A 57,671-nucleotide genomic window follows, 5' to 3' on the forward strand; every position below is an offset into this window, starting at 1 on the left:
AGGCGGCGCCAGTGCCACGAAAGCCGTCACAGCACTCGCCAGCAATCCGAGGATCACATAGCCGATGCCGGCGACAATCGCCGCCCAATAGCGCCGCGCGGGATCGGCATGCGCATCTTGTCCGGCGCACATGGCGGCGGTGATCGCCGCCAGATTGACGGCATGACCTCCAAAGGGAGCGGCAAGCAGCGAGAACACGCCGGTCACGGCAAACAGCGGACCTGGCTTCGGATCGTAATCATGCACCTTCAACACCGCGATGCCGGGAATGTTCTGCGACGCCATCGTCACGATGAATAGCGGCAGCGCTATGGACACGATGCCGGCAAGCGTGAAGACCGGTTTCACGAATTCGGCCGTCGGCAGCAGCGAATGTTCGAGTGAGGCAAAGGCACCATCCGGTATCTTCACGCCGAAGGCCAGCACCAGCGCGAAAGCGGCAAGTGCCGCTGGCACCGCCCATAGCCGCTTGAAAGACCCAACGACGATCCAGGCAAGGACGATCGGCAGACCGAAGGCGGGATTAAAGGCAATCGCTTTGACGGGCGCAAAGCAGAGGCCGAGCAGAACACCGGCCAGCATGGCATTGGCGAGCGGCGCCGGGATTGATGCGACCGCCCGGCCGAAAGGCCGAAAAAGCCCGGCAATAACGATCAATATGCCGCAAACGAAAAATGCACCGACAGCTGCCGGGAAGCCGCCCTCGATCGCTCCGGCGCTCGCCAGCAGCGCCGCGCCCGGCGTCGACCAGGCAATGCTGATCGGAAGCCTCGTCGCCATGCTGAGCACAATCGCGCAGAGGCCCATCGCAACGGAAAGCGCCGTCAGACCGGAGGCCGCCTGCGCATCCGTGGCGCCCACCACCTGCAGGCCGTGGAAGACCACGGCGAAGGAACTGGCAAAGCCGACGAAAGCCGTAAGGCATCCCATGAAGAGGCTTTGGATGGAAAAATCTTTGAGCATGGCGGCGGAGACTCAGGGGCGATGATCGATTGAAACCGCATGGAGCATCACAAGCATCGGGCGTGCAAGTGCAGTTCTGGACGGACTGACGGCGGGAAGGCCGATCGATCGCCGTCTGTATCAAGCATGATTCAAATCGTGTACAAACATGCAAATTGACTCTCTCGTTTATGCACGTTAATGCATGATTATGAGCAATCCACTCCCCTTGTCCCGCCGGGACGTTATCGAAGCGCGGCTCGCAGAGGGCCGGCAGATCGTTGCTGCATCTCTGGCTGTCGAATTCAACGTGTCCGAAGATGCCGTGCGCCGCGACCTGCGGGCGCTTGCCGCAGAGGGTAAATGCCGCCGCGTCTATGGCGGCGCGCTCCCCCTGCTGACACCATCGCAGCCCATGGCCGCCCGCGTCGAACAGGAATCAGGCCGTAAGAAAGCCTTGGCCAAAGCCGCCGTTGCGATGATCGAGGCAGGCGAATTCCTGTTTTTCGACAGCGGCAGCACCAATCTCGCAATAGTCGATCTTCTACCGAAGGATCTGAAAGCGACCATCGCAACGAATTCCATTGATATCGCCAGCGCCATCATGAAGCGCGGCGATATCCCGCTTGTCCTGATCGGCGGCGCCGTCGATCCCGTCGTCGGCGGCAGCGTCGATGCGTCCGCCGTTGCGGCCATCGAGGCCATGAACATCGACCGTTGTTTTTTGGGCGTCTGCGCCGTTTCGGCAAGAAACGGCATCAGCGTGTACGAACATGCAGATGCGATCTTCAAGCGGACGCTACTGAAGAGAAGCGCTGCCCGCATCGCATTGATTACTTCGGAGAAATTTCACGAACGCGCACCGCACCGCATCGGTGGCGCCGACGATATCGACTGGCTCGTTGTCGAGGATGACTTGCCTGCCGCAGACGAAAAGGCGGCCTCAGACGCCGGCTTCTCGCTCGTCAAAGCAAGCGACGTCACGTCATCCTCCTGATTTCGAAAGACAAGAAATGACCATGCAATCCACGGATCGGCCGGAAACCCGGCTGGCAACACGACTTGCTTTTCTGGTCGGGGGCTTCGCCCTCGCCTGCTGGGCTCCACTCGTCCCCTTCGCCAAGGCTCGTCTCGGCGTCGATGACGGCGTGCTGGGCATGCTGCTGCTTTGCCTCGGCCTGGGCTCGGTGGCGGCGATGCTGGCGACCGGTATGCTGAGCGCCCGATATGGCAGCAAGCCGATCATCATCGCGAGCGGCCTCGGTCTCGCGCTCATTTTGCCGACGCTGGCGGTGGCGAGCACGCCATTCACCCTCGGTATTGCGCTGGCAGCCTTCGGCGCCTGCCTCGGATCGCTCGACGTTGCTATGAACATCCACGCCGTCGAAGTGGAGAAAGGCGCGGGTCGGCCATTGATGTCCGGCTTCCATGCCCTGTTCAGCATTGGCGGCTTTATCGGCTCCCTGCTCGTCACGTTGCTCCTGTCCGTCAAGGCCAGCCCCCTTGCCGCAACGCTTCTAAGCTCGGCCGTGATGGTCGTCGCCATGATCGTCGCATGGCCCCGGCTGCTGCGGACCGTCCCCGCGGAGGACGCGCCGCTTTTCGTCATGCCGCGCGGCTTCGTGCTGCTGCTCGCCGCGCTGGCAGCAGTCACCTTCCTCGTCGAAGGCGCGATCCTAGACTGGAGCGCGCTTCTCCTCACCACGCAAGGCCGGGTTGATGCAAGCCATGGCGGCCTCGGTTATATGCTGTTTGCCATTGCGATGACGATCGGACGGTTGAGCGGCGATGCCGTTACAGCAAGGGTCGGAGATAGGGCGGTCATGCTATGGGGCGGCATCGTCGCGGTGGCAGGCTTTGTCATCCTCCTCCTCTGCCCGATCACAATCCTCGCCATGGGCGGTTTCCTTCTGATCGGCCTTGGCGCCTCCAACATCGTCCCGGTGCTCTTCCGTAAGGGCGGCGCGCAAAAGATCATGCCGCCGGGCCTTGCCGTCGCAGCCATCACCATGACCGGATATGCCGGCGTGCTCGTCGGCCCCGCCGGCGTTGGCTTCGCAGCGGATCATCTTGGCCTGCCCGGCGCCTTCTGGATGCTCGCTCTGTTGCTCTGCATCGCTCCGCTCTGCGCCGGCATCGTCACCCGCAATCACGAACAGGAACCGGGAGAGACAAATGCGGATCGCTCATACCGCTCTATGGACGCATGATCTCGATGCCGCTGCGAATTTCTGGGAGACCTATTTCGGCGCGACCGTCGGTGAACCCTATCGAAGCCAGCGACGGCCTGGCTTCGTCTCCCGCTTCATTTCCCTGCCTGGAAGCAACGCCCAGATCGAACTGATGACCGGCCCCTGGCTTCCCCGCGACTCGCAGAGTGAACGCATCGGCTGGGACCACATTGCCATATCGCTCGGCAGCAAAGCTGCCGTCGATTCGCTGGCTGAACGATGCAAGGCGGATGATTGCCTGAAATCCGCACCACGCACCACCGGCGACGGCTTCTATGAGGCTGTCATCACCATGCCCGAGGGAACACCGGTGGAGATTACCATCTAGGAGGCGCACTCCGCTTGTAACTTAAGCTTTCGAGTTCGCCGCTCCTCGGAAACGTTGCAACTCCCGGGTGGCGAAGGCTGGCGGCGGAGATTTCTGCCGCCAGCTTTGGGCTTTATCAAAACTGATTCATCGCAAAACGCCCCCGCCTGCCATCCGGCAAGAGAGGGCGCTCAATTCAATCGGGAAAACCCGTCAGATCAGATCTCTGCCTGCGAGGTCACGATGCGCGAGACCAGGCCGTAAGCCTTGGCTTCTTCAGCAGAAAGCCAGTAATCGCGATCCGTGTCCTTGGCGATCTTTTCGATCGGCTGGCCGGTGGCTTCCGAGAAAATCTTGTTCAGGCGCTCGTTCATCTTGATGATCTCGCGTGCCTGGATCTCGATATCCGAGGCCATGCCGCGCGTACCACCCGACGGTTGGTGCAGCAGGAAGCGCGTGTTCGGAAGGCAAATGCGCCGCTCCTTGGGAGCGGAGACATAGATCAGCGCTCCGGCGGAGGCGACCCAGCCCGTACCGATCATCCAGACCTTCGGCTTGATGAACTTGATCATGTCATGGATGGAATCGCCTGATTCGACGTGGCCGCCGGGCGAGTTCACATAGATGCGGATGTCATCGTCGCTGGCGGCGGAAAGCGCCACGAGCTGCGAGCAGACCTTCTGCGCCAGTTCCTGCGTGATGCCGCCATAGATGAAGATCGAACGCGACTTGAAAAGATTCGCCTCCGCGTCCTTGCCCAAGGGCTGCTCGGTCTTCTTGTCTTCCTGTTCGTCTTCGTCGTTCATTCAACTCTCCAGCATGATGCGTCGTTCACCGCACATAGTGCGACTCAATGCGTAAAACAATGCCGGAAAAAGACAAGGCGGGAATAGCGACTGACAACATGGTGTTATGGTTGCGGATTACCGAAATGTAACTTGAATGGCTTTGAAAAGCCGAGATTTGATCCTACGTCAGGTGAGCGCGGTCGAGGACTGCGTTACGAATTTGCAGCACGGATAGCCAAGGAGGCCATCATGTCGCCAGAAGAACGTCAATTGCTTGCTTCTCTCTTCGATCGCGTGCGCGGTGCCGCCAGCACGCAGCGCGACGCCGATGCAGAGGCCTTCATCAACCAGTCGGTCCGCGACCAGCCCTATGCGCCCTATTTCCTGGCGCAGGCCGTCATCATGCAGGAACAGGGCATGAAGGCTGCAGCCGATCGCATCCAGCAGCTCGAAGCCCGCGTGCACGAGCTCGAGCAGCAGGGCGCCGACAACCATCCGCAAGGCCAGAGCGGCGGTTTCTTGGGCGGGATCGGCTCGCTCTTCGGCGGCGGCCAGCAGCAGCGCGCCGCCGCACCACAGGGTAGCAACCCGCAGCAGCAAGGTCGCCTCTATGACGATTATGCCCGCAATGCGCCTCAGCCCGGCCCTTGGACTGGCCAGCCGCAACCACAGCCGTCAGGCCCTTGGAGCCAGCAGGCATCAGCGCCTTCGGCCGGCGGCAGTTTTCTGCGCGGCGCGCTTGGCACAGCGGCTGGCGTGGCCGGCGGCGTAATGCTGGCGGAATCACTTTCCAGCCTCTTCAGCCCGCATCTGGGCGGAACTGGCGGCGGCCTCTTCGGCGGCAATGCCGGCAGCGGCCTTTTCGGTGGAACGGCGGCCAATGCAGCCGAACAGCCGGTGCAGGAAACGATCATCAACAACAACTATTTCGGCAATGACGATAATAGCGATCAGAATGATCAGAGCGCGGCCGATTACGCCCAGGATGCTGCCCAAGACGCTCAGGACGACGATTATGATGACTCGTCCTATGACAATGGCGACGACAACTCGTTTGCCTGAGCCGCAACCTCATCGCATCTAGCAGAAAAGCCGCCATCTCCGGATGGCGGCTTTTTCATTCAGCCTCGGCCGCGATAGGGCTGCACGCCCTGATCCGGCAGCCACACACCCTCTGGCGGCTTGCCGGTCTGCCAGAAGACGTCGATCGGAATGCCGCCGCGCGGATACCAGTAGGCACCGATGCGCAGCCACTTCGGCTGCAGCAGATCCACCAGGCGCTTGGCGATATAGATCGAGCAATCCTCGTGGAAAGCACCATGATTGCGGAAGGAATGCAGGAAAAGCTTCAGTGATTTCGATTCCACCAGCCATTCGTTCGGAATGTAGTCGATGACGATATGGGCGAAATCCGGCTGTCCCGTCATCGGGCAGAGCGAGGTGAATTCGGGCGCGGTGAAGCGCACTACATAATCGGTGCCGGCATGGCCGGACGGCACCTTCTCCAGAACGGCCTCTTCCGGATTGCTGGCCGTTTCCGTCTGGTTGCCGAGCATCGACAGGCCGGACACATCGGTCTTTGGCATCTCAGGTCTCCTTGATCACTTTGACGCGGATACCATGGGCTTTTTCGCCCTCCGGCTCCACATGAATGGTTATTTCGGCGCCCGCATGGATCGCCCTTATGGCATCTTCAAGGCGGTCGCAGATTCTATGTGCCTCTCGCACCGGCATGGCGGCGGGCACGACCATGTGAAAATCGACAAAGGTCACAGCCCCCGCCCTGCGCGTCTTGAGATCGTGCACACCGAGCGAGCCCTCGGCATTCCCCGCGATCGCATTCTTGATAGTCTCCTCCTCTTCCGGCAGGACAGCCTTGTCCATAAGCCCATCGATCGAAGTGGAGATGACCTTCCAGCCCTGGTAGAGAATGTTGATGGCAACGAGAATGGCAAGCACGGGGTCGAAGATCGGCTGGCCGGTGCCAAGCGCCAGCAATAGCCCGATGAGCACGCCGATCGAAGTATAGACATCCGACATGATGTGCTGGCCGTCCGCCGTCAAAGCCGGCGAGCGGTGCGTCCTTCCGGCGCGGATCAGCGTCAGGGCCCACACGCCGTTGATGACGCCGGCGACGAAGTTGATGGCGAGCCCCAGCACCGGCGCCTGCATGGGCTGCGGATTGCCGAGATGCCCGACCGCCTCCTGCACGATCATCAGCGCCGCAACGACAATCATCACGCCTTCGGTAACGGCGGAAAGATATTCTGCCTTGTGATGACCGAAAGGATGATCGTGGTCGGCCGGCTTCTGCGCATAACGGATGACGAAAAAGGCGATAAAGGCGGCAACGACATTGACGAGCGATTCAAGTCCATCAGACAGAAGCGCAACAGAGCCCGTCAGCCACCAGGCCAGCATCTTCAGCCCCATGACGCCGAGCGACAGCGGAATGCCCCAAAGGGCGAGCCGCCTGATCGTATCGTTTCCTTGAGCGCTCATGCCTTTCTCCAGTATCCCGCGCCGTGCTTATGCGAATGAATTGCAAAAAAGGCGCCGTTGAAATGCAAAACCGCCCGCGCGGATTTTCGCGCAGGCGGCTTATTGACGGTCCATATGGGCCAGGACTTCGCGTTTGTCAAAGGCAGTCACCTTTTCACACGACAATTCGTTGCCGATGTGCGGATTGAAGGAAGCGTCATCCGGGCAATACATTCGTGGAACATGAGGAAGACGTTTCCCAAACCGCCGTTCCACGACAATTGGAAGCCGATAATGCGCTCGCCTGTGGAAAATCGTCCTGGTAGTTTGGCTTGCCATCCAGCACTAAGCTGTGCTTCAGCCTGGTGTGCAAGGGTCGGCGATACCGGCCGATACGCCGCCGACTAATGAAAATCATGGTTGAACATGCCCGCTCCTGAAAACACCGCCGATGATATCCCGTCCATCGCCGACGCTCCCGCGGGTGTGTCGGACCATCTGGTCACAGCCGGGGCATTTTCGGAGGGGGAACGCAGCGCCGTCTATCGCGCCATCGAGACGCGGCGCGACGTGCGTGACCAGTTCCGGCCCGATCCCCTGCCCGACGATCTTGTCCGGCGCCTGCTCGAGGCTGCCCATTCGGCACCATCCGTGGGCTTCATGCAGCCATGGAACTTCATCCTCATTCGTCAGCCAGAGACGCGCGAACGCGTGTGGCAGGCCTTCCATCAGGCCAATGAGGAGGCCTGCGCGATGTTTGAGGGCGATCGCCGCGCGCAGTATCAGCGGCTGAAGCTCGAAGGCATCCGCAAAGCGCCCCTCAGCATTTGCATCACCTGCGACACCAAGCGCGGCGGTCCCGTCGTGCTCGGCCGCACCCACAATCCGGATACCGATGTCTATTCGACGGTCTGCGCCGTCCAGAACCTCTGGCTTGCGGCAAGGGCCGAAGGCGTCGGCGTCGGTTGGGTCAGCATCTTCCACGAGGATGCCATCAAGGCGATCCTCGGCATACCCGAGCATGTGAAGATCGTTGCATGGCTCTGTGTCGGTTATGTCGACGAACTCTACGACATGCCGGAACTCGCCGTGAAGGGATGGCGTGACCGCCTACCGCTCGACAAACTTGTCTTCGAGGAAGGCTGGCAGGATTGCGAGGATATGTGAGGGTCGCCGATTTCCGGCAGCCTTCGATGAAGTGTTATGACCGAAACGTAACAAACGAGATCACATTTCCATCTGGATCGCGCACGTGAAAATCCGTGCCGCCCCATGCCTGCTTGGTGAGCGGCTGCGCAAACTCCACGTCCTTCGCCTTGAACTCCTCGAACAGTCCGTGGACATTCGAGACCTCGATCGACGCCAGAATCAGCGCACCCTCTTTCGCTGCAGCAGCAGCAAAATAGGGTTCATAAACGAGCCGCAAGTGAATCCAGATGCCGTCACGCGACACGGCACCGTAGAATGGCGGCAACCCATGCAGAAATTCCTCCGCAAAGCCAAGCTTTTCCCTGAAGAAGACTGCGCTGGCCGTCACATCCCGCACGAAAAGGATCGGAACCACACTCTTAAAAATCGGCGGTTCTGCCAATGCGGCCGGCATCTTCGGCGCATCCGCTGCGACGGACTTCAATTCCGCCCAGCTCCTGTGGCCCGCTTCGACCGCAACGATCTCCTGCGCTAGCGTTAGGGGGAACTTCATCGCCAGGATCTCGCGATCCGTCAGCTCCTTGAAACGATCGAGCATTCGGACTCTTCCGCCAATGGAATAGTCGCGCTCACGGTGCCAGCGCATCAAGAGCTTAGCTTGCTTGCGGTAGGTATCGAGGGTTGGCATGGGCAGACTCCTGCTGAATGATATCAGCGGGCAGGCCTAGCCCTTTCGGCCCGATGCCGATGTGCCCCACAGGAACGAGGCAAAGATTAGGATACAACCTGAAGCAAGTCAAACCGCCTCAAGGCAGGGCATGGCGTGCTACAAAGCGTTTATCGTCATTATGCAGCCTCAGGGACATTCGCAGCATCCACGGCAAGGATGTCCAAAGGCCGGAGGTCAATCCCGCCTGCCTCAGTGCGGCAGCCGTCCAAGTATTGCATCCCATCAGCGCGTTGAAATAACCCTGCGCTTCGAAGAACGCATCGTTTGGCCCGTAATTGCTGCCAGGCAGAGGTATCGGGCCACTGTCGGTGCGATCAAAGCTGGCAAGGATGAACTGCTTCAACCGCTCCAGCCCTTCGGCATCGATGTCGATGACCGTCACAGCCGATGCATCCAGCGGGATATCGCCCCCCAGCTCCGCATGAATGACGGAACGGTCTAGCGCGAAACTCTTCAACACGGAACCAGCCTTCAAATCGGCCCATGTCCGCGTCTCCGTATAGAAGCTCCGGCCGCCCCAGCCGAAGATGAGATAGCGCGGGTTGGGATTGTCGAGATCGAGCCCGGTCGTTCGAAGAAAGGCGAAACGAATGAGGAGATCGCTATCGACGGGAATGGCAATATCCGTATGGATGGGGTTGCTGAGCATGAGGATTTGCTGGGAGCGTTCGGTGCGGACAGCCGGCGCATCGTGCCAGAGCGGCCGCGGCACCACGATGCCGAGGCAGACGAGTAGCCCGACGGCAAGACCGACGTAGAGAACGCCCTTGAATATCCTTGAGATCACCGACTGAACGCCCCCGCCATCATTCAATTCTTCCAGCGGTTTGTTGGCTCTTTCAAGGCATAAAAATAGTCCCATGCACTTTTTCCGAGTGCATGGGGCTAGCAAATTCTGCGCTCCAAACGCTGGCCTCAGGCGGCCTTCGTCTTTGCCCGGCGCGCCAGATGCGCCACGACATTCTCGATCATCCGCATGCCGGCATCGCCGCCAAGCGTCATGATCGATTCCGGGTGGAACTGGACGGCTGCGATCGGCTCCTTCACATGCTCGATGCCCATGATCGTGCCGTCTTCGCTCTCGGCCGTGATCATAAAGTCGCGCGGCAGGCTCGACGGATCGGCAAAGATCGAGTGATAACGACCAACGGTCACTTCGCGGCCAAGACCGGAGAAGACCAGACCGGGCTCCAGCACGCGGATGCGCGAGGGCTTCCCATGCATCGGGATCGCCAGATGGCGCAGCTCGCCGCCATAAGCTTCGGCTAGCGCCTGCAAGCCCAAGCAGACGCCGAAGATCGGCAGGTTACGCGCCCTCGCCTTCTTGATCGTCGCCTTGCAATCGAAATCCTTCGGATTGCCGGGACCAGGCGATAGCACGACGAGATCCGGATCGAGCCGGTCGAAAACCTCTTCCGGCACCGGCGTACGCACGGTCGAAACCGTCGCGCCCGTCTGGCGGAAGTAATTGGCAAGCGTGTGGACGAAGCTGTCTTCATGGTCGACGAGGAGGATTTTCACGCCCTTGCCGACGGAAGCAACGTCGCGTTGCTGTTTGCCGGAATTGCCGGCCTTGGCATCACGGATAGCGGAAAGCATAGCGGAGGCCTTCAATTCGGTTTCGGCTTCTTCTTCCTCGGGGATCGAGTCGTTGAGTAGCGTCGCGCCAGCCCGCACCTCGGCAATGCCGTCCTTGATGCGAACGGTGCGCAGCGTCAGGCCGGTGTTCATGTCGCCGTTGAAGCCGACCATGCCGATCGCGCCGCCATACCATGCGCGCGGGCTCTTTTCATGACTCTCGATGAAGCGCATGGCCCAAAGCTTCGGCGCGCCGGTGACGGTGACGGCCCAGGCGTGGCTGAGGAAGCCGTCGAAGGCGTCCATGTCGTCGCGCAGGCGGCCCTCGATATGATCAACCGTGTGGATGAGGCGCGAATACATCTCGATCTGCCGGCGGCCGATGACCTTGACCGAGCCTGGCTCGCAGACACGGCTCTTGTCGTTGCGGTCGACGTCGGAGCACATGGTCAGCTCGGATTCGTCCTTCTTGGAGTTCAAGAGCTTCAGGATCTGCTCGCTGTCGGCAATCGGGTCGTCGCCGCGTTTGATCGTGCCCGAAATCGGGCAGGTCTCGATGCGGCGGCCGGATACGCGCACGAACATCTCAGGCGAAGCGCCGACGAGATATTCCTGATTGCCGAGATTGATGAAGAAGGAATAGGGCGACGGATTGATCGCCTTCAGGCGCTTGGAAATATCCGATGGCTTGCTCTCGCAGCGCTCCATGAACTTCTGGCCGGGCACGACTTCGAAAAGATCGCCCTTGCGGAAGCTCTCCTTCGCCTTGACCACCAGCTCGGCATATTCGCCGGGGCGATGATCGCTCTTCGGCGGAATGGCATCGGTGTGCCGGAACGGCTCGGGCGCGATCTCGCCCGATTTACCCTCCGTCGATACGCCGCCCTTGGCGAAATCGTACCGGTCGATCCAGGCCTTGGCGGAATAGTTGTCGACCACCAGGATTTCGTCCGGCAGGTAAAGCACCATGTCGCGCTGGTCGTCCGGGCGCTTGAGCTTCAGGTTAATGGCATCGAACTGGAAGGCGAGATCATAGCCGAAGGCACCGTAGAAGCCGATGCTGGCATCCGCCTGCGAGTAGAAGAGATCGGTCACGGCGCGCAGCACTGTGAAGACCGTCGGCATTTTCGAGCGCTCTTCCTCGGTAAAGACGCGATCCGGCGTCTTTACGGTCAGATCGAGCCGGCGGGGCGTCGAGGCGCCAAGCACCACTTCGGAAACTGTCTTCAGCTTCTCCGCGATGAAGCCGAGGATGACCTCGCCACGCTCGTTATAAGCTTCGATCCAGACATCGCGCCCGTTGCAGGAAAGACCGAGCGGCGGGTCGACGATGGCGGTGTCCCAGCGTGTATAGCGGCCGGGATATTCGTAGTTCGATGAGAAGACCGCACCACGGCGCTCGTCGAGCTTGTCGATATAGGACGACACGGCATCCGCATAGGGCGTCGGCCGGCGCTGCCGGGTGACGGTAATGCCGCCCTTCGTCTCGTAGATTTCCGCACCGTCATCCCGAAGGATCGTTACCATTGTTCCTCACTCCGTTATCAGGCCCGGATGACAGGCGGCCAATATAACAAAAAAGCCGCCTCGAAATCTCGGGCGGCTCACTCGTCGTCTTTGAACACGATTGGTCGAGGCCGCCTCAGCGAGCCCACCACCAAACTGCGATGTTGTTCAAGGACATGTTCATGGCAGGAATTGTTAGCGTGAGATGCCGCGATGCGCAAGCGGAAGATGGAAGGAAATTTCCGGCATGGGATAGCAGCTTCCGCCCGCGATCGATCAAGGTTCGCTAGACGCGACCACTTTCGAAATGGCGGAGCTTCGGCCAAACCAGATCGCCAACGGTGTAGGTATGGAATTCGCTCGTCGAAACCTCGTCGAGCCTGCGGAATTTCTCGACAAAGACCGGATCGGAAAAGAATTCGTCGACGTTGCCGGCGCCTTTGATGGCTTCGATATTCACAACCGTCAGACCGTCCGTGCTCTTGGCGAGATTACTCCAGAGGAATCCTTCTTTCCGCTCGGCGACATAGTGAACGACATCCTGGATCACCCGGAAGGCTTCTTCCTGCTTGCCGGGATGAACGTGGATGACATTGACGATGAAGGTGGTCGGCTGCGGCTGGGCGATGAAATGTGCGGAATTCGTATCCATTGCGGTTCCTTCTGGAAAAGCGGCGTCATTGCCGCGCCGACACTGGATATCGAGGTTGAGATAGCGGATAAATGATCCGGTATTCTCATAAGATCGGAATTATATTCCGTAATCGGAGTGGCGATGGACAGGCTTGGAACGCTCGGCATCTTTGTGCATACGGCAGAAGGCGGCAGCTTCGTCGCGGGCGCGCGGCGGCTTGGCCTCTCCAGCTCCGCAGTCGGCAAGGCAATCGCCCGCCTGGAGCAAGAGATGGGGGTCCGCCTCTTTCACCGCTCGACCCGCAGCATGACCCTGACCGAAGAAGGCAGCTTCTTTCTCAACACCTGCCGGCGCATTATCTCCGAGCTGGATACGGCTCAGGCAGAGCTTTCGAAATCGCATGCGGCTCCTCGCGGTCATCTTCGCATCAGCCTCCCCCTGGCCGGAATGCTGCTGATGCCGGCGATATCGGCTTTCATGCGCACCTATGCCGATATCACGCTGGATCTGGATTTTACCGACCGGCTGGTCGATGTGATCGAGGAGGGATTCGATGCGGTCATCCGCACCGGCGACGTCAGGGATACGAGGCTGATGAGCCGCAAACTCGGCACGTTCCGCTTTCAAATCGTCGCCGCACCCAACTATCTGAAAGCGGAAGGAACCCCACTTACACCTGAAGACCTGCTTCAGCACAAATGCCTGCATCATCGCTATCCCAGCACGGGCAAGCTGGAGCCATGGCCTCTGGTGCGCAATGGAGAGGAGTTGCGGCTCGCCCTGCCGACGACGACGATCGCCAGCACCATCGAGCCGCTCATCCATCTCGCCGAGAATGGCTTCGGCATAACATCTTTGCCGTCCTTTGCCGTCAGCGCGCAAATCGCCGATGGCCGGCTCGTGCCACTGCTCGAAGACCATATCGCGAAGACAAGCATCTTCCGCATATTGTGGCCCACAAGCCGCTATCTCTCTCCGAAAATACGGGTCTTCGTGGATTTCATGGCGGCCAATCTGTTCTCGGATCAGTTGGCCGCCTGAAGATTCCGCCCTCGCCTACTCTTGCGCTCTGGCGGCTTCGAAGAACTCCTCGGGACCATCCACTTCGACCAGCCGCTTCCGGTCGATCAGCCAGAAGCGATTGCCGATAGATCGCACGAAGCTGCGGTCGTGCGAGACGAGAAGGCAGCTTGCCTCATTTGCCGTCAGCTCGCCCTCCAGCGCCTCCTGCCCATCGATGTCCAGATGGTTTGTCGGCTCATCGAGCAGGTAGAAGTTGGGATTGGTCAGCCGCAGCGCCAGCATGGCAAGCCGCGCCCTCTGCCCGCCGGACAGACGGCCGATCTCTTTTCCCTGCATATCGATACCGATGCCGACACCGACCAGCAGCGTGCGGGCACGCTGTTCGCCGAGCTCGAACAGGCGCGTGATCATGCCGAGCGGCGTGTCCTTCTGGCCGAGATTGGAGAGCCCCTGATCGCTGTAGCCGAGCACGATGGATGGCGTCGGCTTGATTGCGCCGCCGGCAGACGAATCGGCAATGGCCTTCCGGATCATCTCCACGAGCCGCGTCTTGCCCGCGCCATTCTGCCCGAGCAGCACGATGCGGTCGCCCTGGCAAATCCACTGCTGACCGGTCTTGAACAGCAGCGTACCGTCTGGCGTCGTCACCGATGCATCCTCCAGCGTCAGAAGCACTTTGGCCTGAATACCGCGATTGGCGAGCTTGATCGAGCCGGAAGAGCGCTCGCGATAGCCCGGCCTCGCGCTGTCCTCCAGTTTCTCGGCCCGCGCCTTCAGTTGCTTCGTTTTGACGGTCAAGAGATCACTGCCGGAGTTGACACCGAGATTGTAGAGCTTGGCCGCCTGCTTGCGCAGCTGCTGTGCCGTCTTCATCTCTTTCTGATAGCGGCGTTCATCCGAAGCATCGACCTCGTCCAGCGCCGCCCGCGCCCGGCTATATGGCAGCGCATAGGTTTGCGACTGGTCCTGGCGCAGGAACAGGGTTCGATTGCAGACAGCGTCGAGGAAGGCACGGTCGTGGCTGGCAATGATGACGGGCACGTCGCGCGGCAAGGCATTCAGCCAATCCTCCAGCAGCGCGATCTTGGCGAGATCGAGATGGTTGGTCGGCTCGTCGAGCAGCAACGCATCGGGCTCGGTTACCCAGACGCGGGCAAGCATGGCAAGCCGCTGCCAGCCGCCGCTGAGCTGAGCCAGTGTCCTCTCCCGCATCGCCTCTGGCACATCGAGCGAATCAAGGGTGACGTCGACACGCCAGCTCTCGCTCTCTACCTGCTCCTTGGGCAAAGCGCGCAGAACGGCGTCATAAAAGGAGACATCCATCAGATCCGCTGGCACATTCTGTTCGACGTAGCCGACGCGCAAGCCGCGCGCGCGGGTGATCTCGCCCGTGGTCGGCTCCTGCCTGCCCGTGATGCAGTTGAGCAGCGTGGTCTTCCCGCGTCCATTCGCGGCGACGATGCCGACGCGGTCACCGGCATCGATGGTGAAGTTGAGATTGGAAAACAGCGGCGCACTCATGGTGACGCCCAGATTGCGGAGATTGATCAGAGTCATGGTCTTTTCCGGTCTCGATCGAGCATCTCAAGACATCGCCGGCGGCTCCTTTTGCCGCGCTAAATCGACGCCAAAGGCCCAAGCGGGCCAATACTCGAAAACATGTCATGACGCGGCCGCGCAAATACGCCGGCTCACGTCGCCCAAGGGGCAGACCAGAAGGAATGAGTGAGAAACAGCCTCTGATCAGCCCTGCAAACGCATCTGCAGGGCACGAGTCGGACCAAACTGGCGAATATGCCAGACTATCTTGCTCATATGGTCCTCCTCTCTTTTCTCTCGACGGGTTTAAGACTGTGCCGCTCGAATAGCATCAAGCGTTGCGATTTTCAATTGCACAAACCACGGGACGCTACGCATGAGGGCAAAAAAGAGGCGATGCCGAAGCATCGCCCAAGGTTGCTGCATCGATGTGACCGCCTAGAACCGTTGCGTCAGCGTCAGCTTGAAGGTTCGGCCAGGCTCGGAATAGTAGGATGCTGGCTGGGTTAGCGTGCCGCTATAGGACGGCGCGTTGAGCGCGTCGTAATAGGTCTTGTTGAAGATGTTGTAGACGCCGCCGCGAATACTGAGGCCCTTCACCTGCTCCGGTTCCCACCATGCTGTGAGGTCGAAGATACCGTAGGCGGGGGTCTGCAGCGTGTCGCCTGTCTTCTTCGCCTCGCGAGCCGCGGTGATGAAGGTCAGATCCGTTCCCCAGACTTCGGTCGCATAGCCGACGGTGAAGGCAGCCTTGGCCGGGGCGACGGAATTGATCCATTGACCGGTATCGGAGTCCTTGCCGTTCACATAGGCGACGGAGCCCTTTATGTGGATGCCGTTGTCGAACTTCTTGTGCGCGTTGACCTCGACACCGAACATGCGGACGTTGGCGCGGTTGAAATATTCGGTAATCCCGAGCGGATAGGTGCCTGTGGGATCGCGATAATTCAGCGTGTCGATGAAGTTTTTGTACTTGTTATAGAACGCACCGATATGGCCGCCGAAATCGTCGTCACCAAGGTTGGTGCCGATTTCGACGCCGTTGCTGGTTTCGGGCTTCAGGTCGGAGTTGCCGTAGGTGACATAACCGCCGGGCACGCCGTAGTTGACGTAGAGTTCGCTGACACTGGGCGCACGGAAGGCCATCGCCCACTGCGCATAGAGCTCGACATTGTCCTGAGGCTGATAGGAGGCGCGCAGCTTCGGCGAGAAACGGCTGTCGGACTGGCCGGAGGGCAAGCCATTATAGTTGGCGCTGTCGCGATAGGCAGCCGTGTTCTTCGGCGAGTAATCGTACCAGTCGAAGCGAAGACCCGGCGTCAAATAGAAATTGCTGGAGCCCAATTCGATCTTGTCGTCGATGAAGACGCCGACGCGCTTGCCATCGACATCGGGCATATCGGACTGGTTGGTGTGCAGGAAGGCGCAAGAAGCACGCCAGCGAGGAAGTGCGCAGCTATCCTCGCCGGCCGAGTACTGGTGAACCTTGTCGAAGGCAACATCGAGACCAAAAGTGACTTGGTGATGCAGGCTGCCGGTATCGAAAGACTTCGATGCATTGCCGGCGAAGCCGATGCTGCGATCTTCCATTTCATTACGGCGCCAATAGTCGCCGATGACGGATGTATAGCGATAGCCTTCCACACCGCCTTCACGCAGAAGATTCTGCCAGTAGAAAACGGCGTTGGCGGTATCGAGCGGCGAATCGGCACTCTCGGCTTCATATTTGTAATCGAGCGACACGCGATTGCGCTCAACATTGTCTGTCCCGTTATAGTTGCCGGGCCGGAAGTTTCCGGTCGGGCTCTGCAGGGTCATGAGATCGGTGGTTTTGTCCTTGTTGTAATGCTCGGCCGTGATGCCGAAGGTGCCGATGTCGGTATATTGACGGATCTTGAACAGGCCGCTTCTCTGATTGTAGTCAGCCGGGTTAGCCTCGGTACGCTTGGTGGAATAGCCGCCGATATCGCCGTTGTTCTCAAGCTCATGACCATGCGTGTAGCCGCCCTGGAAGAGAACGGCGGTATTGTCGATGCGCTTGGCAACCGCGGCTGAACCGCCGATGCTGCGGTCGTCGCCATTATAGCCGAACTTGAAAACACCGCCCCAGGTAGAACCGGGCGCAATCAGATCTTCCGGCTCCAGCGTACGCAGCACGAAGGCGCCGCCGAGAGCGCCCGAACCGGCACGACTGGAATCGGCGCCGCGCACGATATCGACGCTCGAAAGCGCGTTGAAATCAAAGCTGTTGACGCCGCCATTACCACCATTATTGGCGCCATTGGCGCTGCCGCGCGAAGCATCGAGAAGGAAAGGAATTTGAATGCCGTCGACCGTCGTCAGCACACGGTCATCACCGAGGCCGCGAATATTGACACCGCCGGTAGCGCGGTTGAAGCCGACGCCGACCTCGGTGCTGCGGCCGAGATCCTCGATACGTGTGATTTGCTTGTCGTCGATGTCCTGGGCCGTCGTCTCACTTGTGGTCGGAGAGTCGGCAAGCACATCCTTGTTTGCCTTGCCCTTCCCAGTCACCACAATCGGTTTCAGATTGGTGACGCGGTCACCCTTTGCCGCCTCGCCCGTCGCCTCGTCATTCGGGGCTGCGGTTTGCGCGAAGGATGTCGTTACCAGCCCCAGGGCCAGAAACGCGGTGCATGCCAAAAGAACCGAGCGGGATCGCCGGACAACCATAACCATTCCTTTCGAATTGCTTCACCGGGCTGGCTGGTTGCTGCGTCGAATGCAGGCAAGGGGCTGGCTAGGTTATCTTGTTAACGGGCGGAAATATCCCGCCTTCTTTCTGCCGCATAAAAAACATGAGTATTATTGTCAATATATTCGGAGTGCATAATCATGAATAAAATTGTCACCTTTTAAGACAAGAGATGAACGTTGCTGAATTGCAACGAAATCACAACCTCGCGCGTTCTATCGGCATCATCATTAGAATTGGCTGAATTACTTGATGCTGTTTAGAATTATCTCATTAGTCTCCGCCGCCGTCCTTCTCATGGCCACGTCTCTCCCTCAGACCGGCCCGATACCTGAGCAAAAACCGGATCAGGAACAAGTTCAGCCGGATGGCAAAGCGCCGATCCCTACAGAAAAACCCGCAGCATCACCAAACGGCCCCGTCATTCCGGCGGACAAACCGACGGCTCAACCCGAGGAAAAGCCGGCTTCACAGCCGGAGGAGCAAACAAGCGGCCAACAGATACAAGGCCCTCCCCGTCCGCCCCTGACCATCGTTTCCGAACCGGATGACGAACACCAGGCCTGCCTGAAGGCGCTGACCGCCATCGGAGCAACCTTCAAGGAGATCGCCCGCATCGATGATGGCAATGGCTGCGGCATCGACAAGCCGATCGCGCTTAGCTCCCCGCTGCCGGGCATAGAATTCAAGCCCGAGGGGCAAATGCGCTGCGAAGCCGCTCTCGCCTTGGCTCAATGGATGAAGGAAAGTGTCATTCCGTCAGCTGCGGCATTGGACAATGGCAAGATCGTCACGATTAACCAAGCATCGACCTATGTCTGCCGGCTACGCAACAATGCTTCCACCGGCAAGATCTCCGAGCATGCCCGTGGCAACGCCATAGATGTCGCGAGCTTCACCTTCGAAAACGGCAAGACCATTGCGATCGAGCCGCGGCGTGAAGATCCGACGCTCACAGGCGCATTCCAGCGCGCAGCCAGCGCCTCGGCCTGCCTTTATTTCACGACCGTTCTGGACCCGGAGAGCGATGCCGCGCACGAAAGCCATTTCCATCTCGACGTCATCGAGAGGAATGGCGGCTTTCGCTATTGCCACTAGAAATGCGTCGCGGAATCGACGGGGCGTTGATCTTTAAATTCCGTCATATTCAGAGACCTGCATTCGAGAACCACAGGTCTCTATAGATCGCAACCGCCGTTTCATCCGGCGCTCGATCCTGGGTGAGCCAAACCGACTGGATGGAGCGAGCCTCGCCTCCACTTGGCGTTTTCGTGGTTTGCATGGGATCGGAAGCTCCGATGCAGGGAATGAAATAGGCCGGCATCAAGGCGCGGGCGCTGAACCCCTGCTCTGCGCGTATGATCAGGACGGCAAGCCCGACCTTATCATTCGCCTGCCAAGGCACGATGATCCGGCCGCCGAGGCGCAGCGCCTGCAACCACGATATCGGCGGCGCCACCACCCCCGCACTCACGTAGATCAGATCCGCTTGCGGAAGCTCCAGCTCGGTCGCATCGGCGCAGATGACGGAGGCGTTCTCGAACGAGGCAAGATTATCGCGGGTGCGGCTGGCCAATGCCTCATCGATCTCGACGGCGTGAACATGGCCGCCCGGTGCCACCAGCGTCGACAGAATGGCCGTGTAATATCCAGTTCCCGTGCCGATCTGGATGACCGTCTCACCGGGCTGCGGCGCGACGGCACCCAAGAAGGCAGCATGGAGAAACGGCTCGCCATTGTTGATGCCCTTGGATTTGTCCAGGGAGACCAAAACATTCTGATAGAGAAAGGCAGGATCACTGCTTGGCGTTTCGAGATGGCGTCCCTTGACCACGATCCGCCAAGGCCCTGGCCCCATGAAGGCCTCACGGCGAACGAGGCGAAAGGCCTGCTCCAACCTTTCATCCGAAGAATTGCTGGCAGCTGCCATCATCTTCGCATGGAAGTCCCGTATCTCATCCAAACTTGCGCGGCTATCAGCAGTCACGATCCGTCTCCGTCTTGACGATGCTTGGACCGTGCCGATTTCTTTCGGCCTCCGCCAAGGTCAATATGTTAGATATCGTAACGGGATCGGATGACAACAGTCCTGGGCGCAACCGCCGAACCGGCACTTCCCGACCGACAAGTTGAATCGGATTCTGAACTTAAAACAATCCTTCGATGTAGCCTTGATCGTTGAGGAAAATCCTCTCTGCTGCCGGCGATTTCGGCAGACCGGGCATGGTCATGATCTCGCCAGTGATGACGACGACAAAGCCGGCCCCGGCCGAAAGCCGTACCTCGCGAATAGGCACGATATGGCCCTCGGGCGCTCCCCGGACATTCGGATCGGTCGAGAAGGAATATTGTGTTTTCGCCATGCAGACCGGCAGATGGCCGTAACCTTGATCCTCCCACGATCTGAGTTGATCACGCACGGCCTTGTCGGCGGTCACCTCGCCGGCATGATAGATTTTCGAGGCGACGATCTCGATCTTCTCCAGGAGCGGCAGATTGTCCGGATAGAGCGGCTGGAATTTCGCCTGCCCGGATTCGGCAAGCTCCACCACCTTATGTGCAAGGTCGGTAATGCCGGCCGAACCTTCGGCCCAGTGCCGGCAAAGGATCGCCTCGGCGCCGAGCCGTGCGACATAATTCTTCAGCGCCTCGATTTCGGCCTCCGTGTCGGAAACGAAATGATTGATGGCGACGACGACGGGAACGCCGAACTTGCGGACATTGGCGACATGCCGACCGAGATTGGCGCAGCCCTTCACCAAAGCTTCCACATTCTCCCCGCCAAGATCGTCCTTTTTGACACCGCCATTCATCTTCAAGGCCCGCACGGTCGCGACGATGACGGCGGCGTCCGGCGACAGCCCTGCCTTGCGGCATTTGATGTCGAAGAATTTCTCCGCACCCAGATCGGCACCGAAGCCGGCTTCCGTGACCACATAATCTGCAAGCTTCAGCGCCGTGCGCGTCGCGATCACCGAATTGCAACCATGGGCGATATTGGCAAAGGGGCCGCCATGCACCAGCGCAGGATTGTTCTCCAGCGTCTGCACGAGGTTCGGCTGCATGGCGTCCTTCAGGAGCACGGCCATGGCGCCATCGGCCTTCAGATCGCGGGCATAAACCGGCGTGCGGTCGCGGCGATAGCCGATGATAATGTTGCCGAGCCGCTTTTCCAGATCCTTGAGGTCGGATGCCAGACAGAGGATCGCCATCACCTCGGAGGCAACGGTGATGTCGAAGCCGCCCTCGCGCGGAAAGCCGTTCGCAACGCCGCCAAGCGACGATACGATATCGCGTAGCGCCCGATCGTTCATGTCCATCGCGCGCCGCCACGTGATGCGCCTGAGGTCGATATTCTGCTCGTTGCCCCAGTAGATGTGATTGTCGATCAGCGCGGCGAGCAGATTATGGGCCGACGTGATCGCGTGGAAATCGCCGGTGAAATGGAGGTTGATGTCCTCCATCGGGATGACCTGCGCATAGCCACCGCCGGCCGCCCCGCCCTTCACGCCGAAACACGGACCGAGCGAGGCCTCGCGCACGCAGACTACCGCCTTCTTGCCGATGCGGTTCAGGCCGTCGCCGAGGCCAACCGTCGTCGTGGTCTTGCCCTCGCCCGCCGGCGTCGGATTGATCGCCGTGACGAGGATCAGCTTGCCATCTTTCTTGCCGGCCTGCGATGCGATGAACCCAGCACCGATCTTTGCCTTGTCGTAGCCGTAAGGTGCGAGATCTTCCGCCGGAATCCCGAGCTTTGCGCCGATCTCCATAATTGGCAGCTTCTTTGCTGCGCGCGCAATCTCGATATCGGATGCCACGGTCGTCGCCATAAGTCTCGCCCCCAAACATACGGTCATTTCCCTGTCGGGATAAACCAATATCTATCGGGTGTGAATAGCGGCGAAGCACTCCGTTCGTCGAAACGCACCGCCTTGTCTCAGGACGCAGGCATGCCTATTTTCGGCGTCCAATGAAAACCGAGAAGGAAAGATGAAGATATGAAGTCCCTGGAATTGCTGGTCGAGCGCATCATCCTCTCCAGTCGCTGGCTCCTGGTGATCTTCTATCTCGGCCTTGCCGCTTCGCTCGCCGTCTACGCCGTTTCGTTCGCCTATAAGTTCTACAAGGTGGCGATCAACGTCTTCGCCTATGACGAAGCCGACATGATCCTCGCCATTCTCGGCCTTATCGACGCCGCCCTGGTGGCAAGTCTGATCGTTATGGTAATGATTTCGGGCTACGAGAATTTCGTCAGCCGCTTCGACGAGGCCGAAAATGGAGGCGAGGTTTCCTTCATCGGCAAGCTCGATTCAGGCAGCCTCAAGATCAAGGTCGCCTCTTCGATCGTCGCCATTTCCTCGATCCACCTGCTGCAGATCTTCCTGAACGCCACTCAATACGACAACGCCAAGCTGATGTGGTTCACAATCATCCACCTGGCCTTCGTCGTGTCCGCGCTATTGTTGGGCTTCCTAGAAAAGATCATGGCGAAAGCAAAAGCCAGGGATAGCTGAGGCCGGACGAGCGGCTACTTGCCGGCCATTGCCGATGCGCTGGTCATCGGCGCAGCGGTCGTCGACGGTGCCGGCGCGACACAATCGGAAATCGATTGATTTTCCTTGCAGTTGCGCGCCGAGACTAGAGCGTCGGCATCGGCAAGCTCCGTCGTCAGCTTCAGCCTCAACGCGTCCATCTGCGAAAGCAGATGAATGCCGTTCGGGTCGGTTCCAAGCATCAGATCGACAAGTCCCCGGTCCACACCCATTTTGTCGAGGAAGCCCACCAGCCTCGTCCTCTGCGCCTTGTCGAGCTTCGTCGTATCGTATTTACCGACGAATTTGCGGCCGATTTCCTTCTTGGAGATGATCTTGCGCCTGCCGTCCACCATCTCATATTCGGTGCGGTACTGGACGCGCACCTCGCTGTAGGTGGTGGTGATCTGATGAACGCCCAGCAGCGCGAAGGGGCTGGAAACGCGCTGAACGCCGCCTGCAAAAAACAAAGGGCAGGCCGAAAAGCAGATTGCGCCGTCGGAAAATGGCTGACCTGTGATCGAGCCATCCTTGGCAAAAGCAGCCGAGCAGATCGACTCGGCATAGGGGCACGCCCGCGAGCGGGTGCGGCCGACTGCGATCGAAAGCTTTTGCTTGCGAATGATGCGAGCCATCTCCATCGCTGCCTTGACATCGCCCCCCGGCGAACTGACGACGACTGGCAGTTTACGGTTGCCAACCTGCTTCAGGATTTTCTGCAGCTTCCGCGGCGTATCCGCCGTGATCTGCCCTTCGGCGGAGATCCAGTCGGGGCAAGTGCTATCGGCTCGGCATTGGCCCATCTCACCGTGAACCAGCAAAAACTGCATCGGCGCGCCACCAACCGCGCCGGCAGCTTTAGCCAGCGCAGGCGAAACCAGAAAAAGCGAAACGCCGGTGACGAACCACAACAGCGTTTGATAACAGCGCGCCCCGAGCTGCGGAAAGAAGCGAAAATTCATAAGCTATACGCCTGCAAGCGATTACTTTGGCAAGACCGATAGCAACCGCTTTGGGCCTCCGCAAGGCGCACCAACACGGCGATGCATCATTTGATTAAAACTCATGGCCGCCTTCACGGAAAGTCCCGCGTGCAAAGAAGTACGTTTCCAAAAATTGGCTACCGACGAACTCAAAAGCGTGAGACCTCATGCCAGCTTATGCCGTGGGCGATAAACTGCGAACGGTACAAAACAGGCATTCCTGACGCGCCGCCCAAAGTGCAGAACCCAGTTCAAAACCTCGGTTTTAGGCTTAATTTTGACATAGTGGGGAAGCGTCGTCAGACCCCTTCGATCGGCTTGGCGATGACGCCAAATGTATGATTGCGTCGAGATCCGGCCAACAAAAGAGTGGTCGCGGCCACTTATTGACCATTTTGGGCGAAGCCTGGAGGAATTGTATGTTTAAATATTAAAATATATGAAAATGAAAATTATTTCTGGCCGTGTGGTATTTTTGCGTCTAGCATTCACTCATAAATCGAGTATTTCATATCGATATCACGCCGCGGACACCTTAACTCATATGTCCTATATCATTACCGCCGAGAGACAATTGCTGCTTTCTGCCGAGTTGGCTGCCGCTCGGACGCAGGCGGCGTTTGCAATGGGCCTGGAACGGACGGGATCGGCTTTTGGCTTCAGCCATGTGGCTCTGATGAACGCCCCGGTTCCCGATGATACGATGATGACGCCGCTGCTTATCGAGGGGACGGTGCCCGCACAGTTCGTGCGTGAGTTCGATCGGCATCATCTGGTTCGCCGCTGTCCTATGCTGCTGCGCACGCGTGATTCAGTGATGCCGCGCGCGTGGCATCTGCTGGAAAAAGATGCCGAACCTGACGCCGATGTACCGGGCGAGCTTCGAGCACTCCTGATTAGCTACAATTGTCCGATGAGCGTCATAATCCCGGTCAATGCTCCGGATGGCCAGCGCCTCGTTTTCTGGTTCATGGGCAATCGCAACAGCCTAGGCCAGAGTGAAATCAACGAACTCACCTTGATCATGCTGCAGGCGCTTGATTCCTATAATTGCCTCAAGCGCAACGGTGGTGCCGCGCCGCATTCGCTTTCCGCGCGCGAGCTGGAAGTGGTCCGCTGGACGGCCCAAGGCAAGACCTCGGTCGAGATCGGCCAGATTCTTTCGCTCTCCGACCATACGGTCAACGCGTATATGATGAACGCGATCAAGAAGCTCGATTGCGTCAACCGTACCCAGCTCGTCGCAAAAGCCATCCGCCTGAAGCTGATCAGCTAGAGCTTTTCCGCTTTTCTTCAAATCGCGAAAACGCTCTATCTTCTTGTTTTTACGCAGTTCCGGACGCAAAGCTGAGCTCGGCAGCCGGGTTCAGCGTCGGGGTCCGCCTACTGGGCCTCCGCCCGCTGGGCTTCGTTTAGCGACCGCCCAGGACCGTGCGGATTTCCACGAGGCTCGAACGCACCCGCAGAATATGGAAGCCCATGGTCGCAAGATGGCTCGGCATGAAGGAGCTGTCTTCAGGCCCATTGGAAATGATGAAAGGTTGAATACGCAAAGCCGCCTGCAGCTGCGTCGTGACATCGGCCCAGAGCGTGGCGACATTGCGTTCGGCAATCACCTGCTGGAAATCCGAGCGGGCCGCCATCAGGATACCGTAGCTCGCATAAAGCTGCCCATAGGCAAACCAGAAGCGATCGTCAGCCCGCATATCCAGCCAGCCATAGCTGTGATCTCCCGCCCTCCGGGCCAATATATCCGCCGTGCTGCCGAGATCGTTGGCAATATGGTCGACGAACTGCAGGAGGTTGTCGGCACGTCCATCGAAAATCGCTTTGCAATTGCCGAGGTCGCTATTGAAGCTGCGCAGATTGCTCATTGCAGCGCGATAATAGCTTGGGCTCGGCGTCTTCGGTCCGAAGGGATGCAGGCCGAAATACCAGCTCGACTCGTCGAACTGCAGGTTGCCGCGCGCCTTCTGCAGATCGCTGTTGATGCCGGATGTTCCGCGCACGCGGCCGAGCGTATCAACCAACTCCGCCGAGGTGCGGCGAACGACCGAATTGATGCCCCGCTGGAAGGAAGCCTTGTTGTCGAGGAAGGGCGTGTCATCCCATGAAATGCCGAAGAAGCCGAGCTTGTAGAGCAGCATCGAGGAAATCCAAGCATTCTGGTTGACGTTGAAATCGGTCAGATCGGTGGCAACGTCGACGACAGCCGAGGTTTGGCAAGTCTTAGGTGCTGTTGCAGCCGCCTGCTGACCATCCGTCGCAGGCAGCTCCTGTCCGGCGGAATATTTGCGCTCGGAGAATTTGTAGACGTCCGGATAGGCCGGATTGAACCCGGTCCAGACCTGCGTTTGCCAAACGAAATAGACATAAAGCAGCGCCATCAACGCCACGAAGGCAGCAAGCGGCAGCTTGATCAGCCAGTTGCGCTGCCGATACCAGCCATGAGCGGCAAGAAATGGCCAGCTTAGCCCGACGAAAACCAATCCCAGCCAGCGTGCGATAGCGGCCCAGATCCGCTTGAAGAACGCCGTGATCGAGTCAAGCATGGACACGCCTCCTAAACCCTACCGCGCATCCCGCCGACACGCGAAGGACGCACCACACCAACCTGCGCAATGGACGCCGCGAAAATCGCCGCGGTCCTCGGATCATTAAGTCCTTATCGCCACTCGCGTTCCAGCAAATATGTGTTCTTGGGAAAAACAACAACCGTCCGAACGGAATTTTCCGTGACGGACAGCAATCAACCCTCAGGTTGCGTCTCTTCCGCCACTTCGCTCGAATCTGAAGATGCAGGCAGCGGATGAGGCTCCAACCGTCGTTTGAAGACAGCATCTACATGAGCCTTGCGCACGGCAAGATCATGCCCGGCCAGCACATTCGCCTCGAAAGCCTGGATCAGGCTCTCGACCGCTCCCGTTCGCGAACCCCTAATCGATGCCGGCTCCACTTCTGACGCCAATGCCTTGAGCAGGGCGATCCGCTGCTCGATATCGACGCTCAGCTTGGCTGCCATCGCGCCGATGGCGGCGATCTGATTGTTCAGGGCAGCCGCCAGCCCTTCGTAAATGTCTATGAGGCGCTGCCGCACGGTGCGGCGGGATTGAAGCTCCTGTTCTTGCCGCCGAATATCATCCTGCTCGGTCACCAGAGCGCGATAGTCCGCTTCGAGTTCGGACTGCAGATCGGCATGGCGTGAGGATGGGCGGTTGCGCCTTTGATACATGAGCTTTTCCGCCAAGACATCGGCCCGGCGCTGCACCTCCTCTATCTCGAAATCGAGCTTCCTTCGCCTCTCGATCACGCCTTCGAGTTGAAGTTCGCATTCACGAAAGCACCGGGAGAATACGGGTCTCGCCTGCTTGAAAAGAAGATCGAGTTCGGCCGATACAGCAAGGGCCGCGTCGACATTGACGATGATCTCATCCGGCCCCATGGGTCTGCGTGCAAGCACCCGGCTGAGCAAGCCTGCATTTTCAAGGCCAATCTTCTCATTGAACAATCGCCGATGCTGCAGATCAGCCTCGTCGGTCGCATGATCCAGCTCTTTGACGAGCGACAGGGCGACTGATTTCCAACGGTCGAGCAATTCGACCGCTTCGCGAACAAATGCCTCTTCGACGGGAAAATTAACGGCTGCGGCGTGCTCGCTGTCCCTGGAGTGGCGGGCGAGCGTCGCCACTGCCGAATTCGCGTCGTTCATAGCGTCTTCGAGCGTCGTGCGCGCCCTGTCGAGCATGCCATCGAAGGAATGAGGCCTGAGCATGAAAACATTCCCTCCCCTACCTTTGGCGCAAGACTAGCTGCTTCCGGAGGCGAAGGAAATGCTCGAAAGCTACTGAGCAGCGGCCGGGTTCTTCAGATAGGCGATGAGGTTGTCGAGATCCTTGTCACTTTTCAGGCCTGGAAACGCCATCCGGGTGCCTTTGACGAGGAATTGCGGCGCCGGCAGATATTTCCGCAGCAACGCCTCATCCCAGACCTTGCCATCAGCCCCGAATGCCCTCATCGCCGGCGAGTAGGCGTAATCCGGCTTGCTTGCGACGGCTCGTCCGACGATCCCCATCAGCGAGGGACCGACGCGATTATCGAGGCCGGTCGCCGTGTGACATGCCCCGCATCTCTTGAAAACGGCGGCACCTGCAATTGCATCGCCGTCCGCAAGCACAGCGGAAGCCGAAGCGAACAGGATGACAGCCGACGCCAGACATTGCAGTTTCATCGTCTCTCCCCGTCAGCCTCGACTTCGATACGCAATTACGTGCCGAAAATAGTCAGAACCGCTATCGAAAGTCTGCACGAGCGGCTGCTTCACTCGCAGGTAATCGCCTCTTCCCAATGACGACGGCAGAGCGAAACATATTTGTCGCTGCCGCCGATCTCGATCTGCGCGCCTTCGCGGACGACATTGCTGGCAGCGTCCAAGCGCACCACCATCGTCGCCTTGCGCCCGCAATGGCAGATGGTGCGCACCTCGCGCAACTCGTCGGCGATGGTCAGCAGCTCCTGCGATCCCGGAAACAGATGTCCATGGAAATCCGTGCGTAGCCCGTAGGTCATGACCGGAAGATCGAGGCGATCGACGATATGGGCAAGCTGCCAGACCTGCTCGCGCGTCAGAAATTGGGCCTCATCGACGAAGACGCAGGCAAGCGGCTCCTTTGCATGCATTTCATCGACCATCGCATAGAGATCGTCGCTGGTTTCGAACGGCAAGGCATCCATCGTCAGTCCGATGCGCGAGGCGATCGTGCCTCGGCCGGCGCGATCGTCGAGAGCCGCGATGAAAGCCGCCGTGCGCATGCCGCGCTCCTGATAATTATAGGCAGCCTGCAGCAGCATGGTCGATTTGCCGGCATTCATCGTCGAATAATGGAAGTAGAGCTTGGCCATGACATTCTCCTTGAATGCTTCATGGGAGCTGCGCGACGATAAGAAAAGATAGTCTCGGCGAAAACCACAGGATTCAGACAGGCATGGCCGAGGGCGCAAAAGCCTTGGCAACCGGCGGACATAAAAAGACGGGCGTCGCATTCAGCCCCCTCAAACCGCCGCAAATACACTGTGGTCGCTTGAAAATGTCAGTTATTGATGGTTGCTTGGGAACGTTAGACTGGGAGTCACGCAATGATAAAAATGACCCTTACTGCATTCGCTTTCGCCTCAACTCTCTCCGCACTGACATTGGGCGCCACCGCGGCCTCCGCGGCCGAGCCGGCGAGCTGTAGCACCGTACATTTCGCCGATGTAGGCTGGACCGACATCACCTCCACCACGGCCACCGCCTCCGTTCTTCTGAAGGCGCTCGGCTACGACACCGACGTCAAGGTGCTCGCCGTCCCGGTGACCTACCAGTCGCTTAAGAACAAGGACATCGATGTCTTCCTCGGCAACTGGATGCCCTCCATGGCTGAGAACATCAAGCCGTTCGCCGCGGACAAATCGGTCGAGACCGTACGCGCCAACCTGGAAGGCGCCAAGTACACGCTGGCGACCAATCAAAAGGGCGCGGATCTCGGCATCAAGGACTTCAAGGATATCGCCGCCCACAAGGATGACCTCGACGGCAAGATCTACGGCATCGAGCCGGGCAACGACGGCAACCGTCTGGTAATCGACATGGTCGACAAGAACACCTTCGGCCTCAAAGGCTTCGAAGTGGTTGAGTCCTCCGAGCAGGGCATGCTGGCGCAGGTGTCCCGCGCCGACAAGGAAGGCAAGCCGATTATCTTCCTCGGTTGGGCGCCGCATCCGATGAACACCACCTACAAGATGACCTACCTCACCGGCGGCGACGATGTGTTCGGACCGAACTTCGGTGGCGCGACGGTCTATACCAACGTCCGGGCCGGCTACCTGCAGGAATGCCCGAACGTCGGCGCCTTCGTCAAGAATCTCGTCTTCTCGCTGCCGATGGAAAACGAAATCATGGGCAAGATCCTGAACGACAGCAAGGAGCCGGAAGCGGCTGCCACCGAATGGCTGAAGGCCAATCCGTCGGCGGTCACGCCCTGGCTTGCCGGCGTCACCACCAAGGATGGCGGTGACGGCCTGGCGGCGGTCAAGGCCAAGCTCGGCCTGTAATACGAGGATGGATGGAGGGGCGGCCAAACCGCCCCTTTCTCTTCCTTGAACGGACTGCTTGCTTTCGCGTCCCGCCATCACTCGGACAATGGTCCGCCTGGCGTGACAGACCGTTATTCTACGGCGGCATCTCCGGCATCATACGCAACAATCGGAAACGCCGCCCCCAATCGTGGGCAAAGATGTGAACTGGTTAACCGATTACCGCATCCCCATCGGGCCATGGGCCAAAGCCGTCGTCGACTGGCTGACGAGCAACGTCACGTGGTTCTTCGACGGCCTTTCCTTCCTGGTCGCGCACGGAATCAAAGGGCTGCTGTTCCTCTTGCAGGCACCGCATCCGCTGATCGTCGTCGTCGCCTTCACGGCAATTGCCTATTGGATGCGCCGGAGCGTCACCATCACGGTCCTCACCCTGATCGGCCTGCTGATCACCATCAACCAGGGCTATTGGAAAGAGACGACCGAGACGCTGGCACTGGTATTGGCCTCCACCTTCGTATGCATGCTGGTGGGCGTGCCGCTCGGCATCGCGGCAGCACGCCGTCCCTGGCTTTACTCCATCATGCGGCCGATACTCGATCTGATGCAGACCATCCCGACCTTCGTGTATCTGGTGCCGGCAATGATCCTGCTCGGTCTCGGCATGGTCCCGGGCCTGGTTGCCACCGTCGTCTTTGCTCTTCCCGCACCGATCCGCATGACTCGCCTCGGCATCATTTCCACTCCTCCTTCGCTGGTGGAGGCAGCTGAATCCTTCGGTGCGACGCCTCGCCAGGTTCTGCGCAAGGTCGAGCTGCCCTTTGCCACTCCGCAGATCATGGCTGGCCTGACGCAGACCATCATGCTGTCACTCTCGATGGTCTCGATCGCGGCACTCGTCGGCGCCCCCGGGCTCGGCGTGCCCGTGCTGCGCGCACTGAATAGCGTCAATGTCGCCAAGAGCTTCGATTCCGGCGCCTGCATCGTCATCCTGGCGATCATTCTCGACCGTATGTTCCGCGCGCCCGGCGAAGGAGACCGCTCATGACTGTCGCCGTCGATTTCAAAAATGTCAGCATCATCTTCGGCGATCGTCCAGATGCCGCCCTGAAACTCGTCGACGGAGGCAAGTCGCGCGACGAGATCGGCAAGTCCACGGGCATGGTGCTCGGCGTCGCCAATGCCTCGCTGCAAATCGAAGAAGGCGAGATCCTCGTGCTCATGGGGCTATCCGGCTCCGGCAAATCGACGCTGCTGCGTGCCGTCAACGGCCTGGCCCCGGTTGTGCGCGGCGAGGTCTCCGTCAACACCAAGAACGGCGCCGTCAACCCCTATTCCTGCACCCCCAAGGCCCTGCGCGACCTGCGCATGCACACCGTCTCGATGGTCTTCCAGCAGTTCGCGCTGCTGCCCTGGCGGACGGTCGCCGACAATGTTGGCTTCGGGCTCGAGCTTGCCGGCGTGCCGGATGTTGAGCGCAAGAAGCGGGTCGACGAGCAGCTACAGCTCGTGAACCTCACGCAATGGGCCAATCGCAAGGTCAATGAGCTTTCGGGTGGCATGCAGCAGCGCGTCGGTCTCGCCCGTGCCTTTGCAACCGGGGCGCCGATCCTGCTCATGGACGAGCCGTTCTCCGCGCTCGACCCGCTGATCCGCACCCGCTTGCAGGACGAGCTTCTGGAGTTCCAGCGCCGCCTGAAACGCACGATCCTGTTCGTCAGCCACGATCTGGACGAGGCATTCCGCATCGGCAACCGCATCGCCATCATGGAAAGCGGCCATATCATTCAGTGCGGAACGCCACAGGAGATCGTCAAGAACCCTGCCGACCAATATGTTGCCGACTTCGTGCAGCACATGAACCCGATCAGCATGCTGACAGCGCGGGATGTCATGCAGCAGGGCGTCGGACATTCAGCCAATGCAGGTTCCGTCACCGCGACGGCAACCGCCGCGACACCGCTCATCGATATCCTTGACGCCTTGACGCGCCAGCCGGGCAATATCGGCGTTGTTGACAATGGCACGATTATCGGAACGATCTCCGCGCAAGACGTGGTGTCGGGCCTCACCAGCCACCGGCGAAAGGAGTAGTCGTTCGCGACTGCTCCTCAATTCATGGAGCAGGCAATGAACGACAAGCCATCGGTGCTGAGGGAAACGGATGAGGATGCGCGCATTCAGGCGCGCGACCTCATGCGCAAAGCCGCACATGCAGCCTTGGCCGTCATCGATCCGGACACCGGCTTTCCCGCCGTCAGCCGCGTCCTGACTGCCATGGATGCCGATGGCGCTCCGGTCATCCTGGTCTCCGGCCTCTCCTCACATACCAAGGCTTTGATGAAGGACAGCCGCGCTTCAGCGCTCTTCGGCGAGCCTGGCAAGGGCGATCCTCTCGCCCACCCTCGCCTGACCCTACGTTGCAGCGCGGAGCGCATCGGTCGGCAAAGCCAGGCTCACAATCGCATCCGAACGCTTTTTCTCGATCGTCATCCGAAATCCAAGCTCTATATCGACCTTCCGGACTTCTGCTTCTTCCGCCTCGTTCCTCTGGATGCCAGCCTGAACGGCGGCTTCGGAAGGGCCTATATCTTGTCCTCGCAGGACCTGATGATGCTTTAAGCCGAAAACAGAGCGCGCCGGCAATAAATCATACAATAGTGCGAGAATTAGTAGTCGGACAGCTCGAAGTAGAAACGGCTGATATTGGCGGGTTGCAAATCTTCGGTGACCAAATTTGGCATATTTGCTGCTCCGAAACGATAAAAATCGACCTATTTTGGTCTAATCGAGCCCCTAGATGGGACGTTAGGGACGCCTGCATCATCGCCGGAGCATCATACGTACATATCTAAAACAGCATACTCGATACCTTAAATTTAGGTATATACAATCTTCGACCGCTCTTGGTATTGTTAGATATCGGTAAGGACCGGGTTGGAAATAGCACAATTTCTGATGTTCGCTCCGCATTGGGAAGTTTAAAAGATGAAGACAAGAGATTTGGCCGAACACTCTAATGTTGCGGCAGCACTATTATCAGCAATGGCGAACCCGAAGCGTCTTTTGATCCTTTGCAGTCTCGTTAAAGGCGAAGTTCCAGTTGGCGTTCTTGCCAATCAGGTCGGACTGAGCCAATCAGCACTTTCCCAGCATCTTTCGAAGCTTCGTGCCCAAAAGCTGGTCAAGACGCGTCGTGATGCTCAAACTATTTACTACTCCAGCACATCGGAATCCGTGATCCGTGTTCTCGAAACGCTGGAAGACATTTATTGCGAGCCGGAAAAAAGTAGATCGGCTGCCTAAGAGCTAAGATAGCTCCCGGCCTGTCGACGCATGATCTTTTTGGGGACAATTTAGATCTCGAAAGATCGACTTGCTTTCATTACCAGGTGTTTTACTGCTTTAACTGGCAAATCCTAGGATTTGCCAGTTTTTTCATATGGGGACTACCTCACGGTGCTTCGTGGCCCGTTTTCCTCCCCGACATGTTGACACGCATTCTTCGAGGCTCAACCTGTCGCTTTCACCGCCATCTTTGCCTTGACGCCAAAAAGGCGGCTGATAATTTGACCAAGCAGTAAATATAATAGCGCGGCGTAGGCCGTGGCCGGGAAATGGCCCCCCGAATTGGCCATTGGAGAACAGCATGTCGGACCGTTTGAATGCCGCCCCCAACGATTTGCGCGCCTTCTGGATGCCGTTTACGGCCAACCGCCAGTTCAAGAAGGAACCGCGCCTCTTCGTCAGCGCCAAGGATATGTATTACACTACCCATGATGGTCGGCAGGTGCTGGATGGAACTGCGGGCCTGTGGTGCGTAAACGCCGGGCACTGCCGCCCGAAGATCACCGAGGCCATCCGCCAGCAGGCAGGCGAACTCGACTACGCACCCGCCTTCCAGCTCGGCCACCCCAAGGCTTTCGAACTGGCGAACCGGCTGGTCGATATTGCCCCTGAGGGTATGGACCACGTTCTTTACACCAACTCCGGTTCGGAATCTGTCGAAACCGCGCTCAAGGTCGCGCTTGCCTATCATCGCGTGAAGGGCAATGGCTCGCGCTTCCGCCTCATCGGCCGCGAGCGCGGCTATCACGGCGTCAATTTCGGCGGCATCTCCGTCGGCGGCATCGTCACCAACCGCAAGATGTTCGGCACGCTGCTGACTGGTGTCGACCACATGCCGCACACCCATGTGCCCGGCAAGAACGCCTTCACGCGCGGCGAGCCGGAGCATGGCGGCGATATTGCCAGCGAACTGGAGCGCATCGTCACTCTGCATGACGCCTCGACGATCGCGGCCGTCATCGTCGAGCCGGTCGCCGGCTCCACCGGTGTGCTCATCCCGCCGAAGGGCTATCTGCAGAAGCTGCGCGAAATCTGCACCAAGCACGGCATCCTGCTGATCTTTGACGAAGTCATCACCGGTTTCGGCCGCCTCGGCACCCCCTTTGCCGCCCAATATTATGATGTGAAGCCGGATATCATCACGACAGCCAAGGGCCTGACCAACGGCGTCATTCCGATGGGCGCGGTCTTCGTCACCTCGGAGATTCACGACGCCTTCATGCAGGGACCCGAGCACATGATCGAGTTCTTCCATGGCTACACCTATTCCGGCAACCCGATCGCCTCGGCCGCGGCATTGGCGACGCTGGACACCTACAAGGAAGAAGGCCTGCTGACGCGCGCAGCCGAACTCTCCGACTACTGGGCCGACGCTCTGCACTCCCTGAAAGACTGCCCGAACGTCATCGACATTAGAAACACCGGCCTGATCGGCGCCATCGAGCTCGATCCCATCGCCGGCGAACCTACCAAGCGCGCCTTCACCGCCTTCCTGAAGGCCTACGAGAAGGGCCTTCTGATCCGCACCACCGGCGACATCATCGCGCTGTCGCCGCCGCTGATCATCGAGAAACATCACATCGACGAGTTGTTCGGCAAGCTGAGAGAGATCTTGCAGAATAATATCTGAGGCGAAATATCTCATTGCCTCTTCTCAATGAGGCGCAGTGATATCTGCGCATTCGAGGTATCCCCTCTCCCCGCCTGCGGGGAGAGGGTTAGGGTGAGGGGCCGTTCATGGGGACAATGAGATGCGCGGTCCGGAACCTAAAACGACACAGCGCGCAAGAATGCTTCGGCAATCGGACAACGATGCCGAGGCAAAATTTTGGTCGGAACTTCGCAACCTTCGGCTGAACAGCTTCAAATTCGTTCGGCAGTTTCCAATCGGTCCTTATTTCGCTGACTTTGCCTGCCGAGAGCGATCCCTGGTCATCGAGATCGATGGCGGTCAACATGCCAACAGCAAGCACGATACCATTCGCGATGAATTCATGACCGCTGAAGGCTGGTCTGTCGCGCTTCTGGAACATTGATGGCCTCACAGCCATGCCGGCAGTTCTCGAAACCATCGTAGCGATCTGCGAAGGCAGGTTGACCGAAGCTGCAGCGGCTCGTGATTTCAAATTTCCTCCGGCAGCGTGTTCGAAATAGCCCCTCACCCCAGCCCTGTCCCCGCTCGCGGGAGAGGGAGTCTTAGTTCTCGCCAGGACGTAAGAAACACTGCCCTATCAACAAATTCGGACAGATCCCCTCTCCCCGTAGAACGGGGAGAGGGCTAGGGTGAGGGGCTATACGGAATCACAGCGGGTAGGAAAGCCATGACCACCAAACTCGAACACTATATCGACCAAGGCGTCGGCCGGGAGCCTGCGGATATCGTGCTGAAGAACGGCCGCTTCTTCGATCTGGTGACGGGAGAGCTGGTCGCTTCGGACATCGCCATTTGCGGCGATCGCATCGTCGGCACCTGCGGCGATTATCGGGGACGCGAAGAGATCGATATTGCCGGCCGCATCGTCGTGCCGGGCTTCATCGATACCCATCTTCACATCGAATCCTCGCTGGTAACCCCGCTCGAATTCGATCGCTGCGTCCTGCCCTATGGCGTTACCACCGTCATCTGCGATCCGCATGAGATCGCCAATGTGCTCGGCACCGAGGGCATCCGCTACTTTCTCGACTGTTCGCTGGAAACCATCATGGATATCCGCGTCCAGCTTTCCTCCTGCGTACCGGCGACGCATTTGGAAACGTCCGGCGCTGACCTACCGATCGAGAAGCTCCTGCCCTTCCGCAATCATCCCAAGGTCATCGGCCTTGCCGAATTCATGAACTTCCCCGGCGTGGTCCATAAGGATCCCATCTGCATGGCGAAGCTCGAAGCCTTCCAGGGCGGCCATATCGACGGCCATGCGCCGCTTTTGCGCGGCAATGACCTCAACGGCTATCTCGCGGCCGGCATCCGCACCGAGCATGAATCGACGACATCAGAGGAGGCGCTGGAAAAGATCCGCAAAGGCATGCATATCCTCGTGCGTGAGGGCTCCGTCTCCAAGGATCTGCACGCGCTGATGCCTATTATCACCGAGCGCCTGTCACCCCACCTCGCACTCTGCACAGACGACCGAAATCCGCTCGATATCACCGAACAGGGCCACCTCGATTACATGATCCGCACGGCGATTGCCCATGGCGTCGAGCCGCTGGCGATCTACCGCGCCTCCTCGATCTCCGCAGCCCGCGCCTTCGGCCTTCGGGATCGCGGTCTCGTGGCGCCGGGCTGGCGCGCCGATCTCGTCGTCATCGACAGCCTGGAAAACTGCAAGGCCGAGATCGTCTTTTCCGCAGGCCGCCGCGTTACCACCGAACTCTTTGCGACCCGCGGTTCGGTCGAGCCGGTCGGCCTCGACAGCGTCAAGGCCCGCCCGATCAATGCCGCCGATTTCGGTGTGCCGGTAGCAGAAGGCGAGAGCTCCGTCATTGGCGTGACGCCTGGCAAGATCATCACCCAACATCGCCGCTATCGCCTGCCGACCAAGGGCAACCAGACCGCTATCGACCTCGGTAACGATATCATCAAGGTCGCCGTCATCGAGCGGCATGGCAAGAACGGCAACCATGCCAACGGCTTCGTCCAAGGTTTTGGTTTGAAGAAAGGCGCGATCGCCTCCACAGTCGGCCATGACAGCCACAATATCTGCGTCGTCGGCGTCAATGAGGATGACATGGCGCTCGCCGCCAACCGCCTCAGTGATATCAATGGCGGCTTTGTCGTCGTCGAGGATGGCATCGTGACAGGTGAAATCGCCCTGCCCGTCGCCGGCCTGATGAGCCTCGAGCCTTATGAAAGCGTGCGCGACACGCTGCATCATCTGCGCCAGGCGGCCTATGCCCTCGGCGCAACGCTGGAAGAACCCTTCCTCCAGCTCGCCTTCCTGCCCCTGCCCGTCATCCCGCATCTGAAGATATCGGACAAGGGCCTGGTCGATGTCGACAAGTTCATGCTGATCGGCTGACGGCGGCAATCGTCCGTCCTTGTTTCGATCCCTCACCTGGATTATCCTGTGTGCTTTCCTGCTCGGAAGCCGCAGGGAGGGGATGGTGCGAAATCTCGCCTATGCGACGAGTTGGCAGTTACTTGCGCTGCTGTTGACCGCCTCTCTTCCTGCCACTCAGGCCCAAGCCTTCATGCCTGACGATGTCTACACGAGCGTCTGTGTCGTTACAGGCCAGGGACCGGAAAATCGGATCAAGGGCTTTGCCGATTGCCTGGATAAGGTTCTGCCCCGCGTCTCCGGCAATTCGCGATTGACTGACGGCCCTCTCATGGGGACCGCTCGCGAGCATGCGGCCGACTACATCGAGGAATTCACTTATCGCGACAGGCTCGCGGGCCGTCCTATCCATGATGAGCAAGGCACCCACGACCGACCCTTCGACCTCACATGCCGCTTTCGCAAAGAACGCATCGACGATCTGCTCGAGAGGCTCGGCACCCGCCCTTGGCTCGCCAAGCGGCCGGTGCTCGAAATCCTGTTGACTGTCCGTCGTGGTGACTTGAGCTATCAGGTAACGGCCGAGAGCGGTCGCGATTTGGCCATGCGCGAAGCATTCACGGCAGCGTCCGATCTCACCGGCATCGACGTCGTTTTCCCTTCCGAGGGGAAGTTCCAAACCGGTTCGACAGCGGGCACCATTCCCTTATCAGGCGATTTGGAGTGGGATGAGAGCGCCCTAGGCTGGGTCGCGACGTGGACGCTAAGCGATCAGCAAAGCGGCATTGGACCGCACGACGTCATATGGCAGGTGCGAGGCGTCAGTTTCGACGATGCGTTCCGCACGGCCCTTAAAGGTGCCGCGCAGATTCTGTCGGTAAACGGCGAACCCGCCGGCGCCTTGGTCCCTGTCAAACAATAGGCCTTCGGCCAACTTCGATTATCCGACCCGGCCACAATAGACGTCCAGTGCGGCAAGCGCCACCGTCGCTCCGGCATCCGCCGTGCCAAACCCAGGCATGGCGATCGTCTTGCCGAGCTTGATATCCTCGGGCAAAGCAACTTTCACAGGCTTGCGGGAGAGATTGAAGACAAAGAGCAGCGTCTCGCCGCCCTTGGAGCGCGTGAAGGCGAGAACGTCTTCCTCCGTGTCGAGGAAGGTCATATCGCCGTCGCGCAGGACCGCATGTTCTGCACGGAAAACAAGCGTCTGCCGGTAGTGATGCAGCACGGAGTGCTCATCCGCTTCCTGCTTGTCCACCGCAAGGGATGCATGCTGGTAGGGAACCGGCAGCCATGACTTGTCGGCCGTCGTGAAGCCCGCATGAGCACGGCCCGCTTCCCAGGGCATCGGCGTGCGGCATCCGTCACGCCCCTTGAATGCCGGCCAGAAGCGAATTCCGTAGGGATCGCGCAGATCCTCGAAGGCTAACTCTGCCTCCGGCAGACCGAGTTCTTCGCCCTGATAGAGGCAGATCGAACCGCGCAATGTGGAAAGCAGCGAAATCGCGAGCTTTGCAACGCGCGGCTGCTCCTCCTCCGTTTTGGCAAAGCGGCTGACATGCCGCTGGACATCGTGGTTGGAAAAGGCCCAGCAGACCCAGCCATCGACGACATTATCCTGAAAATCGCTGACGCAACGGCGGAAATGCGCCGGCGTGAAATCAGGCCCCAAAAGGTCGAACGTGTAGCACATATGCAGCTTGTCGCCGCCGCTGGTATAGGCGGCCACGGTCTGCAGCGAGCGCGCACCATCCCCCACTTCGCCGACGGTCGCGCGATCCTCATATTGGTCGAGCAATGCCCGGAACCGCCGCAGAAAGCTGATATTCTCCGGCTGCGTCTTGTCGTAGAGATGGTTCTGCATCCCGTAAGGGTTGCTCTCGGGGGCATCGAGCCCGCCCGTTGCGACGAGCGCCGGCGGATTGTCGCGAAGCTTCTTGTCGCAGAAATAGTAGTTGACCGTATCCAGACGAAAACCGTCTACGCCGCGATCAAGCCAGAATTTGACGGCCGAGAGCACAGCATCCTGGACCTCAAGATTGTGGAAGTTCAGGTCCGGCTGCGAGGTCAGAAAATTGTGCTGGTAATATTGTCGGCGTACGCCATCCCACTCCCAACCCGGCCCGCCGAAAATTGACAGCCAGTTGTTCGGCGCGGTGCCATCCGGCTTCGGGTCGGCCCAGACATACCAGTCCGCCTTGGGATTGTCGCGGCTTGCGCGGCTTTCCACGAACCAGGGATGCCGGTCCGAGGTGTGCGAGATAACCTGGTCGATAGTGACCTTCAGCCCGAGGTCGTGTGCTGCCGTCATCATCTCGTCGAAATCGGCAAGCGTGCCGAAGATCGGATCGACATCGCAATAATCGGCGACGTCATAGCCCATATCGGCCATCGGCGAGGTGAAGAACGGCGCCAGCCAGATTGCGTCGACCCCGAGTGCGGCAATGTGAGGCAGGCGCCGGGTGATCCCCTTGATATCTCCCAGTCCGTTGGCATCCGTGTCCTGAAACGACCGCGGATAGACCTGATAGATCACGGCCCCGCGCCACCAGTCGGCTCCCGCCGCTTTATTCGTCGATTTCATCAAACCGCCTCGATATCGCACAAGGCCTTCCAGTTTGCACACTCGTGCGCAGGCGGCAAGCCGCAAATCGGCCATCCGAAAAGCTCAACCATCGGCGGATAAATTCGCAGTATCAATTTAAGCGAATTATCAATATGAAAGTTCACACGCTAAGCATGCCCGACTTTTTTTAACTTGAAAGCGACGTCGCTTTCGATAACTTCGCGCATTGACCTGCACGTACAGGTCACCTGCGGATCAAAAACACCCTTGTAAAACAAGGACAAGAACTCCAGAAAGGTGGGAAAACATATGGCGCATATCACCAGAAAATTTATCGCTGCGGCTTTCGTCAGCACGATATTGAGCGTTTCCGCGCATGCCGCGACCCTCAATATCCACAACGGCGGCGACCCGACTTCGCTCGATCCGCAAAAAATTTCCGGCGATTGGGAAAACCGTATCGACGGCGATATCTTCGAAGGGCTGGTGACCGAAGATCCCAAGGACAACCCAATTCCCGGCCAGGCTGCAAGCTGGACCATTTCGCCCGACCAGAAGGTCTATACCTTCAAGCTTCGCGACGGCATCAAGTGGTCCGATGGCCAACCTGTGACGGCTCAGGACTTCGTCTTTGCCTTCCAGCGCCTGATGGATCCGAAGACCGCCGCGCAATACGCCTATCTGCAGTACACGATCCTGAACGCGGAAAAGATCAACAAGGGCGAGATCAAGGACCTGACACAGCTCGGCGTCAAGGCGATCGACGACAAGACGCTCGAAATCACGCTTGAAAACCCGACACCCTACTTCCTCAACGCCCTGATGCACTACACGGCCTATCCGCTGCCGAAGCATGTCGTGGAAGCCAAGGGCGACCAGTGGGTCAAGATCGGCAACATCGTCACCAACGGCCCGTACAAGCCCACCGAATGGGTGCCCGGTTCGCACGTCAGCATGGTCAAGAGTGACCAGTATTACGACGCCAAGGACATCAAGATCGACAACGTCAACTATTACACGCTGGAAGATCAGGCCGCTGCCTTGAAGCGCTATCGCGCCGGCGAATTCGATATCCTGACCTCCTTTCCGGCCGACCAGTTCGACTGGATCCAGAAGAACCTGCCCGGCCAGGCGCATGTGGTGCCCTTCCTTGGCACCTATTACTACGTCCTGAACTCTACCAAGCCGCCCTTCAACGACAAGCGCGTGCGCCAGGCTCTCTCCATGGCCGTCAACCGCGAGGTCATCGGCCCGAAGATTCTCGGCACCGGCGAACTGCCATCCTATTCCTGGGTACCGCCAGGTACCGCCAATTACGGTGAACCGGCCTATGTCAGCTGGAAGGACGAGCCCTACAAGCAGAAGGTCGAAGAAGCCAAGAAGCTCTTGAAGGAAGCCGGCTTCGGTCCCGATCATCCGCTGAAGGCTCAGCTGCGCTACAACACCAACGACAACCACAAGCGCATCGCCGTTGCGATCGCCGCCATGTGGAAGCCACTTGGCGTCGATATCGAGCTCTACAACACCGAAACCAAGGTGCATTACGATGAAATGCAGCGCGGCGAGGTGCAGATCGGCCGTGCCGGCTGGCTCGCCGACTACAACGATCCGATCAACTTCCTGAACCTGCTGTCCACCGGCGTCGAAATGAACTACGGCCGCTGGAGCAACAAGGACTACGATGCTCTGATCAAGCAGGGCAATGAAGAGATCGATCTAAAGAAGCGCGCCGAGATCTACAAGAAGGCCGAGCAGCTGGCCCTCGACGACAGCGCGGCAATCCCGATCTACTACTACGTTTCCCAGAACATCGTCGCCCCGAAGGTCCAGGGCTTCGTCGACAACATCCAGGACATCCACCGTACGCGCTGGCTGTCGGTTAAAGAATAATTGGGAACAGGCTCCCTCCCGGACATAACCGGGAGGGAGCCGTCTAAGATCATGTTTGGCTACGCTCTCCGTCGTCTGCTGTCGACAATCCCCGTTCTGTGGATTGCCGTGACAGTGTGTTTTTTCATTCTGCGCCTCGCTCCCGGCGGCCCCTTCGATGGCGAAAGGCCATTGCCGCCGGAAGTCAAAGCCAACCTCGCGGCTCACTACAACCTCGACAAGCCCCTGGTTGAGCAATACCTGATCTATGTCGGCGATGTCATGAAGGGCGACCTTGGCCCCTCCTTCGCCAATCAGGACTTCACCGTCACCCAGCAGATCATGTCCGGCTTCCCCTATACGTTGACCATCGGCGGCTCCGCCTTCGTGCTCGCGACTATCGTCGGCGTCTTCATCGGCTGTCTCGGGGCGCTCTATCAGAACCGCGCAGCCGATTACTGGCTGGGCGGCGGCCTCCTCATCGGCTTGGTTATGCCAAGCTTCCTCATCGCCCCCATCCTTCAGCTCGTCTTCGGCAATACGCTCGGCTGGCTGCCGGTCGGCGGCTGGGGCGACGGCTCGATCAAGTTCCTGATCCTGCCCATCATCGTCCTGACCCTGCCGCACGCGGCTCGTATCTCTCGCCTGATGCGAGGCTCGATGATCGAAGTGATGGGCCAGAACTTCATTCGCACCGCCAAGGCCAAGGGCATCGGCCCGCGGCTGACGATCATGCGCCACGCGCTGAAGCCCGCCATGATGCCCGTCGTCTCCTATCTCGGACCCGCGGCAAGTTACCTCCTCACCGGCTCGCTGGTGGTCGAAAGCATCTTCGGCCTCCCCGGCGTCGGCCGCTACTTCGTCGGCGCAGCGCTCAACCGCGATTACGGCATGGTCCTCGGCACGGTCGTTTTCTACATGGTCCTGATCGTGGTCCTCAACCTGCTGGTCGACATCGCCTATGCCTGGCTCGACCCGAAAGTGAGAATGCGATGATCCTCAATTCCGCGAAGAGAGAATTGCTGGAAGCGGAATTGCTTTCGGCAGAGGGGCTCGCACCCAAGGGGCGATCCCTCACCGGCGACGCAATGCGTCGTCTCCTGCGCAACAAGGCGGCGGCACTTTCGCTGGTCATACTGGCCGCGCTGGTTCTGGTCGCCATATTCGGCCCGTATTTCCTGCCCTTCAACTATGAGGATCCGGACTGGACGTCGTTCCGAGGCGCTCCGGATTTTGCCGCCGGCCACTATTTCGGCACCGACGGCAACGGCCGCGATCTGCTGGCGCGCACGCTCTACGGCACCCGCGTCTCACTGACGGTCGCCCTTGTCGCCACCCTCGTCTCGGTCGTCATCGGCGTGCTCTACGGCGCCGTTGCCGGTTATTTCGGCGGTCGCGTCGATGCGATCATGATGCGCTTCGTCGATATCATGTACGCCCTGCCCTACGTCCTCTTCGTCATCCTGCTGATGGTGATCTTCGGCCGCAACGTCTATCTGCTGTTTGCGGCGATCGGCGCACTCGAATGGCTCACCATGGCCCGTATCGTGCGCGGCCAGACCCTGTCGATCAAGCAGCGGGAATTCATCGAGGCCGCCCGTGCATCGGGGCAGCGATCGTTCAAGATCATCCTGAAACACATCGTGCCGAACCTCGTCGGTCCGGTCGTCATTTACGCCACGCTCACTATCCCGGAAATCATCGCGACGGAGAGCTTCCTCTCCTATCTCGGTTTCGGCGTTCAGGAGCCGCTGACATCGCTCGGCACCCTAATTGCCGAAGGCTCGGCCGGTATGGAGACGACGCCTTGGCTGCTGTTCTTCCCGGCCGGTTTCCTGGTCGCGCTGCTGATGAGCCTGCTCTTCATCGGCGACGGTCTGCGCGACGCATTCGATCCGAAGGATCGCTGACATGACAGAAACACTTCTCGAACTCAAAGACTATTCGATCACCTTCCGCACGCCAGAAGGCGAAGTGGCCGCGGTGTCGAAGATGAACCTCAAGATCGGCCGCGGCGAACGTATCGCCGTCGTCGGCGAGTCTGGCTCCGGCAAGAGCCAGACCTTCCTCGGCCTGATGGGCCTGCTCGCCAAGAACGGCCGCACCAGCGGCCAGGCGCTGCTCGACGGCAAGGATCTGCTGACCCTGAAGCCGCGCGAGCTCGACCATGTGCGCGGCAAGGACATGGCCATGGTCTTCCAGGACCCGATGACCGCGCTTAACCCGTCGCTGCGCATCTCGCGGCAGCTGACGGAGCAGCTGGAAGTCCATGGCGGCCTGACAGCGCGAGCAGCTTCGGCAGCGGCGCTCGATATGCTGAAACGGGTCGGCATCCCTGATCCGACACGCCGCTTCAACCTCTATCCGCATGAGCTTTCGGGCGGCATGCGCCAGCGCATCGTCATTGCCATGGCGCTGCTGACCAAACCGAAGCTCCTCATCGCCGATGAGCCGACGACGGCGCTCGACGTGACGATCCAGGCGCAGATCCTCGATCTCTTCAATGAGCTGACGGCGGAAATGCATACGGCGCTCATCATGATCACCCATGACCTCGGTGTCGTCGCCGGCCTCGCCGACCGCGTTGCCGTCATGTATGCCGGCCGTATCGTTGAGGAAGCGCCGGTCGAGGAGCTGTTCGAAAGCCCGGCCCATCCCTATACGGCGGCGCTTCACTCGGCGATCCCGAGGCCGGATCAGGATGTCGACGATCTCACCGTCATCCCCGGACGACCGCCGAACCTGATGCACCTGCCGCGCGGCTGCTCCTTCTCGCCGCGCTGCGCCCATGTACAGGACGACTGTCTGGACGCGGCCCCGCCGCTCGATCCGTTGGCGCCACGCCGTTGCGCGGCCTGCTTCCACCCCCTTTCGGCTGATCAGGAACGGAGCCTCGTCCATGGCTGAGCAAACGCTTCTGAAGGTCGAGCATCTGACGACCGAATTTGAACTACCCTCGAAATCCCTCTTCAAGCCGCCGATGATCCTGACCGCGGTCAACGATGTCAGCTTCGAGCTGAAGACCGGACGCACACTCGGCATCGTCGGCGAATCCGGCTGCGGCAAGTCCACGCTTGGTCGCTCCATCCTGCGGCTCATCAAGGCGCAGAAAGGCCGCATCCTCTGGCAAGGCGGCAACCTACTCGACCTTACCGAAGAGGAGATGCGTGCCGCGCGCCGCGACATGCAGATCATCTTCCAGGACCCGATCGCCTCGCTCGACCCACGCATGACCGTCGGCGACATCATCGCGGAGCCGCTGACCGTCTTCGAACCGAAACTGAGCCGCGCGCAGCGGCAGGATCGCGTACGCGAGATCATGGCGGCAGTCGGCCTAGTGCCTGAGATGATCAACCGCTACCCGCACGAATTCTCGGGCGGCCAGGCGCAGCGCATCGGCATTGCCCGCGCCGTCATCACCCGGCCGAAGCTTATCATCTGCGATGAGCCGGTTTCGGCGCTCGACGTTTCGATCCAGGGACAGGTCATCACGCTCCTGCGCCGCCTGCGCAAGGAGTTCGGCCTCACCTTGATCTTCATCAGCCACGACCTCTCGGTCGTGCGCCTGATCTCGGACGACGTGCTGGTGCTCTATCTCGGCAAGGTGGTGGAAGCGGGCGAGGCTGCGACGGTCTTCGACCATCCGGCGCATCCCTATACGCAGGCGCTGTTCTCTGCCGCGCCGATCCCCGATCCGAAGCTTGCACGTGGCCGCGAGCGCATCCGCTTGCAGGGCGATCCGCCCTCGCCGCTCAATCCGCCGCCGGGCTGCGTCTTCTCACCCCGCTGCTGGAAGGCGACGGATATCTGCCGCACGAAGATGCCACCGACCGAGCACGTGCGCCTAGGCCAGACGGCGGCTTGCTATCACATGGACCGGCCGTAAAGCAGCGCCAGCAAAAGTGGACGGCGGCTGCCGCCGTCCAGCTTGCCCCAGCCGCTGCTTCCGCGTATGCAGCACCAAGGCAAATGCAGGAGGCAGTCTTGGGTGGGCGTTTTCTATCGATCGGCGAATGCATGGTGGAACTGTCGCAGGCCGATGACGGACACCTGCGCAAAGGCTTTGCCGGCGACACCTTCAACACCGCCTGGTATGCCCGCGCCTGTCTGCCTAAGGACTGGGCGATCGATTACTTCACCGCGCTCGGCGACGATGCCATGTCCGACGAGATGATCGCCTTCATGGGCAGCGCCGGCATCGGCACGCAGAGCATCCGCCGCCTTCGCGGCAAGACGCCCGGCCTCTACATGATCAATCTAAAAGACGGCGAACGCTCCTTCAGCTATTGGCGCGACAGCTCTGCCGCCCGCCAGCTTGCGACCGATGGCGATGCCCTGCGTGCCGCAATCGAGGCCTCCGACGTCCTTTATTTTTCGGGCATTACCCTCGCGATCCTGTCGCGCGAAGATGCCTTCACCTTGCTCGCAGAGCTGCGCCGCGCCAAAGCTGCCGGCAAGCTGGTCGCCTTCGATCCCAATCTGCGCCCTCGCCTCTGGTCCAGCCTGGACGCGATGCATACGATGATCGCCGAGGGAGCGCGTGCAGCGACGCTCGTCATGCCGAGCTTCGATGATGAAGCCGCGCATTTCAGTGACGATTCGATTGCCGCCACGATCCGCCGCTATCGGCAATACGGAGCAGTGATGGTCATCGTCAAGAATGGCCCTGATGGCGCGACCATTGGCGACGGCGTTCAGGAGACGCTCGTCCCGGCGGTCAAGGTCGTCAAGGTTATCGACACCACCAGCGCCGGCGACAGTTTCAACGGTGCATTTCTGGCGCACTATCTGCAGCACAAAAATGCAGTTACCGCCGCCGGCTTCGCAGCCAAGATCGCGGCGAGGGTCATTCAGGAATACGGTGCGCTCGTCTCGCCCGAGAAGCTGAAATCCATCCGCTAAACGCTGTAATATTTCCATCATGGACACCCCCCACAATAGAGTGGGCGCGGGAATCATGTTTGAAACACCGCAATCGCTGGCACCGTCATCATGAGGATGCGGTGCGGATGGACTGTTTTGGGCATGTTGCAACGCTTGTCAGACATCGATCAAACCACCTGGGCGCAGGCGGCGACACCTGTCGCAGTACCTGAACGGCTGCTTATCGTCAGCGATGCCTGGCATCCGCAGGTCAACGGTGTCGTTCGCTCGATCGAGAACACCAATCGCGAACTGACGCGCATGGGCATCGAGGTTTCGATGATCACGCCGGACGGCTTTCGCAACATCCCCTGCCCGACCTACCCGGAGATCCGGCTTTCGATTGCCAGCTATCGCAAGATTGCAGCGAGAATAGAGGCGCTCCGGCCGACTTATGTCCACATTGCCACTGAAGGTCCCCTCGGGCTTACCGCAAGGCGCTGGTGCCTGAGAAATTGCATGCCTTTTTCCACGAGCTATCACACCCGCTTTCCCGAATATGTCGCGGCGCGCCTGCCGATACCGGAAAGCTGGCTCTACGCCTTCGTCAAATGGTTTCACAATGCGGGCTACGGCTGCATGGTGGCGACACCAAGTCTCGCAAACGAACTCAAGATACGCGGCATCCGCAACCTACTACCCTGGAGCCGTGGCATCGACTCCTCACTGTTTCGACCGCAGGCCCAGGACGACGCACCCTTCGACCTGCCTCGTCCGATTTTCATGACTGTAGGTCGCGTGGCGCTGGAAAAGAACCTGCCCGCTTTCCTCGACCTCGAGCTGCCCGGATCGAAAGTAGTGGTCGGCGATGGCCCCGCGCGGGCGGAGTTGCAGACACTCTATCCGGATGTCCATTTTCTGGGAGCAAAATTCGGTGAGGAATTGGCGCATGCCTATTCGCAGGCGGACGTGTTCGTCTTCCCGTCCAAGACCGACACTTTCGGCAACGCCATTCTGGAAGCATTGGCGAGCGGCGTTCCGGTCGCCGCCTACCCGGTTACCGGCCCCGCGGACATTCTGGGAGGAAACAGGGCGGCTGGCGTCGTGGATGCGGACCTGGCCACCGCCTGCCTCGCCGCGCTCTCATGCTCACGCGAGGCAGCGCGCTCCTTGGCACTCAATTACTCCTGGGAAGCGGCAACAACGCAATTTATCGGCAATGTCCGCATTGCCAATCATCGGGGTCGATTACAAGCCTACAAGGAGTGAACTCCGGGCCGATGATCCACCCGGAATTCGCTTACCGCGTCTCAGCTCGTGTGCCTTCGCGGATCAGCGCGCTGCTCTTACAGCATAGCATAAGCCAGCATGCGGGTTGGATAGCTGGGTCTTGTCCAGCACGATGAAACCCGCATTCAGTAACGGTGCGATAAGCGTCATCTGGTTTTTGTCCTTGGACCACCATTTGTGCCATTCGATGACCATGGCATTGATCGATCCGAAGAGGCCGTGTCTCGCCAGGGTCTCGAAAATCCCGAACTCGGATCCCTCGCAATCCATTTTGATGACCAGATCCATGCCCGCTCTCCGCGCACGCTCCGCAAGCGGTGCGATGACGCCAGCCGCCTCCTTGATATGGATCGTTTCCGGCTTGCCGGAATCTGCTCCCCTTACGGAGATGCCGATCGTTGCATCTGAGCGGACCATGACCTCCATCTGCTCGTCCCTCTCGCCAAGCCCAAATTGGTTTGGCCTGATCTTGGCCGCCACCTTCGGATTTAGTGCGAAATTCTTCAGTGCTCGCGCATGGGGGAGAGCGAAGGGCTCGAATGCATGTATCTCCCGCACCGAAGGGTCTCTCGCCAAAAAGAGCGACGCAAGACCGGCATTCATGCCGATATCGATGATGATTTTGTCGCGCCCGGTGATGAAATTATATTCGTTGTGAATGAAAATTTCGCTCAGAACCTGGAAATCTTCGGCATTGTTGACATAGAGCCGAGTTCCTGAAAATTCGGCAATGACCTCTTCAGCACCGACGTGAAAAGTGAAGCCGTTTTTCTCGAGCACCTTGAAATCATAGACATGTGTATTGAAGAATTGATTGGCAATGTCAGGCAATGCGACATCCGACATGCGCCCGCTCTCTTGATCGATTCTTTTCAGGGGCCGATGGGCATAAGCGGCGAATGCCCCAACCCCAGTTGAATCGATCCGGAACTCGAAAACATCCTCTTCCGGTACGTCGAACTGCAAGGTCACACCCTTACCAAACCGCACTATATCCGCGCCCGTTAGCTCCCTTCGTATCAATTGACGGGCGCCAAAACCCGCAGTGACATCGATAGAACAACAGACCTCTTCCGATGGCGCGGAGGGGTCAGCATCGATATGAAATTCGACAACATAACGTCCTGGGGACAGGGTGACGTAGGGGCCGTAAAGCACCCATCCCGCCTGTCCCTTCTTGACGGACACGCGTTCATTTCCTTGTACCTTCTCAACCTGCCCGATCGCGGAGTAGAACAAAGTCGGTTTCCTTCTTGGCAACAGAGACAAAAAGCGTCTCATAGATAACAAGTCCTGCCGGAAGCTCGGTTCCGGCGCGAGATTGATATCTAAGCCTATGTTTGACAAGGATAAATTCTGCTCTGGGGAAAGATGGGCGCGTTCCGTCCAAACGGGGCGCTATACGTCCTCGATCATGTCCCTGACCGTTACGCCAGTCTCATCGTCGGGGCAGCGTGGCCGGATCCTGGAGAAAGGCAGCGATCATAGCCCTACCGATGTCTCTCGCCGTTCCTGCTTTCCGTATCTCACACAGCAGAACGCATTCTTGAAAAGTAAATTTCCAGGACATCGGCGATCGTCACGAGAGCAATGGGATATTGTCCGCTGAGCTGACTTCCTAAAGCAGAAGAAATCCATAGCCCGGGCATAAATTTGGGTGTACAATTATTTATCGCACGACCTACATAAGACCTCTCAGGGAGTTCTTGAGATGACCGACGACCTGTTAAAGCTGGATAACTTCATCTGCTTCGCGCTCTATTCGGCGAACCATGCGATGAACCGGCTCTATAAACCCATGCTGGATGCGCTCAATCTCACCTATCCGCAATATCTCGTCATGGTGACGCTATGGGAAGAAGACGGACAGACCGTCGGCGGCATCGGTGAAAAGCTGTTCCTGGAATCAAGCACGCTGACGCCGCTGTTGAAGCGTCTGGAGGCAGCCGGCTTTATCAAGCGCATTCGCAGCAAGGAAGACGAGCGCCAAGTGTTGATTCAGCTGACCGGCGAAGGCAAGGCGCTGAAGAAGAAGGCGGCAACTGTTCCCCCTTGCATTCTCGATGCCACGGAGCAAACACCCGACGAACTGACACGCTTGAAGAGTGAAATCATCGCTTTGCGCCAGGCGCTCAGCAGGAACGCGGCCTGACCGGATGCCCCCTCCCCGACCATCCTGTCGGGTAAGGTGCTTCAGGTTCGCTTCTTCTTGTTTTCGTAAGGATTTTCCGACGTGCGGAAATGGATGCGGATCGGTACGCCGGGCATTGCGAAATCTGCGCGCAGACCGTTGATCAGATAACGCACATAGGACTCAGGCAGAGCATCCGAGCGAGTACACGAGATCATGAAGGCCGGAGGCCGCGCCTTCACCTGCGTCATGTATTTCAGCTTGATGCGGCGGCCGGAAACGGCCGGTGGCGGATGCTGAACCTGCTGCGTCTCGAGCCAGCGGTTGAGGCGCGCGGTCGAGACGCGCTTGTTCCAGACCTTGTCGGTATCGACGATTGCCTGCATGAGGCGGTCAAGCCCCTCGCCCGTCTGGCCGGCAATCGGAATGGCGCGAATGCCGCGTGCCTGCGGCAACAGCCGGTCGGTCTTTTCGCGCAGATCGGCAAGCACGGCCTGACGATCCTCGATCATGTCCCACTTGTTGAAGGCGAGCACGGCGGCGCGCCCCTCGCGGATCACGAGATCGACGATCTGCAGATCCTGCTTCTCGAAGGGAATGGTCGCGTCGAAGACGATGACGACGGTTTCAGCGAAGCGGATCGCGCGCAGCGTGTCGGCGACGGAAAGCTTCTCCAGCTTCTCGATGACCTTCGCCTTGCGGCGCATACCGGCGGTATCGAACATCTTGACGGTACGACCGCGCCAACTCCAGTCGACGGAGATGGAATCGCGGGTAATGCCAGCTTCCGGGCCGGTCAGCAGCCGGTCTTCGCCGAGAAAGCGGTTGATGAGCGTCGACTTGCCGGCATTCGGGCGGCCGACGATCGCAACGCGCAGCGGGCGCGTGTCGTCATAGGCCGGTTCTTCGTCGATCTCCTCGCCATCTTCGCCGACTTCCGAGCGCGGAATACTGACATTCGTCTCCGCCTCGTCTTCGTCCTCCGGGAAGGCGCGTTCGGGGCCGATGGCCTCGACGATGGCGTCGCGCAGATCCATCATGCCCTGGCCGTGTTCGGCCGAGATCGGGCAAGGCTCCCCAAGGCCCAACGTATAGGCATCGTAGAAGCCGCTGTCCGAGCCGCGCGCTTCGGATTTATTGGCGACGAGCACGACGGGCCGGCCGCGCTTGCGCAGCATTTCGGCCAAGGTCTTGTCGACATGCGTCAAACCCATCTTGGCATCAACGACGAACAAGGTCAGATCGGCCTCGTCGATCGCCGCTTCCGTCTGGGCGCGCATGCGGCCCTCCAGCGTCTCCTCGCCAGCTTCTTCGAGGCCGGCGGTATCAACGATGCGAAAGCGGAGATCGATCAGCTTGGCTTCACCCGGGCGGCGGTCACGCGTGACACCCGGCGTATCGTCGACGAGCGCCAGTTTCTTGCCAACCAGACGGTTGAACAGCGTGGACTTGCCGACATTCGGGCGACCGACGATCGCGACCGTAAAACTCATTGGGCGATCCTTCAGCCTTTTGCGACCGGAGCCTTGCCGGATGCAGTGATGAGATCGAGCAGCATCTGGGCACGGTTGGCAACGTTGCGCGGGCTCTGCGGATCGTCGACGATTGCCTGGAACCATTGCCGCGCCTTGGCGAAATCGCCGGCCTTATAGGCAGCAAGGCCGAGAACATCGCGCGCCGAATGCCGGAAGGCATCAGCCGGGACGGCAAGCTCCTGCGCTTCGGCGGCGACCTGGTCATAGGTGCCGGTATCGACGAGCAGATAGGCAGCCCGCAGGCGCGCCGCATCGCGGATAACGACGGGAAGGTCCGTCTGCTTGCCGATCGCCGAGAAGGTGGTGATGGCCGCGGCCTTGTCACCCTTCTGCACTTGCAGTGTCGCGGCGCGCAGGCGCGCCAGCACCGGATAGGAACCAGGGCCGTTCTTTTCGATGGCGGCGAATGCGGCGAGCGCCTCATCCGTCTTGTTCTGATCGGCCAGCGTCAGCGCGGCAATGAACTGATCACCGCCGCTGCCAGCCTGATTGCCGGCCCAATAGCGATAGCCGCTGTAGGCTGCGGTACCGAGAACGACGAGCACCGCAGCACCGATGATGAGCTTGCCGAAACGGCGCCATATGAACCGCAACTGGTCCGAGCGCAGTTCCTCGTTCACCTCACGGATGAAGCTATCGTCATTGAATGCCATTCTTGTCTCCGGCCCAGGCCAAATAGTTCAAAGCTTAGGGGTTAGAGCATGATGCCGAAAAGTGTGAGCGGTTTTCGGACGACATCATGCTCTAATTCCATGATGCTAGAGCGGATTCAGATTTTAGGTCTATCGGACCTAAAATCATCCGGCTCTAGTGGGGCCTTCTACTCCATTTTGCGGCTTATGTAAGGGGGAATGGTGGAAATCGTCATATAACGAGCGGCGAAACCCCGATAATCCACGCATGAAGCTTCCAAATGATCAAGGCCCAGACGACAGCACCGATAACGATCGCATAAAGATCATATTTCGCCGAGACGAAGGGGCGCACGGTGATTTCGCCGGCCCGCTCGCGCCGTTTGAACGAAATACGCAGGATCACGCCCCAAGCCAGGAAGGCAGCAAAGAGCAATATGGCAGCACCGTCGCCATTGGAGAGAAGATGCGCCAGCGCCCAGATCTTCACCGAAAGCACCATCGGATGCTTGGTCCTGACCGCGATATGCCCCGCCGGCAGCAGCGAGGCGACAAGACAGATGAGAGCGAACAGCATCAACAGGATGGTGATGTGGCTCATCCAGAACGGCGGCGACCAGACCGGCGTCATGTCGCGCGCCTGACCGAAGCCGTAAATCAGGACGACCAGAGCTATGACGCTCGCGATCGAATAGGCACCCTTCCAGCCGCCTTCGCCAAGGCTGGCAATCAATGACGTCCGCAGGCCGGGTGTCACGACGCGGATCAGATGGAGGCCGAGAAAAAGAACAATGCCGAGAATGAGCAATGCCATGGATGAAATCCTTTATGGTCTTGTAGTCACATCCTTATCGGCTGCCGTAAAAAAATGCCAGCATCACCGCAGCTTCGCCGCATTTGCGCGAAAGGAAGGAAGCGACCCGGAGCACGCCACCCGATATCGCCGGATGATCCCTCGTAAGCCGTGCTCGATCCAATCAGTGTTCGGTGCCCATGTTTCGCTTAGCTACCTGTCTCTCCCTCGCCATTTCCTTAGGGTTGCCCGCAGCCGCCCTGGCCGATGGCAAGCCCAAGCAACTCGTCATGATCTCTTTCGATGGCGCCCATGACAATGCGCTTTGGACCAGGAGCCGCGAGATCGCCTCGCGCAACGGCGCACATTTCACCTATTTTCTCTCCTGCACCTTCCTGATGAACAAGGCGCAGGCCAAGGCCTACCAGGGGCCGAAACAGCGGCCGGGTAAATCGAATGTCGGCTTTGCCAAGAGCGAGGACGATGTGCGCACGCGCATCGCCAACATCTGGAGCGCACACCAGGAAGGTCACGACATCTCAAGTCACGCCTGCGGCCATTTTGACGGTAAGGGCTGGAGTGCCTCCGACTGGAAACAGGAGTTCATGAATGCCCGCATTGCGCTTCGCGACGCCTGGAAGAATGTCGGCCTCGCCGACAAGGAGCCCCAGGGCTGGGAAGACTTCGCCACGAATGACGTCAAGGGATTTCGCGCACCCTATCTTTCCACCAGCGACGGTCTCGTGCCGGCGGAAAAAGAGATGGGCTTTCAGTATGATGCAAGCCTGGTCACCAAAGGCCCTGCCCTGCCGCAGGTGATCGACGGTATCTATCGCTTCGGGCTGCCATTGATCCCAGAAGGCCCCCAGCAGCGCCCGGTCATCGGCATGGACTACAATCTCTATGTCCGCCATTCTAAGGGCGTCGAGGACAAGGCCAACGCCAAGACCTATGAGGACCGCACCTTCGATGCCTTCGAAGCTGCCTTCGCCAAGCAATATGACGGCGAGCGCATTCCGCTGCAGCTCGGCTTCCATTTCGTCGAAATGAATGACGGCGCCTATTGGCGCGCCCTCGACCGTTTCGTTAGCGATGTCTGCCACAAACAGGATGTCGCCTGCGTCAGCTATTCCGAGGCAATTCCATTGATTGCGGCGCGCGGCAAGCCACAGCAGGGCTGAGCGGTCGGGTGAAGCCGGAGCGAAAGGCCGGCGGTGCGGCAAAGGGAGATCCTTCTCTTATCTCTGGAGCCCAAAACCCGCCTCCTCCCGTTGAAAAAGGCCCCATTTTCGGAGCCTCTTTTTATCAACCATCGACGTGAACGACCCCCGGCTCGCGCTCCAGGTAGCGCTGATCAATCGATGGCAAAGGTTCGTCGTAGATCGCCGCCTCGAAAGCCCGCAAGCGCTTGTAGATCGACAACAGTTCGATGATCGTAGTCCATGAAGTTACAAGATATTGGAACGAACCACGCACCTGGTCAAAAACGTTGGTGATCTGCGTCATCAAGCCGAGCGTCAGCTTGCCGGCAACGATCGAAGGAACCAGGACGACGAAGCTGAAGATATTGTCGGCCTGCGAATAGAAGATACGGGCAACGTTGAAATAGGTATAGTGGAAGTAGATGCGGAAATAGTTGCGTCGCACATTGGCAAAGAGTTCCGCGACCGTCGGCGGAGTGGCGCGGTCGTCGTGGTCTTCACCATAAACGAGTTCCTTGCGGTAGGAGGCCTCTACGCGCTGGTTGATGAATTGTAGGCCAGGCAGCTTGATACCAACCGCCGCCAGGAAGACTGTTCCGAAAATCGACCAGAAGATCGCGGCCCAGACGAGCGCATGCGGAATGTTGCCGATAAGCGGAAGGTCCGTGATGTTGGCGCCGAGACGGAAGAGCACCGGCAGAAATGCAATCAACGTCATAATAGAGCCGATGAAGCTCACGCCGAGGGATTCGACCGTTTGGGAAAACCGCATCGTATCTTCCTGCACGCGCTGTGAAGCACCTTCTACATGTCGCAGCTTCTGCCAGTTTGCCATGTAATAATCGTTCATTGCCGTACGCCAACGAAACACCCAGTGGCTCACAAAAAACAGGTTAAACACGCCGACAGTGATGGCCACGAAAGCAATGCCCGCAAAAACGAGCATGTTCATGTAAAATTCAGAACTGGATACGGAGCCGACGGTTGTCAGTGCCTTTTGAACCAGATTGTAAAAAGGTCCGTACCATGCGTTGACGGCGACGCTGACTTGTACCGAGAAGTAGGTGTTGAAGATGATCAGCGCCGTGCCGAGCACCGACCAATATTGCCACGGATGCGGGCTGAAGCGGAACCAGAAGAGCGCGAACAGGGCAACGGCTGCGATGTAATAGATGTAAAACCAGATGAAGGGTGCCGACCAAAAAATCGAAACGCCCACCGGCGCATCCTGCCCGTCCGCCAAGGGGGGCAGGCCGATATAGGCGCCCGCTTTCTCTCCGCCGAAATACCAAAGAAGTATAGCGGCAAGTGACCAGAGAGCGGCGGAGATGAAGAAGGGTTTTGGCTTGGGAAAGAATGACAGAAACACGAGAAGCGCAGCTTTCTTGATTGGATTGTCGAACCGCCGTGGCGTTTATTGATGCAAAGCCTAGGACAGTTCGCCGGGAGCGGCAACCGCCAGAAGCCTATTCTTACGTAGATGTAATCGCTTATCCCATGATCGTGATGCAGTTGTTCAGCAACGAAATTTCACCGATGGGATGAACTCCTTCCCCCATACGGTCACACTTTCTCCTCCAGCCCATCTCATCCGCAACCCGCCTCTTGCAGAATGCTATCTTACGATATATATCTTACGACATGACTAACGATATAAACTCTCACACTTCACAAGGAGAAACGATATGAGAGGTTTCAGAGATCGCATGTTCGGAGATGGCTTTGACATCGTCGAGGCATATATCCTACGACATGGCCGAGGCCGTGAAGCACGCGGCGAGCATAGGAGAGACTTCATGAGAGGCTTCAAGGGCGGCATGTTCGGCGGCGGGTTTCGCACCGGCCGCAAGTTCGATGCGGCCGACCTGCAGCTCATCATCCTTGCTTTGCTCTCCGAGCAGCCCCGCCACGGTTATGAACTGATCAAGATCTTCGAGGAGCGTTCCGGCGGCTTCTATGTTCCGAGCCCCGGCGTCATCTATCCGGCGCTAACCTATCTCGAGGAGACGGGCCAGGCCGAAGTCGAGGTCAGCGGCACGAAGAAGCTTTACCGTATCACCGAAAGCGGCCAGAAGCGTGTCGACGACAATCGTGATCTGGTCGAGGTGACCCTCGCCAAGCTCACCGCCATCGGCGAGAAAATGGCCCGCGTTCGCGAGGTCTTCGACGGGGGGGATGAGGACGGTCGCGACAATCCGTTCGATCGCCATGGCAGCGGCGACGTTCATCGCGCTCGCCACCTGCTGCGTTCCGCACTTCGCTCAAAGTTCCCCTGGAGCAAGGCCGAAGGCGCCCGCATCGCGGCAATCCTCGAGCGCGCCGCCGCTGACATTATCCGCGGCGAAACGAAAAACGACAAGACACAGGCCGACGACTAAGTCGGAACCTCACTTGTCCGGCAATGTCAGAATGACAGGTCCGTTGCGGGTGGCAATGATCGTGTGCTCGTACTGAACCGTGGGCGCCTGCGGATCGGCGTAGAGTGTCCAGGCATCATCGCCGCCCTCTGCCCAGATCGCGCCGAGTGAAAGAAACGGTTCGACGGTAAAGACAAGCCCATCCTCAATGATCCGGCTCTCGGAAGGGTCCGCCCAGGTGGAAACCTCGGCGGGCTCTTCGTGCAGCGAGCGACCGATGCCGTGGCTCGCGAGATTGGCGATCAAAGTATAGCGGTTCTTCTGGGCGAAGGCGCCGACGGCCTGCCCGATCTTCGCAAGCGGCGCACCGCTTTTCACCTGGTTGAGGCCGACCCAGAGTGCCCGCTTGCCGTCGCGGCACAAGCGCTCGATCTTCGGCTTGACGGGCGGTACGGTAAAGGATGCGCCGGTATCGGAGAAGAAGCCATCCTTCTCGGCCGATACATCGAGATTGACCAGATCCCCCGCCTTGATCACGCGTGGCCCCGGAATGCCATGCGCCACTTCCTCGTTGACGCTGATACAGGTCGCGCCGGGGAACTTGTAGACCAGTTCCGGCGCCGATTGCGCGCCGGCATCCTCCAGCACCTTGCGGCCGATCGCGTCCAGCTCCAGCGTGGTGATGCCCGGCTCCAGGGCCGAGGCCATGGCCTGCAGCGCGTTGGCGCAGATGCGCCCGATATCCTTGAGCTTGGTCAGTTCTTCTTCGGTCGAAACGATCATCTACGGCTTCCGGCACTCCCGCTCTCTCAGCAGCGGTTCGGCGAGAGGCTCAAGGTGGCTTTCGCCCCTTCCCTCCCGGCAGTCAACGTTTTTCTGAGGCGTTCTCAGGCTTTCTGCCAGATAGCGCGACTTTCCGATTCCGAAAGAGCTCAAGAGCGCGGGTCGTCCGACAGCAATGCCCAGCGCTCGTGGTCGCACCAAACGCCGCCGATCTTCAGATATTTCGGCGAGAACCCTTCCTTGCGGAAACCCAGCCGCTTGACCAGCGCGATCGAGGGATGATTGCCCGGCTGGATATTGGCCTCCAGCCGATGCAGACCGACCGCGTCGAAGGCGTGGGCGACCGCCAGCCGAACCGCCTCCGTCATGAAGCCCTGGCCAGCAAATCCGACCATGCCATGATAGCCGAGAAAGGCGCTGCGGAAGCCGCCCCACACCATCTGGCTGATATTGACGACGCCGACAATCCCGCCGGAGCCCGGATCGCGTGCTACGAGACCTATATTCGGGCCTGTCACCGTCTGGCCGAACCATGCGTCGAAACCCTCGCGATCGAGGAATGGATAGGCCCAGGGCACATGATGGGCGCGGCTGGCGATATTGGCGGCGATCAGCTCGTCCGCATCCGATTGCCTGACAGGCGCGATGATCAATTGCAGCATAGCTCGCTCCGTCCTTGTTCGGAAGCGAGCCTTAGCAAATCGAATCCGAAATCAAAAGCTTCGCTGAAAGAGCGGAATCATTTTCCGAACCGCTTCATAGCGAAGATAAAGTCCGCCCCAGGCGATCACGCCGAGATAAACACCGAACAGCAGATGCGAGAAGATCGGACTGCCGACCCTCAGATGCGCCGCAATCGCCCCACCGAGCAGACCTGTCAGCAGGATTGCGCCGAGGACCGACGTTCTCGGGATCGCATAGAGAATGGCGCAACCGAGCGTGATGACGCCAAGCAGCCGGGCGAGCGCCGGATCGGCCGAATAACCAAGCCCCGCCATCGTCTCCGTCACCACCGGCAGCGGAACGAGCTTGATCACGCCATCGAACAGCAGGAAGGCAATGACCAGTCCGCTAAGGATCGTGCCCGCCA

At 59.2% G+C, this 57,671-nt stretch carries 52 protein-coding genes and 2 pseudogenes (2 of these 54 cut by a window edge); 28 read left to right on the forward strand and 26 right to left on the reverse strand.

The window, feature by feature from the left end; all coding sequences use genetic code 11:
* Positions 1-963, reverse strand: partial view of a benzoate/H(+) symporter BenE family transporter gene (locus tag FHX05_RS04815; RefSeq protein ID WP_183870817.1) — the 5' portion only. 222 nt of this gene lie to the left of the window's left edge; 963 of the gene's 1,185 nt are visible here — the first part of the coding sequence; its start codon is at positions 961-963; its stop codon lies beyond the left edge, outside the window.
* A gap of 190 nt (positions 964-1,153) precedes the next feature.
* On the opposite strand from FHX05_RS04815, the gene FHX05_RS04820 reads away from it, so the two are divergent.
* From FHX05_RS04820 to FHX05_RS04830, 3 genes are read left to right on the forward strand one after another with little or no spacing between them, the layout of a single operon-like run.
* Positions 1,154-1,939: a DeoR/GlpR family DNA-binding transcription regulator gene (locus tag FHX05_RS04820; protein ID WP_183870818.1), complete on the forward strand. Its 786-nt coding sequence runs from the start codon at positions 1,154-1,156 to the stop codon at positions 1,937-1,939.
* 22 nt (positions 1,940-1,961) lie between these two features.
* Positions 1,962-3,152 (forward strand): MFS transporter, encoded by a 1,191-nt coding sequence (locus FHX05_RS04825; RefSeq protein WP_183870819.1) that lies wholly within the window; start codon positions 1,962-1,964, stop codon positions 3,150-3,152.
* The gene (locus FHX05_RS04830; protein ID WP_183870820.1) at positions 3,118-3,501 is read left to right on the forward strand and encodes a VOC family protein; all 384 of its coding nucleotides are present in this window, start codon (positions 3,118-3,120) and stop codon (positions 3,499-3,501) included. The genes FHX05_RS04825 and FHX05_RS04830 overlap by 35 nt, the downstream gene beginning before the upstream one ends.
* Positions 3,502-3,698: 197 nt before the next feature.
* Here FHX05_RS04830 and FHX05_RS04835 read toward each other — a convergent pair whose 3' ends face one another.
* A complete protein-coding gene (locus tag FHX05_RS04835; protein WP_112340662.1) occupies positions 3,699-4,286 on the reverse strand; it encodes an ATP-dependent Clp protease proteolytic subunit in 588 nt (195 codons plus the stop codon).
* A gap of 231 nt (positions 4,287-4,517) precedes the next feature.
* On the opposite strand from FHX05_RS04835, the gene FHX05_RS04840 reads away from it, so the two are divergent.
* The gene (locus FHX05_RS04840; RefSeq protein ID WP_112604843.1) at positions 4,518-5,330 is read left to right on the forward strand and encodes a DUF2076 domain-containing protein; all 813 of its coding nucleotides are present in this window, start codon (positions 4,518-4,520) and stop codon (positions 5,328-5,330) included.
* 59 nt (positions 5,331-5,389) lie between these two features.
* On the opposite strand, the gene queF is transcribed toward FHX05_RS04840, so the two are convergent.
* Positions 5,390-5,854, reverse strand: a complete 465-nt coding sequence (queF, locus tag FHX05_RS04845) for a preQ(1) synthase (protein WP_015340658.1) — start codon at positions 5,852-5,854, stop codon at positions 5,390-5,392.
* A 1-nt stretch (position 5,855) separates the two neighbouring features.
* Positions 5,856-6,770, reverse strand: coding sequence for a CDF family cation efflux transporter EmfA (gene emfA / locus FHX05_RS04850; protein ID WP_112604837.1), 915 nt, complete (start codon positions 6,768-6,770; stop codon positions 5,856-5,858).
* A gap of 405 nt (positions 6,771-7,175) precedes the next feature.
* On the opposite strand from emfA, the gene bluB reads away from it, so the two are divergent.
* Positions 7,176-7,916: a 5,6-dimethylbenzimidazole synthase gene (gene bluB / locus FHX05_RS04855; protein ID WP_246698840.1), complete on the forward strand. Its 741-nt coding sequence runs from the start codon at positions 7,176-7,178 to the stop codon at positions 7,914-7,916.
* A 34-nt stretch (positions 7,917-7,950) separates the two neighbouring features.
* Here the strand turns inward: bluB and FHX05_RS04860 are convergent, their stop codons facing one another.
* The 4 genes from FHX05_RS04860 to FHX05_RS04875 form a co-directional block, all read right to left on the reverse strand.
* A complete protein-coding gene (locus tag FHX05_RS04860; protein WP_183870821.1) occupies positions 7,951-8,586 on the reverse strand; it encodes a glyoxalase superfamily protein in 636 nt (211 codons plus the stop codon).
* A 118-nt stretch (positions 8,587-8,704) separates the two neighbouring features.
* Positions 8,705-9,490, reverse strand: a complete 786-nt coding sequence (locus FHX05_RS04865; RefSeq protein ID WP_183870822.1) for a TIGR02117 family protein — start codon at positions 9,488-9,490, stop codon at positions 8,705-8,707.
* Positions 9,491-9,543: 53 nt separating this feature from the next.
* Positions 9,544-11,733, reverse strand: a complete 2,190-nt coding sequence (locus FHX05_RS04870; RefSeq protein ID WP_183870823.1) for an anthranilate synthase — start codon at positions 11,731-11,733, stop codon at positions 9,544-9,546.
* Positions 11,734-11,998: 265 nt separating this feature from the next.
* Positions 11,999-12,364, reverse strand: coding sequence for an antibiotic biosynthesis monooxygenase (locus tag FHX05_RS04875; RefSeq protein ID WP_183870824.1), 366 nt, complete (start codon positions 12,362-12,364; stop codon positions 11,999-12,001).
* Positions 12,365-12,487: 123 nt separating this feature from the next.
* On the opposite strand from FHX05_RS04875, the gene FHX05_RS04880 reads away from it, so the two are divergent.
* Positions 12,488-13,387, forward strand: a complete 900-nt coding sequence (locus FHX05_RS04880; protein ID WP_183870825.1) for a LysR family transcriptional regulator — start codon at positions 12,488-12,490, stop codon at positions 13,385-13,387.
* 15 nt (positions 13,388-13,402) lie between these two features.
* Here FHX05_RS04880 and FHX05_RS04885 read toward each other — a convergent pair whose 3' ends face one another.
* Entirely contained in the window at positions 13,403-14,926 is a 1,524-nt protein-coding gene (locus FHX05_RS04885) for an ABC-F family ATP-binding cassette domain-containing protein (protein WP_183870826.1), read from the reverse strand.
* Between the two features lie 420 nt (positions 14,927-15,346).
* The gene (locus tag FHX05_RS04890) at positions 15,347-17,602 is read right to left on the reverse strand and encodes a TonB-dependent hemoglobin/transferrin/lactoferrin family receptor (protein ID WP_183870827.1); all 2,256 of its coding nucleotides are present in this window, start codon (positions 17,600-17,602) and stop codon (positions 15,347-15,349) included.
* Between the two features lie 319 nt (positions 17,603-17,921).
* Here FHX05_RS04890 and FHX05_RS04895 point away from each other — a divergent pair, with 319 nt between their 5' ends.
* Positions 17,922-18,722, forward strand: a complete 801-nt coding sequence (locus FHX05_RS04895) for an extensin family protein (protein WP_246698841.1) — start codon at positions 17,922-17,924, stop codon at positions 18,720-18,722.
* A 49-nt stretch (positions 18,723-18,771) separates the two neighbouring features.
* Here FHX05_RS04895 and FHX05_RS04900 read toward each other — a convergent pair whose 3' ends face one another.
* The gene (locus tag FHX05_RS04900) at positions 18,772-19,611 is read right to left on the reverse strand and encodes a methyltransferase domain-containing protein (protein ID WP_112411588.1); all 840 of its coding nucleotides are present in this window, start codon (positions 19,609-19,611) and stop codon (positions 18,772-18,774) included.
* 160 nt (positions 19,612-19,771) lie between these two features.
* On the reverse strand, positions 19,772-21,454 hold the full coding sequence (locus FHX05_RS04905) for a formate--tetrahydrofolate ligase (protein ID WP_183870829.1): 1,683 nt from the start codon (positions 21,452-21,454) through the stop codon (positions 19,772-19,774).
* Between the two features lie 168 nt (positions 21,455-21,622).
* Here FHX05_RS04905 and FHX05_RS04910 point away from each other — a divergent pair, with 168 nt between their 5' ends.
* Entirely contained in the window at positions 21,623-22,138 is a 516-nt protein-coding gene (locus tag FHX05_RS04910) for a TIGR00645 family protein (RefSeq protein WP_112604813.1), read from the forward strand.
* 14 nt (positions 22,139-22,152) lie between these two features.
* On the opposite strand, the gene FHX05_RS04915 is transcribed toward FHX05_RS04910, so the two are convergent.
* Positions 22,153-23,118, reverse strand: coding sequence for a hypothetical protein (locus tag FHX05_RS04915; protein ID WP_183870830.1), 966 nt, complete (start codon positions 23,116-23,118; stop codon positions 22,153-22,155).
* 565 nt (positions 23,119-23,683) lie between these two features.
* Between FHX05_RS04915 and FHX05_RS04920 the strand changes: the two genes are divergently transcribed.
* Positions 23,684-24,415 (forward strand): LuxR C-terminal-related transcriptional regulator, encoded by a 732-nt coding sequence (locus tag FHX05_RS04920; RefSeq protein ID WP_015340671.1) that lies wholly within the window; start codon positions 23,684-23,686, stop codon positions 24,413-24,415.
* Between the two features lie 136 nt (positions 24,416-24,551).
* Here FHX05_RS04920 and FHX05_RS04925 read toward each other — a convergent pair whose 3' ends face one another.
* From FHX05_RS04925 to FHX05_RS04940, 4 genes are all read right to left on the reverse strand, one after another.
* A complete protein-coding gene (locus FHX05_RS04925; protein ID WP_183870831.1) occupies positions 24,552-25,691 on the reverse strand; it encodes a DUF2333 family protein in 1,140 nt (379 codons plus the stop codon).
* A 197-nt stretch (positions 25,692-25,888) separates the two neighbouring features.
* A complete protein-coding gene (locus tag FHX05_RS04930) occupies positions 25,889-26,911 on the reverse strand; it encodes a hypothetical protein (protein ID WP_183870832.1) in 1,023 nt (340 codons plus the stop codon).
* Between the two features lie 69 nt (positions 26,912-26,980).
* Positions 26,981-27,367: a cytochrome c family protein gene (locus FHX05_RS04935; protein ID WP_183870833.1), complete on the reverse strand. Its 387-nt coding sequence runs from the start codon at positions 27,365-27,367 to the stop codon at positions 26,981-26,983.
* 89 nt (positions 27,368-27,456) lie between these two features.
* Positions 27,457-28,038 carry a thymidine kinase gene (locus tag FHX05_RS04940; RefSeq protein ID WP_183870834.1) on the reverse strand — a complete coding sequence of 194 codons (582 nt, stop codon included), beginning with the start codon at positions 28,036-28,038 and terminating at the stop codon, positions 27,457-27,459.
* Positions 28,039-28,272: 234 nt separating this feature from the next.
* Between FHX05_RS04940 and FHX05_RS04945 the strand changes: the two genes are divergently transcribed.
* The 9 genes and pseudogenes from FHX05_RS04945 (at position 28,273) to FHX05_RS04985 (ending at position 37,479) form a co-directional block, all read left to right on the forward strand.
* Positions 28,273-29,229 (forward strand): choline ABC transporter substrate-binding protein, encoded by a 957-nt coding sequence (locus FHX05_RS04945; RefSeq protein WP_183709403.1) that lies wholly within the window; start codon positions 28,273-28,275, stop codon positions 29,227-29,229.
* A 184-nt stretch (positions 29,230-29,413) separates the two neighbouring features.
* The gene (gene choW, locus FHX05_RS04950; RefSeq protein WP_183870835.1) at positions 29,414-30,259 is read left to right on the forward strand and encodes a choline ABC transporter permease subunit; all 846 of its coding nucleotides are present in this window, start codon (positions 29,414-29,416) and stop codon (positions 30,257-30,259) included.
* Positions 30,256-31,305, forward strand: coding sequence for a choline ABC transporter ATP-binding protein (gene choV, locus FHX05_RS04955; protein WP_183870836.1), 1,050 nt, complete (start codon positions 30,256-30,258; stop codon positions 31,303-31,305). Before choW ends, choV begins: the two co-directional genes overlap by 4 nt.
* Positions 31,306-31,341: 36 nt before the next feature.
* Positions 31,342-31,827: pseudogene (locus FHX05_RS04960) on the forward strand (pyridoxamine 5'-phosphate oxidase family protein); the annotation flags it as partial.
* 372 nt (positions 31,828-32,199) lie between these two features.
* On the forward strand, positions 32,200-32,517 hold the full coding sequence (locus FHX05_RS04965) for a metalloregulator ArsR/SmtB family transcription factor (RefSeq protein WP_015340680.1): 318 nt from the start codon (positions 32,200-32,202) through the stop codon (positions 32,515-32,517).
* A 343-nt stretch (positions 32,518-32,860) separates the two neighbouring features.
* Entirely contained in the window at positions 32,861-34,189 is a 1,329-nt protein-coding gene (locus FHX05_RS04970) for an aspartate aminotransferase family protein (protein WP_112399126.1), read from the forward strand.
* A gap of 121 nt (positions 34,190-34,310) precedes the next feature.
* Positions 34,311-34,713: pseudogene (locus tag FHX05_RS04975) on the forward strand (DUF559 domain-containing protein).
* Between the two features lie 167 nt (positions 34,714-34,880).
* Positions 34,881-36,578: an adenine deaminase gene (gene ade, locus FHX05_RS04980; RefSeq protein ID WP_183870837.1), complete on the forward strand. Its 1,698-nt coding sequence runs from the start codon at positions 34,881-34,883 to the stop codon at positions 36,576-36,578.
* Between the two features lie 82 nt (positions 36,579-36,660).
* The gene (locus FHX05_RS04985; RefSeq protein WP_112604778.1) at positions 36,661-37,479 is read left to right on the forward strand and encodes a DUF2066 domain-containing protein; all 819 of its coding nucleotides are present in this window, start codon (positions 36,661-36,663) and stop codon (positions 37,477-37,479) included.
* An 18-nt stretch (positions 37,480-37,497) separates the two neighbouring features.
* On the opposite strand, the gene FHX05_RS04990 is transcribed toward FHX05_RS04985, so the two are convergent.
* On the reverse strand, positions 37,498-39,144 hold the full coding sequence (locus FHX05_RS04990; RefSeq protein ID WP_183870838.1) for an alpha-glucosidase family protein: 1,647 nt from the start codon (positions 39,142-39,144) through the stop codon (positions 37,498-37,500).
* A gap of 291 nt (positions 39,145-39,435) precedes the next feature.
* Between FHX05_RS04990 and FHX05_RS04995 the strand changes: the two genes are divergently transcribed.
* The 7 genes from FHX05_RS04995 (at position 39,436) to FHX05_RS05025 (ending at position 47,127) form a co-directional block, all read left to right on the forward strand.
* Positions 39,436-41,016 carry a peptide ABC transporter substrate-binding protein gene (locus tag FHX05_RS04995; RefSeq protein ID WP_112399129.1) on the forward strand — a complete coding sequence of 527 codons (1,581 nt, stop codon included), beginning with the start codon at positions 39,436-39,438 and terminating at the stop codon, positions 41,014-41,016.
* A gap of 51 nt (positions 41,017-41,067) precedes the next feature.
* Entirely contained in the window at positions 41,068-41,991 is a 924-nt protein-coding gene (locus FHX05_RS05000; RefSeq protein ID WP_183870839.1) for an ABC transporter permease subunit, read from the forward strand.
* Positions 41,988-42,905: an ABC transporter permease subunit gene (locus FHX05_RS05005; protein WP_183870840.1), complete on the forward strand. Its 918-nt coding sequence runs from the start codon at positions 41,988-41,990 to the stop codon at positions 42,903-42,905. The genes FHX05_RS05000 and FHX05_RS05005 overlap by 4 nt, the downstream gene beginning before the upstream one ends.
* 1 nt (position 42,906) lies before the next feature.
* The gene (locus FHX05_RS05010) at positions 42,907-43,902 is read left to right on the forward strand and encodes an ABC transporter ATP-binding protein (RefSeq protein WP_112604772.1); all 996 of its coding nucleotides are present in this window, start codon (positions 42,907-42,909) and stop codon (positions 43,900-43,902) included.
* A complete protein-coding gene (locus FHX05_RS05015; protein ID WP_183870841.1) occupies positions 43,895-44,881 on the forward strand; it encodes an oligopeptide/dipeptide ABC transporter ATP-binding protein in 987 nt (328 codons plus the stop codon). Before FHX05_RS05010 ends, FHX05_RS05015 begins: the two co-directional genes overlap by 8 nt.
* Before the next feature lie 98 nt (positions 44,882-44,979).
* A complete protein-coding gene (locus FHX05_RS05020) occupies positions 44,980-45,897 on the forward strand; it encodes a sugar kinase (protein WP_183870842.1) in 918 nt (305 codons plus the stop codon).
* Between the two features lie 123 nt (positions 45,898-46,020).
* Positions 46,021-47,127, forward strand: a complete 1,107-nt coding sequence (locus FHX05_RS05025) for a glycosyltransferase family 1 protein (RefSeq protein ID WP_183870843.1) — start codon at positions 46,021-46,023, stop codon at positions 47,125-47,127.
* Between the two features lie 63 nt (positions 47,128-47,190).
* On the opposite strand, the gene FHX05_RS05030 is transcribed toward FHX05_RS05025, so the two are convergent.
* Positions 47,191-48,387: an FkbM family methyltransferase gene (locus FHX05_RS05030; protein WP_183870844.1), complete on the reverse strand. Its 1,197-nt coding sequence runs from the start codon at positions 48,385-48,387 to the stop codon at positions 47,191-47,193.
* 472 nt (positions 48,388-48,859) lie between these two features.
* Here FHX05_RS05030 and FHX05_RS05035 point away from each other — a divergent pair, with 472 nt between their 5' ends.
* A complete protein-coding gene (locus FHX05_RS05035; protein WP_112604760.1) occupies positions 48,860-49,300 on the forward strand; it encodes a MarR family transcriptional regulator in 441 nt (146 codons plus the stop codon).
* 41 nt (positions 49,301-49,341) lie between these two features.
* Here the strand turns inward: FHX05_RS05035 and der are convergent, their stop codons facing one another.
* The 3 genes from der to FHX05_RS05050 all read right to left on the reverse strand — a co-directional run bounded on the left by der (position 49,342) and on the right by FHX05_RS05050 (position 52,260).
* Positions 49,342-50,772, reverse strand: coding sequence for a ribosome biogenesis GTPase Der (gene der, locus FHX05_RS05040; RefSeq protein WP_015340696.1), 1,431 nt, complete (start codon positions 50,770-50,772; stop codon positions 49,342-49,344).
* 11 nt (positions 50,773-50,783) lie between these two features.
* The gene (locus tag FHX05_RS05045) at positions 50,784-51,467 is read right to left on the reverse strand and encodes a tetratricopeptide repeat protein (protein WP_183870845.1); all 684 of its coding nucleotides are present in this window, start codon (positions 51,465-51,467) and stop codon (positions 50,784-50,786) included.
* A 211-nt stretch (positions 51,468-51,678) separates the two neighbouring features.
* Positions 51,679-52,260, reverse strand: a complete 582-nt coding sequence (locus tag FHX05_RS05050) for an NnrU family protein (RefSeq protein WP_183709388.1) — start codon at positions 52,258-52,260, stop codon at positions 51,679-51,681.
* Between the two features lie 179 nt (positions 52,261-52,439).
* Between FHX05_RS05050 and FHX05_RS05055 the strand changes: the two genes are divergently transcribed.
* Positions 52,440-53,420, forward strand: coding sequence for a polysaccharide deacetylase (locus FHX05_RS05055; RefSeq protein WP_183870846.1), 981 nt, complete (start codon positions 52,440-52,442; stop codon positions 53,418-53,420).
* A gap of 124 nt (positions 53,421-53,544) precedes the next feature.
* On the opposite strand, the gene sbmA is transcribed toward FHX05_RS05055, so the two are convergent.
* The gene (sbmA, locus tag FHX05_RS05060) at positions 53,545-54,810 is read right to left on the reverse strand and encodes a peptide antibiotic transporter SbmA (RefSeq protein WP_112411569.1); all 1,266 of its coding nucleotides are present in this window, start codon (positions 54,808-54,810) and stop codon (positions 53,545-53,547) included.
* A gap of 427 nt (positions 54,811-55,237) precedes the next feature.
* On the opposite strand from sbmA, the gene FHX05_RS05065 reads away from it, so the two are divergent.
* Positions 55,238-55,819 (forward strand): PadR family transcriptional regulator, encoded by a 582-nt coding sequence (locus FHX05_RS05065; RefSeq protein WP_183870847.1) that lies wholly within the window; start codon positions 55,238-55,240, stop codon positions 55,817-55,819.
* A gap of 9 nt (positions 55,820-55,828) precedes the next feature.
* Here the strand turns inward: FHX05_RS05065 and map are convergent, their stop codons facing one another.
* From map to FHX05_RS05080, 3 genes are all read right to left on the reverse strand, one after another.
* Positions 55,829-56,581 carry a type I methionyl aminopeptidase gene (gene map / locus FHX05_RS05070; RefSeq protein ID WP_183709381.1) on the reverse strand — a complete coding sequence of 251 codons (753 nt, stop codon included), beginning with the start codon at positions 56,579-56,581 and terminating at the stop codon, positions 55,829-55,831.
* Between the two features lie 149 nt (positions 56,582-56,730).
* Complete coding sequence (locus tag FHX05_RS05075) at positions 56,731-57,243, reverse strand: GNAT family protein (RefSeq protein WP_183870848.1); 513 nt, start codon at positions 57,241-57,243, stop codon at positions 56,731-56,733.
* A 51-nt stretch (positions 57,244-57,294) separates the two neighbouring features.
* A protein-coding gene (locus tag FHX05_RS05080) for a DoxX family protein (RefSeq protein WP_183870849.1) crosses the window boundary here: on the reverse strand, positions 57,295-57,671 show its 3' portion. Its footprint extends 52 nt past the window's final position; 377 of the gene's 429 nt are visible here — the last part of the coding sequence; its start codon lies beyond the right edge, outside the window; it ends in the stop codon at positions 57,295-57,297.

It is taken from the genome of Rhizobium sp. BK491 (assembly GCF_014194925.1).
Taxonomy (GTDB): Bacteria; Pseudomonadota; Alphaproteobacteria; order Rhizobiales; family Rhizobiaceae; genus Rhizobium.

Bases quoted from the DNA above. Each gene is read 5' to 3' on its own strand.
- ade (WP_183870837.1), top strand. From the start codon at position 34,881: ATGACCACCAAACTCGAACACTATATCGACCAAGGCGTCGGCCGGGAG.
- FHX05_RS04970 (WP_112399126.1), top strand. From the start codon at position 32,861: ATGTCGGACCGTTTGAATGCCGCCCCCAACGATTTGCGCGCCTTCTGG.
- FHX05_RS04830 (WP_183870820.1), top strand. From the start codon at position 3,118: ATGCGGATCGCTCATACCGCTCTATGGACGCATGATCTCGATGCCGCT.
- FHX05_RS05045 (WP_183870845.1), bottom strand. From the start codon at position 51,467: ATGGCATTCAATGACGATAGCTTCATCCGTGAGGTGAACGAGGAACTG.
- FHX05_RS04835 (WP_112340662.1), bottom strand. From the start codon at position 4,286: ATGAACGACGAAGACGAACAGGAAGACAAGAAGACCGAGCAGCCCTTG.
- FHX05_RS04865 (WP_183870822.1), bottom strand. From the start codon at position 9,490: ATGGGACTATTTTTATGCCTTGAAAGAGCCAACAAACCGCTGGAAGAA.
- FHX05_RS04880 (WP_183870825.1), top strand. From the start codon at position 12,488: ATGGACAGGCTTGGAACGCTCGGCATCTTTGTGCATACGGCAGAAGGC.
- FHX05_RS05055 (WP_183870846.1), top strand. From the start codon at position 52,440: ATGTTTCGCTTAGCTACCTGTCTCTCCCTCGCCATTTCCTTAGGGTTG.
- FHX05_RS04895 (WP_246698841.1), top strand. From the start codon at position 17,922: ATGGCCACGTCTCTCCCTCAGACCGGCCCGATACCTGAGCAAAAACCG.
- FHX05_RS04940 (WP_183870834.1), bottom strand. From the start codon at position 28,038: ATGGCCAAGCTCTACTTCCATTATTCGACGATGAATGCCGGCAAATCG.
- FHX05_RS05015 (WP_183870841.1), top strand. From the start codon at position 43,895: ATGGCTGAGCAAACGCTTCTGAAGGTCGAGCATCTGACGACCGAATTT.
- FHX05_RS04915 (WP_183870830.1), bottom strand. From the start codon at position 23,118: ATGAATTTTCGCTTCTTTCCGCAGCTCGGGGCGCGCTGTTATCAAACG.
- FHX05_RS05050 (WP_183709388.1), bottom strand. From the start codon at position 52,260: ATGGCATTGCTCATTCTCGGCATTGTTCTTTTTCTCGGCCTCCATCTG.
- FHX05_RS04990 (WP_183870838.1), bottom strand. From the start codon at position 39,144: ATGAAATCGACGAATAAAGCGGCGGGAGCCGACTGGTGGCGCGGGGCC.
- FHX05_RS04995 (WP_112399129.1), top strand. From the start codon at position 39,436: ATGGCGCATATCACCAGAAAATTTATCGCTGCGGCTTTCGTCAGCACG.
- FHX05_RS04905 (WP_183870829.1), bottom strand. From the start codon at position 21,454: ATGGCGACGACCGTGGCATCCGATATCGAGATTGCGCGCGCAGCAAAG.
- FHX05_RS05005 (WP_183870840.1), top strand. From the start codon at position 41,988: ATGATCCTCAATTCCGCGAAGAGAGAATTGCTGGAAGCGGAATTGCTT.
- FHX05_RS04885 (WP_183870826.1), bottom strand. From the start codon at position 14,926: ATGACTCTGATCAATCTCCGCAATCTGGGCGTCACCATGAGTGCGCCG.
- FHX05_RS04820 (WP_183870818.1), top strand. From the start codon at position 1,154: ATGAGCAATCCACTCCCCTTGTCCCGCCGGGACGTTATCGAAGCGCGG.
- FHX05_RS05065 (WP_183870847.1), top strand. From the start codon at position 55,238: ATGAGAGGCTTCAAGGGCGGCATGTTCGGCGGCGGGTTTCGCACCGGC.
- FHX05_RS05000 (WP_183870839.1), top strand. From the start codon at position 41,068: ATGTTTGGCTACGCTCTCCGTCGTCTGCTGTCGACAATCCCCGTTCTG.
- FHX05_RS04890 (WP_183870827.1), bottom strand. From the start codon at position 17,602: ATGGTTGTCCGGCGATCCCGCTCGGTTCTTTTGGCATGCACCGCGTTT.
- FHX05_RS04920 (WP_015340671.1), top strand. From the start codon at position 23,684: ATGTCCTATATCATTACCGCCGAGAGACAATTGCTGCTTTCTGCCGAG.
- FHX05_RS05075 (WP_183870848.1), bottom strand. From the start codon at position 57,243: ATGCTGCAATTGATCATCGCGCCTGTCAGGCAATCGGATGCGGACGAG.
- FHX05_RS04965 (WP_015340680.1), top strand. From the start codon at position 32,200: ATGAAGACAAGAGATTTGGCCGAACACTCTAATGTTGCGGCAGCACTA.
- FHX05_RS04825 (WP_183870819.1), top strand. From the start codon at position 1,962: ATGCAATCCACGGATCGGCCGGAAACCCGGCTGGCAACACGACTTGCT.
- FHX05_RS04985 (WP_112604778.1), top strand. From the start codon at position 36,661: ATGGTGCGAAATCTCGCCTATGCGACGAGTTGGCAGTTACTTGCGCTG.
- FHX05_RS05010 (WP_112604772.1), top strand. From the start codon at position 42,907: ATGACAGAAACACTTCTCGAACTCAAAGACTATTCGATCACCTTCCGC.
- FHX05_RS05025 (WP_183870843.1), top strand. From the start codon at position 46,021: ATGTTGCAACGCTTGTCAGACATCGATCAAACCACCTGGGCGCAGGCG.
- FHX05_RS04925 (WP_183870831.1), bottom strand. From the start codon at position 25,691: ATGCTTGACTCGATCACGGCGTTCTTCAAGCGGATCTGGGCCGCTATC.
- der (WP_015340696.1), bottom strand. From the start codon at position 50,772: ATGAGTTTTACGGTCGCGATCGTCGGTCGCCCGAATGTCGGCAAGTCC.
- FHX05_RS04935 (WP_183870833.1), bottom strand. From the start codon at position 27,367: ATGAAACTGCAATGTCTGGCGTCGGCTGTCATCCTGTTCGCTTCGGCT.
- choV (WP_183870836.1), top strand. From the start codon at position 30,256: ATGACTGTCGCCGTCGATTTCAAAAATGTCAGCATCATCTTCGGCGAT.
- FHX05_RS04930 (WP_183870832.1), bottom strand. From the start codon at position 26,911: ATGCTCAGGCCTCATTCCTTCGATGGCATGCTCGACAGGGCGCGCACG.
- queF (WP_015340658.1), bottom strand. From the start codon at position 5,854: ATGCCAAAGACCGATGTGTCCGGCCTGTCGATGCTCGGCAACCAGACG.
- FHX05_RS05035 (WP_112604760.1), top strand. From the start codon at position 48,860: ATGACCGACGACCTGTTAAAGCTGGATAACTTCATCTGCTTCGCGCTC.
- FHX05_RS04875 (WP_183870824.1), bottom strand. From the start codon at position 12,364: ATGGATACGAATTCCGCACATTTCATCGCCCAGCCGCAGCCGACCACC.
- FHX05_RS04870 (WP_183870823.1), bottom strand. From the start codon at position 11,733: ATGGTAACGATCCTTCGGGATGACGGTGCGGAAATCTACGAGACGAAG.
- FHX05_RS04910 (WP_112604813.1), top strand. From the start codon at position 21,623: ATGAAGTCCCTGGAATTGCTGGTCGAGCGCATCATCCTCTCCAGTCGC.
- emfA (WP_112604837.1), bottom strand. From the start codon at position 6,770: ATGAGCGCTCAAGGAAACGATACGATCAGGCGGCTCGCCCTTTGGGGC.
- FHX05_RS04860 (WP_183870821.1), bottom strand. From the start codon at position 8,586: ATGCCAACCCTCGATACCTACCGCAAGCAAGCTAAGCTCTTGATGCGC.
- FHX05_RS04945 (WP_183709403.1), top strand. From the start codon at position 28,273: ATGATAAAAATGACCCTTACTGCATTCGCTTTCGCCTCAACTCTCTCC.
- bluB (WP_246698840.1), top strand. From the start codon at position 7,176: ATGCCCGCTCCTGAAAACACCGCCGATGATATCCCGTCCATCGCCGAC.
- map (WP_183709381.1), bottom strand. From the start codon at position 56,581: ATGATCGTTTCGACCGAAGAAGAACTGACCAAGCTCAAGGATATCGGG.
- FHX05_RS04840 (WP_112604843.1), top strand. From the start codon at position 4,518: ATGTCGCCAGAAGAACGTCAATTGCTTGCTTCTCTCTTCGATCGCGTG.